The 42,067-nt window shown below is 36.7% G+C and carries 50 protein-coding genes and 1 pseudogene; 22 read left to right on the top strand and 29 right to left on the bottom strand.

Translation table 11 applies throughout. The features are described 5' to 3' along the window. The first annotated feature begins 534 nt into the window (after positions 1 to 534). The 3 genes from thiT (at position 535) to ACK3CR_RS10625 (ending at position 2,188) form a co-directional block, all read left to right on the top strand. A complete protein-coding gene (thiT, locus tag ACK3CR_RS10635; protein ID WP_243516839.1) occupies positions 535 to 1,095 on the top strand; it encodes an energy-coupled thiamine transporter ThiT in 561 nt (186 codons plus the stop codon). Between the two features lie 65 nt (positions 1,096 to 1,160). Further along, positions 1,161 to 1,346: a hypothetical protein gene (locus ACK3CR_RS10630; RefSeq protein WP_111924150.1), complete on the top strand. Its 186-nt coding sequence runs from the start codon at positions 1,161 to 1,163 to the stop codon at positions 1,344 to 1,346. A gap of 164 nt (positions 1,347 to 1,510) precedes the next feature. After that, a complete protein-coding gene (locus ACK3CR_RS10625; protein ID WP_243516836.1) occupies positions 1,511 to 2,188 on the top strand; it encodes an MgtC/SapB family protein in 678 nt (225 codons plus the stop codon). A gap of 48 nt (positions 2,189 to 2,236) precedes the next feature. Here ACK3CR_RS10625 and ACK3CR_RS10620 read toward each other — a convergent pair whose 3' ends face one another. The 8 genes from ACK3CR_RS10620 to ACK3CR_RS10585 form a co-directional block, all read right to left on the bottom strand. Next, entirely contained in the window at positions 2,237 to 2,851 is a 615-nt protein-coding gene (locus ACK3CR_RS10620) for a precorrin-2 dehydrogenase/sirohydrochlorin ferrochelatase family protein (RefSeq protein ID WP_328122172.1), read from the bottom strand. Continuing rightward, positions 2,833 to 3,609, bottom strand: a complete 777-nt coding sequence (locus tag ACK3CR_RS10615; protein ID WP_243516831.1) for a sirohydrochlorin chelatase — start codon at positions 3,607 to 3,609, stop codon at positions 2,833 to 2,835. The genes ACK3CR_RS10620 and ACK3CR_RS10615 overlap by 19 nt, the downstream gene beginning before the upstream one ends. 14 nt (positions 3,610 to 3,623) lie before the next feature. Then, positions 3,624 to 4,391 carry a uroporphyrinogen-III C-methyltransferase gene (cobA, locus tag ACK3CR_RS10610; protein ID WP_026009760.1) on the bottom strand — a complete coding sequence of 256 codons (768 nt, stop codon included), beginning with the start codon at positions 4,389 to 4,391 and terminating at the stop codon, positions 3,624 to 3,626. 202 nt (positions 4,392 to 4,593) lie between these two features. Then, positions 4,594 to 5,193 carry an adenylyl-sulfate kinase gene (cysC, locus tag ACK3CR_RS10605; RefSeq protein WP_019395085.1) on the bottom strand — a complete coding sequence of 200 codons (600 nt, stop codon included), beginning with the start codon at positions 5,191 to 5,193 and terminating at the stop codon, positions 4,594 to 4,596. A 12-nt stretch (positions 5,194 to 5,205) separates the two neighbouring features. Further along, the gene (sat, locus tag ACK3CR_RS10600) at positions 5,206 to 6,351 is read right to left on the bottom strand and encodes a sulfate adenylyltransferase (protein ID WP_243516829.1); all 1,146 of its coding nucleotides are present in this window, start codon (positions 6,349 to 6,351) and stop codon (positions 5,206 to 5,208) included. A gap of 43 nt (positions 6,352 to 6,394) precedes the next feature. After that, a complete protein-coding gene (gene cysP, locus ACK3CR_RS10595) occupies positions 6,395 to 7,471 on the bottom strand; it encodes a sulfate permease (protein ID WP_243516826.1) in 1,077 nt (358 codons plus the stop codon). A gap of 20 nt (positions 7,472 to 7,491) precedes the next feature. Further along, positions 7,492 to 8,202 (bottom strand): phosphoadenylyl-sulfate reductase, encoded by a 711-nt coding sequence (locus ACK3CR_RS10590; protein ID WP_243516825.1) that lies wholly within the window; start codon positions 8,200 to 8,202, stop codon positions 7,492 to 7,494. Between the two features lie 85 nt (positions 8,203 to 8,287). Next, the gene (locus tag ACK3CR_RS10585) at positions 8,288 to 8,431 is read right to left on the bottom strand and encodes a YezD family protein (RefSeq protein ID WP_243516824.1); all 144 of its coding nucleotides are present in this window, start codon (positions 8,429 to 8,431) and stop codon (positions 8,288 to 8,290) included. 670 nt (positions 8,432 to 9,101) lie between these two features. On the opposite strand from ACK3CR_RS10585, the gene ACK3CR_RS10580 reads away from it, so the two are divergent. After that, entirely contained in the window at positions 9,102 to 10,526 is a 1,425-nt protein-coding gene (locus ACK3CR_RS10580; RefSeq protein ID WP_243516822.1) for an alanine/glycine:cation symporter family protein, read from the top strand. A gap of 90 nt (positions 10,527 to 10,616) precedes the next feature. Further along, positions 10,617 to 11,399 carry a potassium channel family protein gene (locus ACK3CR_RS10575; RefSeq protein ID WP_243516820.1) on the top strand — a complete coding sequence of 261 codons (783 nt, stop codon included), beginning with the start codon at positions 10,617 to 10,619 and terminating at the stop codon, positions 11,397 to 11,399. Between the two features lie 21 nt (positions 11,400 to 11,420). Here the strand turns inward: ACK3CR_RS10575 and ACK3CR_RS10570 are convergent, their stop codons facing one another. From ACK3CR_RS10570 to ACK3CR_RS10560, 3 genes are all read right to left on the bottom strand, one after another. Beyond that, entirely contained in the window at positions 11,421 to 11,825 is a 405-nt protein-coding gene (locus ACK3CR_RS10570; RefSeq protein ID WP_488975334.1) for a YugN-like family protein, read from the bottom strand. 106 nt (positions 11,826 to 11,931) lie between these two features. Then, on the bottom strand, positions 11,932 to 13,284 hold the full coding sequence (locus tag ACK3CR_RS10565; RefSeq protein WP_243516816.1) for a glucose-6-phosphate isomerase: 1,353 nt from the start codon (positions 13,282 to 13,284) through the stop codon (positions 11,932 to 11,934). Between the two features lie 172 nt (positions 13,285 to 13,456). After that, a complete protein-coding gene (locus ACK3CR_RS10560; RefSeq protein WP_243516814.1) occupies positions 13,457 to 13,687 on the bottom strand; it encodes a hypothetical protein in 231 nt (76 codons plus the stop codon). A gap of 304 nt (positions 13,688 to 13,991) precedes the next feature. Here ACK3CR_RS10560 and ACK3CR_RS10555 point away from each other — a divergent pair, with 304 nt between their 5' ends. Genes ACK3CR_RS10555 through mnhG form a run of 7 tightly spaced genes read left to right on the top strand, consistent with a single transcriptional unit; the run spans position 13,992 to position 19,750 of the window. After that, on the top strand, positions 13,992 to 16,412 hold the full coding sequence (locus ACK3CR_RS10555) for a Na+/H+ antiporter subunit A (RefSeq protein ID WP_488975333.1): 2,421 nt from the start codon (positions 13,992 to 13,994) through the stop codon (positions 16,410 to 16,412). Then, positions 16,399 to 16,824: a Na(+)/H(+) antiporter subunit B gene (locus ACK3CR_RS10550; RefSeq protein WP_019395074.1), complete on the top strand. Its 426-nt coding sequence runs from the start codon at positions 16,399 to 16,401 to the stop codon at positions 16,822 to 16,824. The genes ACK3CR_RS10555 and ACK3CR_RS10550 overlap by 14 nt, the downstream gene beginning before the upstream one ends. Further along, a complete protein-coding gene (locus ACK3CR_RS10545; protein ID WP_019395073.1) occupies positions 16,824 to 17,165 on the top strand; it encodes a Na(+)/H(+) antiporter subunit C in 342 nt (113 codons plus the stop codon). Before ACK3CR_RS10550 ends, ACK3CR_RS10545 begins: the two co-directional genes overlap by 1 nt. Beyond that, on the top strand, positions 17,158 to 18,639 hold the full coding sequence (locus ACK3CR_RS10540; protein ID WP_488975332.1) for a Na+/H+ antiporter subunit D: 1,482 nt from the start codon (positions 17,158 to 17,160) through the stop codon (positions 18,637 to 18,639). The genes ACK3CR_RS10545 and ACK3CR_RS10540 overlap by 8 nt, the downstream gene beginning before the upstream one ends. Before the next feature lie 7 nt (positions 18,640 to 18,646). Beyond that, positions 18,647 to 19,123, top strand: coding sequence for a Na+/H+ antiporter subunit E (locus ACK3CR_RS10535; protein WP_124051156.1), 477 nt, complete (start codon positions 18,647 to 18,649; stop codon positions 19,121 to 19,123). Further along, on the top strand, positions 19,120 to 19,407 hold the full coding sequence (locus ACK3CR_RS10530; protein WP_111924135.1) for a Na(+)/H(+) antiporter subunit F1: 288 nt from the start codon (positions 19,120 to 19,122) through the stop codon (positions 19,405 to 19,407). The genes ACK3CR_RS10535 and ACK3CR_RS10530 overlap by 4 nt, the downstream gene beginning before the upstream one ends. Beyond that, positions 19,391 to 19,750 (top strand): monovalent cation/H(+) antiporter subunit G, encoded by a 360-nt coding sequence (gene mnhG, locus ACK3CR_RS10525; RefSeq protein WP_268583307.1) that lies wholly within the window; start codon positions 19,391 to 19,393, stop codon positions 19,748 to 19,750. The genes ACK3CR_RS10530 and mnhG overlap by 17 nt, the downstream gene beginning before the upstream one ends. Before the next feature lie 35 nt (positions 19,751 to 19,785). On the opposite strand, the gene ACK3CR_RS10520 is transcribed toward mnhG, so the two are convergent. Next, positions 19,786 to 20,949: an iron-containing alcohol dehydrogenase gene (locus ACK3CR_RS10520; protein ID WP_328122168.1), complete on the bottom strand. Its 1,164-nt coding sequence runs from the start codon at positions 20,947 to 20,949 to the stop codon at positions 19,786 to 19,788. Between the two features lie 211 nt (positions 20,950 to 21,160). Between ACK3CR_RS10520 and ACK3CR_RS10515 the strand changes: the two genes are divergently transcribed. Beyond that, on the top strand, positions 21,161 to 21,394 hold the full coding sequence (locus tag ACK3CR_RS10515; RefSeq protein WP_061804578.1) for a DUF378 domain-containing protein: 234 nt from the start codon (positions 21,161 to 21,163) through the stop codon (positions 21,392 to 21,394). Positions 21,395 to 21,431: 37 nt separating this feature from the next. Here ACK3CR_RS10515 and ACK3CR_RS10510 read toward each other — a convergent pair whose 3' ends face one another. Next, a complete protein-coding gene (locus ACK3CR_RS10510) occupies positions 21,432 to 22,625 on the bottom strand; it encodes an ornithine--oxo-acid transaminase (protein WP_488975331.1) in 1,194 nt (397 codons plus the stop codon). A gap of 196 nt (positions 22,626 to 22,821) precedes the next feature. Next, positions 22,822 to 23,220, bottom strand: a complete 399-nt coding sequence (gene yugI / locus ACK3CR_RS10505) for a S1 domain-containing post-transcriptional regulator GSP13 (protein WP_243516794.1) — start codon at positions 23,218 to 23,220, stop codon at positions 22,822 to 22,824. Between the two features lie 398 nt (positions 23,221 to 23,618). Here yugI and ACK3CR_RS10500 point away from each other — a divergent pair, with 398 nt between their 5' ends. After that, on the top strand, positions 23,619 to 23,990 hold the full coding sequence (locus tag ACK3CR_RS10500) for a helix-turn-helix domain-containing protein (RefSeq protein WP_019395064.1): 372 nt from the start codon (positions 23,619 to 23,621) through the stop codon (positions 23,988 to 23,990). Between the two features lie 34 nt (positions 23,991 to 24,024). Here the strand turns inward: ACK3CR_RS10500 and ACK3CR_RS10495 are convergent, their stop codons facing one another. Continuing rightward, positions 24,025 to 25,209, bottom strand: a complete 1,185-nt coding sequence (locus ACK3CR_RS10495) for an aminotransferase (protein WP_488975330.1) — start codon at positions 25,207 to 25,209, stop codon at positions 24,025 to 24,027. Then, positions 25,209 to 25,709 carry an Lrp/AsnC family transcriptional regulator gene (locus tag ACK3CR_RS10490; RefSeq protein WP_019395062.1) on the bottom strand — a complete coding sequence of 167 codons (501 nt, stop codon included), beginning with the start codon at positions 25,707 to 25,709 and terminating at the stop codon, positions 25,209 to 25,211. Before ACK3CR_RS10490 ends, ACK3CR_RS10495 begins: the two co-directional genes overlap by 1 nt. A 258-nt stretch (positions 25,710 to 25,967) precedes the next feature. Here ACK3CR_RS10490 and ACK3CR_RS10485 point away from each other — a divergent pair, with 258 nt between their 5' ends. Then, positions 25,968 to 26,798 carry an alpha/beta fold hydrolase gene (locus ACK3CR_RS10485; protein ID WP_243516788.1) on the top strand — a complete coding sequence of 277 codons (831 nt, stop codon included), beginning with the start codon at positions 25,968 to 25,970 and terminating at the stop codon, positions 26,796 to 26,798. 34 nt (positions 26,799 to 26,832) lie between these two features. Here ACK3CR_RS10485 and ACK3CR_RS10480 read toward each other — a convergent pair whose 3' ends face one another. Then, positions 26,833 to 27,099, bottom strand: coding sequence for a DUF1871 family protein (locus ACK3CR_RS10480; protein ID WP_243516786.1), 267 nt, complete (start codon positions 27,097 to 27,099; stop codon positions 26,833 to 26,835). A gap of 49 nt (positions 27,100 to 27,148) precedes the next feature. On the opposite strand from ACK3CR_RS10480, the gene ACK3CR_RS10475 reads away from it, so the two are divergent. Next, complete coding sequence (locus ACK3CR_RS10475) at positions 27,149 to 28,318, top strand: MalY/PatB family protein (protein WP_243516785.1); 1,170 nt, start codon at positions 27,149 to 27,151, stop codon at positions 28,316 to 28,318. A gap of 24 nt (positions 28,319 to 28,342) precedes the next feature. On the opposite strand, the gene ACK3CR_RS10470 is transcribed toward ACK3CR_RS10475, so the two are convergent. Next, positions 28,343 to 28,531, bottom strand: a complete 189-nt coding sequence (locus ACK3CR_RS10470) for a hypothetical protein (protein WP_019395058.1) — start codon at positions 28,529 to 28,531, stop codon at positions 28,343 to 28,345. 96 nt (positions 28,532 to 28,627) lie between these two features. On the opposite strand from ACK3CR_RS10470, the gene kapB reads away from it, so the two are divergent. After that, the gene (gene kapB, locus ACK3CR_RS10465; protein WP_410914611.1) at positions 28,628 to 29,017 is read left to right on the top strand and encodes a kinase-associated lipoprotein KapB; all 390 of its coding nucleotides are present in this window, start codon (positions 28,628 to 28,630) and stop codon (positions 29,015 to 29,017) included. Positions 29,018 to 29,047: 30 nt separating this feature from the next. Here the strand turns inward: kapB and kapD are convergent, their stop codons facing one another. Next, on the bottom strand, positions 29,048 to 29,668 hold the full coding sequence (kapD, locus tag ACK3CR_RS10460) for a 3'-5' exonuclease KapD (protein ID WP_019395056.1): 621 nt from the start codon (positions 29,666 to 29,668) through the stop codon (positions 29,048 to 29,050). 646 nt (positions 29,669 to 30,314) lie between these two features. On the opposite strand from kapD, the gene ACK3CR_RS10455 reads away from it, so the two are divergent. The 3 genes from ACK3CR_RS10455 to ACK3CR_RS10445 all read left to right on the top strand — a co-directional run bounded on the left by ACK3CR_RS10455 (position 30,315) and on the right by ACK3CR_RS10445 (position 32,518). Continuing rightward, the gene (locus ACK3CR_RS10455; RefSeq protein WP_019395055.1) at positions 30,315 to 30,755 is read left to right on the top strand and encodes a helical membrane plugin domain-containing protein; all 441 of its coding nucleotides are present in this window, start codon (positions 30,315 to 30,317) and stop codon (positions 30,753 to 30,755) included. Between the two features lie 39 nt (positions 30,756 to 30,794). Continuing rightward, the gene (locus ACK3CR_RS10450) at positions 30,795 to 31,973 is read left to right on the top strand and encodes an NAD(P)/FAD-dependent oxidoreductase (RefSeq protein WP_019395054.1); all 1,179 of its coding nucleotides are present in this window, start codon (positions 30,795 to 30,797) and stop codon (positions 31,971 to 31,973) included. 188 nt (positions 31,974 to 32,161) lie between these two features. After that, a complete protein-coding gene (locus tag ACK3CR_RS10445; protein WP_243516781.1) occupies positions 32,162 to 32,518 on the top strand; it encodes a YuzC family spore coat inner layer protein in 357 nt (118 codons plus the stop codon). Here ACK3CR_RS10445 and ACK3CR_RS10440 read toward each other — a convergent pair. From ACK3CR_RS10440 to ACK3CR_RS10430, 3 genes are all read right to left on the bottom strand, one after another. Further along, on the bottom strand, positions 32,513 to 33,106 hold the full coding sequence (locus ACK3CR_RS10440) for a sulfite oxidase-like oxidoreductase (protein WP_488975329.1): 594 nt from the start codon (positions 33,104 to 33,106) through the stop codon (positions 32,513 to 32,515). The two genes, ACK3CR_RS10445 and ACK3CR_RS10440, sit on opposite strands and share 6 nt — an antisense overlap. A gap of 93 nt (positions 33,107 to 33,199) precedes the next feature. Then, entirely contained in the window at positions 33,200 to 34,528 is a 1,329-nt protein-coding gene (locus ACK3CR_RS10435) for a Na+/H+ antiporter family protein (RefSeq protein WP_243516777.1), read from the bottom strand. A 179-nt stretch (positions 34,529 to 34,707) separates the two neighbouring features. Beyond that, positions 34,708 to 36,207 carry a leucyl aminopeptidase gene (locus ACK3CR_RS10430; RefSeq protein ID WP_243516775.1) on the bottom strand — a complete coding sequence of 500 codons (1,500 nt, stop codon included), beginning with the start codon at positions 36,205 to 36,207 and terminating at the stop codon, positions 34,708 to 34,710. 219 nt (positions 36,208 to 36,426) lie between these two features. On the opposite strand from ACK3CR_RS10430, the gene ACK3CR_RS10425 reads away from it, so the two are divergent. Beyond that, complete coding sequence (locus tag ACK3CR_RS10425; protein WP_046218069.1) at positions 36,427 to 36,906, top strand: divergent PAP2 family protein; 480 nt, start codon at positions 36,427 to 36,429, stop codon at positions 36,904 to 36,906. A gap of 33 nt (positions 36,907 to 36,939) precedes the next feature. On the opposite strand, the gene ACK3CR_RS10420 is transcribed toward ACK3CR_RS10425, so the two are convergent. From ACK3CR_RS10420 to ACK3CR_RS10405, 4 genes are all read right to left on the bottom strand, one after another. Further along, positions 36,940 to 37,599: a 3D domain-containing protein gene (locus ACK3CR_RS10420; RefSeq protein WP_328122163.1), complete on the bottom strand. Its 660-nt coding sequence runs from the start codon at positions 37,597 to 37,599 to the stop codon at positions 36,940 to 36,942. A 108-nt stretch (positions 37,600 to 37,707) separates the two neighbouring features. After that, positions 37,708 to 38,031 carry a YuiB family protein gene (locus ACK3CR_RS10415; RefSeq protein WP_243516772.1) on the bottom strand — a complete coding sequence of 108 codons (324 nt, stop codon included), beginning with the start codon at positions 38,029 to 38,031 and terminating at the stop codon, positions 37,708 to 37,710. Between the two features lie 35 nt (positions 38,032 to 38,066). Further along, a complete protein-coding gene (locus ACK3CR_RS10410; protein ID WP_019395046.1) occupies positions 38,067 to 38,195 on the bottom strand; it encodes a YuiA family protein in 129 nt (42 codons plus the stop codon). Positions 38,196 to 38,279: 84 nt separating this feature from the next. Further along, on the bottom strand, positions 38,280 to 39,497 hold the full coding sequence (locus tag ACK3CR_RS10405) for an NAD(P)/FAD-dependent oxidoreductase (protein ID WP_243516770.1): 1,218 nt from the start codon (positions 39,495 to 39,497) through the stop codon (positions 38,280 to 38,282). Between the two features lie 578 nt (positions 39,498 to 40,075). Here ACK3CR_RS10405 and ACK3CR_RS10400 point away from each other — a divergent pair. Then, positions 40,076 to 40,327 (top strand): annotated as a pseudogene (locus ACK3CR_RS10400) (FAD-dependent oxidoreductase); the annotation flags it as partial. A gap of 26 nt (positions 40,328 to 40,353) precedes the next feature. On the opposite strand, the gene ACK3CR_RS10395 reads toward ACK3CR_RS10400, so the two are convergent. The 3 genes from ACK3CR_RS10395 to ACK3CR_RS10385 all read right to left on the bottom strand — a co-directional run bounded on the left by ACK3CR_RS10395 (position 40,354) and on the right by ACK3CR_RS10385 (position 42,036). After that, positions 40,354 to 40,716 carry a HesB/IscA family protein gene (locus ACK3CR_RS10395; protein WP_124051172.1) on the bottom strand — a complete coding sequence of 121 codons (363 nt, stop codon included), beginning with the start codon at positions 40,714 to 40,716 and terminating at the stop codon, positions 40,354 to 40,356. 80 nt (positions 40,717 to 40,796) lie between these two features. Beyond that, the gene (dapF, locus tag ACK3CR_RS10390) at positions 40,797 to 41,651 is read right to left on the bottom strand and encodes a diaminopimelate epimerase (protein WP_488975340.1); all 855 of its coding nucleotides are present in this window, start codon (positions 41,649 to 41,651) and stop codon (positions 40,797 to 40,799) included. A 145-nt stretch (positions 41,652 to 41,796) separates the two neighbouring features. Then, positions 41,797 to 42,036 carry a YuzB family protein gene (locus ACK3CR_RS10385; RefSeq protein ID WP_243516768.1) on the bottom strand — a complete coding sequence of 80 codons (240 nt, stop codon included), beginning with the start codon at positions 42,034 to 42,036 and terminating at the stop codon, positions 41,797 to 41,799. Positions 42,037 to 42,067 lie beyond the last annotated feature (31 nt).

The following is a 42,067-nucleotide window of genomic DNA, read 5'->3' as shown; positions in this document are numbered from 1 at the left end:
GGATCAAACTCTCCATAGAAAGTTTGGTTTCATCTTTCGATGTCCATAGCTTTTTGTTTCTTATAAGAAACGTTGTTTTAAAAATAAAATAGAATTAACGTTGACGTATTTTGTTCAGTTTTCAAAGGTCAATCATTTCGTTTGTCGTTAACAGCGACTTTTATATCTTATCACTTCTACCGAAGTGTGTCAACAACTTTTTTTAAAATGTTTTTTTAACTTTTTTCTGTTTTGTGCTACCGTAGCAGCGACAAGTAATAATTTATCACGTATTAAATTGTTTTGCAATAGGTTTTTTAATTTTTTTTCAAAAAACTTAAGAACCTTAGTACATATGGAGTTTTAACTTTTTTCTGCTTAACATATCCTATCATTATTTAGAAGAAATGAAAATGTTTATTAATAGTTTTTATTTCAATTATAAAAAGGTGCTATAATCTACAACGTACCTATTCACTACTTCACATACTTTCCTCTCTATAGAAGAAAAGTACATTGTAGCCAAGAAAATTATTGAATGAAAGAGGTGTTTACATGCAGCGTGGCCGCACTTTAGTTTTAGCAGAAATAAGTATCATGACTGCCCTTGCCTTCCTATTAGACCTTGTTGCTCAATTTTTCTCTCTTCCTCAGGGGGGTGCAATTTCCATTTCAATGGTCCCTGTTCTTATCGTTGCTTTTCGTCATGGTATAAAGGGAGGCCTTGCTTCTGGGTTTTTATTAGGTCTTCTACAAGTTATAGTAGGACCAAGTCAAATTTACACACCTGTACAAGGTCTTATTGATTATCTCATTGCCTTTACAGTTATCGGATTTGCAGGATTAACTCGAAAAGGAATTATTTCTTCTCTAACAAACAATCATGCGGGAAAAGTAATTTTGTACGTTGTTTTAGGATCTTTTGTGGGCAGTTTTTTACGTTATCTTGCGCACTGCGTATCAGGTTATTTCTTTTTTGCTGCTTATGCTCCAAAAGATGTTCCGCTTTTATGGTATACGATCGTTTATAACAGCACATATATGATACCAGCTTTTGTGTTAAGCACGATTGTAACATGCCTGATTTTAATTTCTTCTAAAAGACTGTTTATCTAATGAGCATAAACTAGTAAATCTCTACATACTTTCATAGTAAAGATGCTAGAGAGGAGTTTACGCTCATGTTAATTCAGTTAGGAATGTGGCTATCTTTCCTAATGGCCATCTCCCTTATTTGTTTTGCTTACTTTGAAGGAATCAAAATAGGAGATAGGACAGAAAAAGTAGAAGGCAGCCACTTTATATTAAGTTCTGTATTTGGCCTCATTTTTTGCTTATTTTTCTTTCATTTTCAGGACATGCTTTAAAGCCTCTCGCCAAGCGGAAGGCTTTTTTGTCTTTCTTTTCTTCTTGTCCTCTTTGTACTACCTCCCTCTTACAGTGCATATATCTTATAGACATAAAGTATTGAGTTCTAGCCAGTGATCTTCCTTCTTTTAACCTTATAACATAACGAAAGCGAGGTAAGAACATGTATTACGAAACGATATTAAAGCTTGGAATATCGGCTGTGCTAGGGTTGATTATTGGTCTTGAAAGAGAACTAAAGCGAAAACCTGTTGGATTAAAGACTTCACTTGTAATGTCCATTGTAAGCTGTATTTTAACTATCGTTTCTATCGAATCTGCCTATTTATTTGAGAAAGCAAGCAACATTACAATGGATCCTTTGCGACTTGCTGCTCAAATTGTATCTGGTATAGGATTCCTTGGAGCAGGGGTGATTCTGAGAAGAGAAAATGATAGTATTTCAGGCTTAACGACGGCCGCACTTATATGGGGGGCTGCTGGAATTGGCATTACGGTTGGAGCTGGCTTTTATACAGAAGCTGTGATTGCCGTTATTCTTCTTATGATCAGCGTTGAATTTATCCCTTTTCTTACTAAATTGATTGGCCCTAAGCAGTTTAAAGAGAAAGAGATTCGACTGGAGCTAACCGTCTCTAGAGATGTTCATTTAACAACTCTTATCTCTGAAATCAAAAATCTAAATTTAAGGGTAAAACACGTTCGGGTAAAAGACCTGGATGATTTTGTCGTTATTCAGCTAAAAATCTTGGCCTATGAAAAACGGTTCACAACAGATGTTTATTATGATATTCAAAAAGTTGCCGGGATTAAGCAAATCGATATTCAAAGCCTTTCTTAAATAAAAAGTACGAGTTGAGGTTACTATAGCAATCTCTACTCGCACTTTTTAATCTTTTTTATATTTATCATATAACGCTTGCCAAAAAAGTTGTTGATGATGAGCATCTTTCATTTCTTCTTGCAAAGAACGATGAAGAAGCTTCTTTTTTTCTTCAGCCTGTTTTTCATGTTCATGTATAAAAGAACGTATCTCATTTAAGAAGTCCACATACTGTTCATAGCTTTCACCATAACGTGCTGAAAGTTCATCACGTATCTTTTTAGCTAACAGCGGACTTCCTCCCCCTGTTGAGACCGAAATGGTTAAATCGCCGCGTGTGAACTGAGCTGGCACAGTATAACTCCCCTTATCCCCCTTGTGCGCTACGTTAACAAGCTGATTTGGTAAAGCAGCTTTTAATAGTTTTTCATTATCCTCTGTGTTGTTTGTTGCTAATATAACAAGAAATGCCGAGGGAACGTCAAGCTCATTTGCTTCTCGCTTTTCCCAATGCACTTCGCCTTTTTCCTCCCACTTCTTGATTTCATCCGTAGCTTCAGGAGAAATAACTGTAACATTTGCTCCTTCTTTTAAAAGATGTCTAATTTTCCTTGTCGCAACATTACCTCCACCAACAACGAGAGCTTTTTTATTTCTTACATTCAATGTGACAGTGTACATAATCCTTCTCCATTAAACATTAAGTTTCCCTTTTGAGTTTTCCACTTTTCAATTCTCTCAGCAAGAATGTCTTCTAAAATAGTATGATAGCCTAAAAATGAACACAGAAAAATGTTCGAAGAGTCAACAAGTAGCTGACTTACATCTGCTGCAATTTGTCTCATGAGTAACCCAGTGAAAAGAATATACGGAACAATATAAACTTGCTTATTTCCTGTAAGCCCACGAAGCCCCTGTTCAAAAGTAGGTTCTGCTGCAGCAAGAAAGCATGTATCCACTTTTAAGAACCCGCCTCGTCGTTCTAACATAAGGGCAATTTCATTTAAATCACGTTTCACATCTGGATCACTGCTTCCTCTACCAACGAGTAAAACTGTTGCATCTTTATCAATCATACTGTTGGCTTCACGTATACGGTCCATTAATACATCAACAAGTTTGTCATGAACCCCAAAAGGAGTTCCATAAACAACTTCAATTTCTGGATGTGCTTCAGCTAAGGAAAGCAATATTTCTGGTATATCTTTTTTTGCATGCCCTGCTGTTAAAAGAAGAATTGGGACAGCTACAATTTTTGTTGCCCCCTGCTTTATACATCGAGCGAAAGCTTCTTCAATAGTTGGTTCAGCAAGTTCTAAAAAACACGCTTCTTGAATAGGAACGTTTACTTTCTCTTTACAACGTTCAATAAATTGCAAGGCTCCGATCTGTCCATCTCTAATCCGCGTCCCGTGACAAATATACAATACAGCTTCCACTTTGATCCCTCACTTTAGAAAACTTGTTCAACATATTGCTGCGTATTTTCCTCAAACCAACTTAATTTGTCTTTTAGCACAACAACCTCTCCAACAATGACCATACTTGGATTCTTCACTTTTTCTCTATGAGCTATATCAATAATCGTATCAAGTGTACCTACTACAGTTTTTTGCTCAGTATACGTTCCCCAGTGAATCAATGCAACGGGTGTGTCAGGACTCTTGCCGTGTTGAATAAGCTGTTCGCAAATATATGATAGATTCTTAATGCCCATATAAATGGCTAATGTGTCAATTCCTTTAGCTAGAGCTTCCCATTTCACATGTTCATCTTCCTGTTTGCGATGACCTGTCACAAAAGCAAAGCTTCCACTGTATTCACGATGCGTAACAGGGATACCCGCATAAGCAGCTGCTGCAATACCTGAGGTGATGCCTGGAACAATTTCAAAAGAGATACCGTTTTGAACAAGAATTTCAGCTTCCTCACCACCACGCCCGAACACAAATGGATCTCCACCTTTTAAACGAACAACCGTTTTTCCTTCTTTAGCATGTTTTACAAGAGCATTATTGATTGCTTCTTGTTGAAGGATATGAGCATTTGGAGATTTGCCACAGTAGATAAGATCAGCACCTTTTTTGGCATATGTTAATAGATGTTTATTAACAAGACGATCATATAAAATGACGTCAGCCCCTCCAATACAGCGGATTCCTTTTAAAGTTATAAGCTCCGGATCTCCTGGTCCTGCTCCAACTAAATAAACCTTTCCAATGTTCACGTACATCTTCCTCTCCAAGTTGTCAGTTTATACACTCTATTCTTAACTTTATATTATTAATGTACCAACATATCTCTAAAATTTGAACCGTCATTTGGAGATGCTTTGGATAAGCTATCTTTAAGAATAAGGCTCATAGCATTCACTATGAGCCTCAAACTAAGAGCCTTACATGACTCTCTTTTATAGAAAACTCCTAGATGAAGTTTTCATTTTTTAAATATGCGACAATTTGATCTACACATTCTTCTACACTATACTGATCAGAATGAACTGTGATCTCAGGGTTCTCTGGAGCCTCATATGGAGAACTAATTCCTGTAAAATCTTTAATTTCCCCAGCACGAGCTTTTTGATAAAGTCCTTTTGGATCACGACGCTCACATTCTTCTAGATTACAGTCAATATAAACCTCAACAAATTCATTTTCTTCTACAATTTCTCTTACTTGTTTTCGATCCTCAATAAAAGGAGAAATAAAAGCTGTTAGCACAACTTGACCACTATCTACAAAAAGCTTTGAAACTTCTCCAATACGACGGATATTTTCCGTACGATCTTCTGCAGAGAAACCGAGGTTTTTATTTAACCCAAAACGAATATTATCTCCGTCTAGCACATACTCATTGATGCCCTCTTGAAACAGGCGATGCGCAACGGCATTTGCAATTGTTGATTTTCCAGAACCCGACAGCCCAGTGAACCATAGAATAAAGCTATGATGTCCGCTTTTTTTACGGCGATCTTGTTTCGTTACGCCACTTTCATGCCATGTAATATTTGTTGACTCACCCATTGCTTTTCCCCCTTATGATTGAACAGTCTGCTGTTTCATTCCTTTAATAAGTACTTCAACGACTTCGCGACGGCTAAATGTGCTTGGTGGTACTTCTCCATTACGAAGCATTTCACGCACTTTTGTACCTGATAAAATCATACGATCTTCTTTACCATGTGGACACGTTTTTGTCGAAGCCATTCCTTCACACTTTTTGCAATAGAAGCTATGTTCAAAGAATAGAGGGGTAATGCCTAACTCTTCACTTGTGAAATTACGGAAAATTAATTGTGCATCATATGTTCCATAATAATCACCGACTCCCGCATGGTCACGTCCAACAATAAAATGCGTGCAGCCATAGTTTTTACGAACCATCGCATGGAAAATTGCTTCACGAGGACCAGCATAACGCATTGCCGCTGGGAACACAGCTAAGAATACGCGATCTTTTGGATAATAGTTTTTCAGCAGAACTTCATAGCTTTCCATACGGATGTCTGCTGGAATATCGTCCGATTTCGTCTCTCCAACTAACGGATTTAAAAAGAGACCATCAACAATTTCTAGAGCTGTTTTTTGAATATATTCATGAGCACGGTGCACAGGGTTACGCGTTTGGAACCCAACTACCTTTTCCCATCCAAGCTCTTCAAACTTAGCGCGCGTATCTTTTGGATCTAAATGATAGCCAGCGAATTTTTTCTCTTCACGACGTACAAGGGTAATTTTCCCTGCTATATACACATCCGGACGTTCTAGCATTTTTTTCACACCTGGGTGAGCTGCTTCAGTCGTACGATAAACTTTTTCAGCTTCAACTTCTTTATTTGGCTTATAAGCTTCTTCAAAATGAAGCACTCCATAGACAACACCATTTTTAGTCAACTTAACATCTTCACCAGCTTGAAGCGTTTCAGCTACCTTTTCTTCAACAGGTAATGTAACTGGAATACTCCATACTGTGCCATCAGCTAATTTCATATTGTGGACAACATTCTCATAATCTTCTTTTCCTAAGAAGCCTTGTAAAGGGCTGTATCCTCCGATTGCAATTAACTCTAAATCACTTAGAGCCATCGGATCTAGCTCAATGCTTTTAGAAATCCCATCATATTTATAGTCTGGATTAAAACGATTAATTAGTGTACCTCCATGTGGCTGACTTGCTGTCATCACAAAAACCTCCCAAGTATTATTGTATATTCAATCTCTTAATTTAAAGAGTTGTTCGTTCCGCTGACGTTACTTTTAGTTTTTTTTTGCTTGAATTTTGCGCAAGACTTACAGTGCCAAGCGTAGCTAAGCAGCAGATGATGATAACAAAAAATGAGTACCAATCATCTTGAATTGTTAGCTTAACTAGGCCGTAGGAAATCATTAAGGAAAAGATAGGTGACACAACCCAAACTTTAACCATTTGAAACACGATACTTTTCTGCCAGATTCCAGCTCCTTGTTTTGCAGTTCCTACCCCTATGATAGAAGAGGTCGTCACTTGCGTGAGAGGGATAGGCAATCCAAATAGAGAGGCTATAAAAACAAGACCTCCTCCTGTTAGAGAAATCATAATTCCTTCTCCTTTAGAAAGAGCCGTTATTTTCTTACCGTTTGTTTCAAGCACTCTTCCACCTAACAAAAGAGCTCCAAGAGCAATAAAAACTCCCCCGACAATTACACCGAAAGAAGGGCTGATAACACCGGCACCAACAAGGGGCCCAACGGCATTTGCAACATTGTTCATTCCCGCTGAAAAAGCTTCAAAGCATCCTGCAACAAGAAGAAAGGCAACTAAATATTTTTCTCTCCCTTTCTTTTCTCCAAACCTTTCTCTTCTTTTTCGAGTCATAATCCACTTGCGAATAATGTACGTAATAAAGAAAGAGAATACTGGAACAATAACCCAAAAGAAAACAATTTTTAAAATAGAGTTCATATACAAAGCTTGATAAGCAACCCCAACCCCTATTACTGCTCCAACTGTCACTTCGCTTGTTGAAAGTGGGATACCCATTAAGTTTGCAAAAAACAGAGTACTTGTTGCTGCTAATAAAATAATGACTGCGATTTTAACACTCGCAATATCCTCTGGAATAATGCCACTACCTATTGTTTTCACAACTTCTGTTCCAAAATATGAACCAAGTAAAATAAAGAGGCTACATATAAGAAGAGCTTTTCTTTTCGTTTTTATAGCTCCAGAACCATATGCAACCCCCATTGTTGCAGCAGCACCACTTGCCCCAATATTCATGGCAAAAAAGAGTGCGATAATAATGGCTATCGTTGTAAACATGGTCAATCAACTACCTTTTATTAAGACTCGTGCAGCCCACATTCTACTTTTTGATTTCCTGACCAGCGACCAGATCGTAAATCATCCATGTTATATGCTGGAGCTGTACATGGTGCACATCCAATACTTGGATATCCTTTATCATGAAGCTCGTTGTATGGAAGATCATGTTTGTATACATAGCGCCAAATCTCTTTCCAAGTCCAGTGAATAAGCGGGCATACTTTAATTTTGTTAAAACGGTTATCTTTATTAATGAAATTTGTATTTTTTCTTGTTTCAGATTGATCTCTTCTTAATCCTGAAATCCAAGCATCTACTTCACTTAATGTTTGTTCAAGCGGTAAAATTTTTCGAATATAGCAACATTGATTTGGCTCACGTTCCCAAAGTTTGTCTCCATACTGTTCTGCTTGTTGTTCAAGATTAAGAGATGGTTTTTTCATCTCAATATTAAGATCTGGGAAACGTTCTTGGATTTTATCAATCACATCGTAAGTCTCTTGAAAATGTACGCCTGTATCTAAAAATACAATGCGTGCTTTTGGATTTACCTTTGCGATGAGATCGATGAGCACTATCCCTTCGATCCCGAAACTACAGGCATACACAATTGAATCTCCGTAATAATCATAAGCCCATTTTAGAGTCGCAAGAGCTCCTTTTGTTTCATCATCATGTGCAAATGTAGGAACCTCATCTGTCCACGTTTCGTATGTTAGCTTTGCCATATTCTCACCTTCCATATAAACATTTAATCCGATAGATAAACACGGTTTTAAACTTAAAAGAAGATAGAACGTTCTAAACGTTCTATTATTTCAAACGAATTTTTTCGACTTTATCAATACCAACAACTTTTCCATCTTGGATAACAAGAGTAACAGAGCCATATTGTATTGATTGAAGAAGTTCTTCTGTTTTTCGCAAAGCTTCTTTATGATTAGAACTATCCCCCATATTGACTCCTCCTCTTTTCTTCCCAATAATTAAAAACTATATTTCCGATGGTTTAAGTCAGATTAATTTCAATAAAAATTCTACTCTCTTTACAAAAAAGAAGAGCATATCTTAATAAATACACCTTTATATTATGCTGAAAAATGAGGATGTTGAAGAAATTTTAGCACAATTAACTAGTTTGTCAACCTTCAATTCCGACTATTTTTATCGACTAAGTCATTTATCTGAAATTATAACACATTCCCTTTTAAATTGTTATAATTTTTTCATTATTTATTATATTTTTTTGTATCATCTCTTTCTTTCATTAAAAAATATTATATACTTCATGTTTAATGGGTCAATTTTGTCATATCTTCTAACATTTTTTCTGATTTTGTTATCTTCACTAACAACTTTTCCGAATAATAGATTGATGATGTGTTAACATCTACAAGAATAATTTATCTCTTTTTTCTTCATTTAAAGAAGAAACAGATTTACTATAAATTTAAAAGAAGTAAGACGTAATAAGATTTTAAATCTTTGAAATTTTACTATTATTCAATACAGTAAAGAATAGTATTGCTTTCTGTTTCCCTTCCCCTATATAATATTATTTATGTTAGAAAAGTTCACATACATCTAAAGTTGTAAATCATTTTTGTTTCATAAGGGGGAATTATTAATGGATTTATTGAATGATGTAGTTCTTAAGATAAATGATGTGTTTTGGACCTATATTCTTATTGCTTTACTACTTGTATTAGGACTATATTTTACGCTTCGTTCAAGATTTCTGCAGTTTCGTTTATTAAAAGAAATGTTTAGATTGCTGACAGAAAAGCCTGCTTCAAAAGAAAAAGGCAGCATTTCAGCATTCCAAGCTTTTTGTATTAGTATGGCTGCTCGTGTTGGAACAGGAAACATTGCCGGAATTGCTCTTGCTATTTCAATTGGAGGACCTGGTGCAATCTTTTGGATGTGGATTGTAGCGCTTGTTGGTTCTGCCTCAGGTTTTGTTGAAAGCACATTAGCTCAAATTTACAAAGTTCCGGATAAAGGGACGTTCCGCGGCGGACCTGCTTACTATATGGAAAAAGGGTTAAAACAACGCTGGCTTGGTGTTTTATTCGCTGTTCTGATTACTATTTCATTTGCTTTCGTGTTCGTTGCTGTACAAGCAAATACAATTACACTTGCATTTGAACAGTCTTTTAATACGAATCGACTTGTAGTCGGAATTATCGTTTTGGTTGCTTTTGCTATTATTATCTTTGGTGGTATTCAACGTATCGCAAAAATGTCAGAATACATTGTAGTTGTTATGGCAGGCCTCTATATCCTCATCGCATTTGGGATTGTTTTAGTGAACATTAACGAAATGCCATCTCTTATTGCTTCAATTGTGAAGCATGCTTTTGGATTTGAACAATTTGCAGGTGGAACGCTTGGAGCCGTTTTACTTCAAGGTGTTAAACGTGGTTTATTCTCCAATGAAGCTGGTATGGGTAGTGCGCCGAACGCAGCGGCTACAGCGGATGTTACCCACCCTGCTAAACAAGGTCTTATTCAAGCTTTAGCTGTTCTTATTGACACATTAATTATTTGTTCAAGTACAGCGTTCATCGTACTTTTGACAGATGCATATAAAACACCTGGACTAGATGGTGTTCAAATTACACAAGTAGCATTAGGAGAACATATCGGTGGATGGGCTTCATCTGTTCTAGCTATTATGATTTTCCTTTTTGCATTTAGTACGCTAATCGGTAACTATTATTATGGTGAAACAAACGTTGAATTCATTAAAACAAATAAAACCATCATTTTCGTTTACCGTATACTTGTTCTTGCAATGATCCTATTTGGAGCTGTTGCAAAAGTAGACTTAGTTTGGAATTTAGCTGATTTGTTCATGGGTCTTATGGCTTTCACAAACTTAATTGCGATTGCGTTCCTAGCAAAAACAGCATTTAGAGCTCTTAAAGATTATACAGATCAACGTAAACAAGGAAAAGATCCCGTCTTTTACAAAGACTCTCTTCACAATATTGGAGAGCTTGATGGATGGGAAGAAAGACCAAAAGAAGCAAAAAAACAAACAGTATAAGTTAGAAAAGCGCACCTATAATGATAGGCGCGCTTTTTTCATACCTTCTTTAGAAATGGGAACACTATGTTCTAAAGGAGGAAATTGCACATGTTTGATAGCTTTCTATTCCGCTTCTTCCGTCGCTCTGTTTTATATCGACTTATTGTTATCATTCTACTGCTTTGCGTTATTTTTGGCGGAGTTATTCATTTTCTTGAAGAAGAAACCTTTCCAACCGTTTTTGACGGAATATGGTGGTCAATTGTCACGATATCTACCATTGGGTTCGGAGACTATGTTCCTCATACAGTAATGGGACGTATTTTAGCTATGTTACTTATTTTAATTGGCACAGGGTTTATAACGAATTATTTTGTAACGATTGCTAGAATGGCAGTTTCTAGAGAGAATGCTTATGTTGATGGAAGTCTCCCTTATAGAGGTAGTGATCATATTGTTGTTGTTGGATGGAATGAGCGTACAAAACAGCTTCTAGAGCTTTTTGCCCAATCTCATCTTGCTAAACATATTGTATTAATTGACGAAACACTAGAAGAACGTCCTATGCTTTCTGCATACGTTCATTTTGTAAAAGGAAATCCGACACATGAGAATACACTTATAAAAGCAAATATTGCTGAAGCTCGGGAAGTGATGATTACAGCTAATCAACACAAAGCTGAAAACGAGGCAGATATGCAGGCTATTTTGACTATCTTAGCTGTTAAGGGACAAGATCGTCATATTCCTATCACAGCAGAAATTCTTTCTTCTCTACACGTCAAAAGTGCTGAACATGCTGGAGCAGGTAAAATAGTCGAAACAAATAAAATGATTAGTCAGCATATGTACGAGCAGCTATTTTTAAAAGAAGGCTTTGTTAGAAAGTAAGCTAACAAAGCCTCTTCAAATTCAATATAAAAGGCGCTGCTCTGCTTCTTTTAGGAGTTCCTGACCTAGCGGGATATATTCTTTTGGAAAAGAAGCATCAGGATCTTGCGGCTCTTGAAATTGATCAAATGAGCTCTTCACATTGCCAACATGAACTTGATCATCTAAACCAATTTGATATTTATGAGAAAGCAAAAAAGGTGTCCTGAAACGCACTGTTGCTCCAGGGGCATCAAGCTGACCATCCACAGCTTGAAATGGGAGACGAAGAAACTGATACCCTACTTTATCATCTATCTTATAGTCAAATGACCCTTGATTATACTCCCATCCTCCCCCAATTGTATATCCTAAAGAACCTAAAGTTTCTTCTAAATCATGTAACTTAAACACTCTTCCCTCAAGGTTTGACTGTAATTCAATCATAGTAAGCACCCCTTTTCTATGTTAACGTCTCCAATACTATGCTTTTTATCCTTTTGTATCGTTACAAAAAAACAGTCATAGCCTAAGGCTATGACTGTTTTTCCATTTATGATTTTAAACGTTTTTCAAGCTCTGCTTTCTTTTCTTCAAATCCTGGTTTTCCAAGAAGTGCAAACATATTTACTTTGTATGCTTCTACACCTGGTTGATCAAATGGGTTAACACCTAAAAGGTAGCCACTTACTGCGCAAGCTTTTTCAAAGAAGTAAGCAATATAACCGAATGTATAAGCATCAAGAGCTGGTGCTGTTACAAGTAAGTTCGGAACTCCTCCGTCTGTATGAGCAAGCATTGTTCCTTCAAGTGCTTTGTTATTAACAAAATCAACTGTTTCACCAGCCAGATAGTTTAAGCCATCTAAATCAGCCGCATCTTCTTCAATTGTTAACTCGTGACGAGGATTCTCAACACGAATTACGGTTTCAAAAATATCACGACGACCTTCTTGAACATATTGTCCTAAAGAATGTAGGTCTGTTGAGAAGTTTGCTGAAGATGGATAAATTCCTTTTTGGTCTTTTCCTTCACTTTCTCCAAACAGTTGTTTCCACCACTCGGCAAAGTATTGAAGAGCTGGCTCATAGTTAATTAACATTTCAATTGTCTTACCTTTGTTATAAAGAAGGTTACGAACTGCTGCATATTGGTATGCTGCATTTTCTTCTAGGTTAGGCTTTGCAAAGTCTTCACTTGCAGCCTCTGCACCTTTCATCATGTCAGAAATGTTCGCCCCACTCACAGCAATTGGAAGAAGTCCAACTGCAGTTAAAACAGAATAACGACCACCAACATCATCCGGAATTACGAATGTTTCGTATTTCTCTTCATCAGCAAGCGTTTTTAAAGCTCCACGCGCTTTATCTGTTGTAGCATAAATACGACCACGTGCTTCTTCTTTTCCATATTTCTCTTCAAGAAGCTTACGGAAAATACGGAACGCAATCGCAGGTTCTGTTGTTGTTCCAGACTTAGAAATAACATTGATTGAGAAGTCTTTTCCATCAAGAAGATCCATTAAGTCTTTCATATATGTAGAGCTAATGTTATTTCCAACGAAAATCACTTGTGGCGTTTGACGTTTCTCTTTCGGTAATACGTTATAGAAAGAGTGTTGAAGCATTTCAATCGCTGCTCTTGCACCTAAATATGAACCACCAATTCCAATTACTAATAAAACGTCTGAATCACTTTTAATTTTTTCAGCACTTTTCTCAATGCGAGCAAACTCTTCCTTATCATATTCTTTCGGAAGATTTACCCATCCTAAGAAATCGCTTCCTGCTCCTGTTTTATCATGGATAGCATGATGTGCTGCTTTTACAGCATCACTTAAGTATGTAATTTCATGCTCTTTGAAAAAAGTAAGTGCATTTGAGTAATCAAAACGAACATGTGTCATAGATATGTTCCTCCATAAATTTTATTCTCTTTCTCTCACTTTATCGAAACCGCTCATGGAATTCAAGCAATGTTTCTCCATATTAGTACTTTCTTTTCAAAAATATTGCATAAATCCTGCATAGAAAGGTTTGAGCAGGACTAAAGAAGGAAAATCACTTAATAGAAGTGACTCACTCTATACTTAACTCAAACTCTTCCATTGCTTTATTCAACCGCACGTATTCCCTTGAATCGAAAGGGCGTAACGGGTGCTTATTCATTGTCTCTCCATACTGCTCCACTAATTTTTCTACTGTTTCCTGATCTAAGTATTCTTTCTTTGTAGCGGCATTGAACAAAAAAGCACTTGTAAACATCATGATAAAAATAGTGGAACTTACAATGATTTGTTTCTTATACATACTAAACATCACCTCATAGTTAGGATGAGATGATTTTTTTATTTCTATTCAATGTAATGGAATTCTTTAAGAAAAAAAGTGAAGACTAAAAAAGCATTCTATACCCCAAAAAAGACCTTAAAAATAAAAAAAAATATAATTTTTTTTACTGTAATTTTTCCGACTTTCTATTTATTTAATAGCACAGAAATAGTTGAGCAACAGAGAAGAGTCGTTGGGATGCAAGGCATCTCGAATTATTATATAATCGGTTCTAGAATAAAGTATCCGTCTAAAATTAGTATATTTGAAGGAGGTTTATCATTTGTCATTGCTACACTTACTCGTACTATCGCCTTTCTTATTTGCGATACTTGTACCCTTTCTATATAGATATGTGCGAAAGGTTCATACAGGATGGTTTGTCCTTATTTTACCTCTTGCCTTATTTATATACTTTCTCCAGTTCATTAAACTTACGAGCAGTGGCGAAGAAGTTGTTCGTACATTTAAATGGATTCCAAGCTTAGATATCAACTTCACTCTACATGTTGATGGGCTTGGTCTTTTATTTGCTTTGCTTATTACAGGAATCGGGTCTTTAGTTACTCTTTACTCTATTTATTATCTATCAAAAGATAAAGAGGCATTACATAATTTCTATGTATATCTTCTTCTCTTTATGGGAGCCATGCTTGGAGTCGTGCTTTCTGATAATTTAATTGTTCTTTATACATTCTGGGAGATCACAAGTCTTTCCTCTTTTTTACTTATTGGATATTGGTATAAAAGAGAGAAGTCCCAGTATGGAGCACAAAAATCAATGCTTATTACTGTTTTTGGAGGATTAGCTCTTTTAGGCGGAATTATTCTCTTGTACATGATGACGGGCACATTTAGTATCCGTGAAATTATAGCTAACCTTGATCTCCTAAAAGGAGAAGCTTTGCTTTTACCTGCTCTTATCCTTGTTCTCTTAGGGGCATTCACAAAATCAGCTCAGTTTCCGTTCCATATTTGGTTACCAGATGCGATGGAAGCTCCCACTCCTGTTAGTGCTTACTTGCACTCAGCTACAATGGTGAAAGCAGGAATCTATCTTGTCGCTCGTTTAAGCCCTGTCTTCAGTGACCATGCTGCATGGTTTATTTTGATTTCAACATTTGGAATCTTCACCTTGTTTTGGGGATCCTTTTCTGCTGTAAAACAAACGGACTTAAAAGGAATTTTAGCTTTTTCAACGGTTAGTCAGCTTGGAATGATTATGTCATTACTTGGAGTTGGAAGTGCGTCTTTACATTACGACTACTTAGAAAACAATATTTTTATCGTCGCTGTTACTGCTGCTATTTTCCATCTCATTAACCATGCTACTTTCAAAGGAAGCTTGTTTATGGTTGCAGGAATTGTGGACCATGAGACCGGAACACGCGATATTCGAAAACTTGGTGGTTTAATGGGGATTATGCCTGTTACTTTTACAATTGCTTTAATTGGGTCGTTCTCAATGGCTGGCATTCCTCCGTTTAACGGGTTTTTGAGTAAAGAAATGTTTTTAACTGGGATGGTTAATGTTCTAAAGATGGATATTTACCATATCGAAACATGGGGAATTCTTCTTCCAGTTATTGCATGGATAGCTAGTGTGTTCACCTTTGTATACAGTATGATTTTATTCTTTAGAACGTTTACAGGAAAACTTCAACTTGAGAAGCTAGAGAAAAAACCGCATGAAGCCCCAGTTGGAATGCTTATATCACCAGTTATCTTAGCTTCCTTAGCTGTTATATTTGGTTTTTTCCCAAACATTTTATCTTCTACGCTTATTATACCGGCTATGAAATCGATACTTCCAACGATTGCTCAAAGTGGCCGAGAATTTGATGTAGAAATCAAACATTGGCATGGATTTACACCTGAATTGTTTATGACGATTGGAATCATTGCAATAGGAACAATTCTTTTCCTTACTGTTCGAAAATGGTCCTTTATTTATGAACGTTTTCCTCAAAAACTCGCCCTTAACCATTTTTATGATCAAGGGTTGGTTGGAACAGAACGTGGTTCAGCATGGATTATGAAATCCTTTATGTCTGGCCATATTCGAGATTATCTTGTTTACATTTTTGTATTTCTATCTATTATTTCATTAAGCTCTCTCTTTGTGACAAATGCATTTCATCTTGATGTAACAAATGTTGCCCCAATTGGAGTTTATGAAATAATCCTAAGTCTTCTAGCTGTTGGAGGTGCTGTCGTCACCGTTCTTGCTAGAACACGTATGGTTGCCATCATTGCAGCTGGTGTCGTGGGATATACGATTTCACTATTCTTCGTTATCTTCAGGGCACCTGATTTAGCGCTTACACAGCTTGTTGTAGAAACAATCTCTGTTGCTTTATTTTTACTTTGTTTTTTCCATTTACCAGAAATCACAAAGAAACAAAAGCGGCTCAGATTTCGATTATTAAATTTACTTGTTTCAATCGGAGTAGGATTTGTTGTCACAATGTTTGGTATTGCCTCTCATAGCGAGAAACTATTCCCTTCTATTTCTAAGTATTTTGTGGAGGAAAGCTATAAAGAAGCAGGTGGGAAGAATATTGTGAATGTTATCCTTGTAGACTTCCGTGGATTTGATACATTGTTTGAAATTACAGTACTTGGTATCGCTGCCTTTGGAATCTTTGCGATTGTTAAATTACGTCTAACCAAAAGGAGTGAACGTGAACATGAAGGTAAATGATTTAATTTTAAAAACGGCTACGAACGTTGTGTCGTTCATTATCATCACTTTCTCCATTTATCTGTTTTTCACTGGTCACTACACTCCTGGTGGAGGTTTTATCGGTGGATTAATGGCAAGTGGTGGTTTGTTATTGTTATTACTTGCTTATGATTTAAAAACGATTCAGTCAATTATCCCTTTTGATTTCAAAAAGGTGATTGCTACAGGGCTTTTAATAGCCGTTGCTACTGGAGTCGGTGGATTCTTCTTTGATGTACCTTTTCTTACTCATACATATGGGTATTTTGACCTTCCATTCTTTGGAGAACATACGGCTTTAGCAACAGCAACTCTGTTTGACTTGGGGGTTTATCTTGTTGTTGTGGGAATTACCATGACCATTATTCAAACGATTGGAGAGAGCGAATAATGGAAATATTAATGTCAATTGTATCAGGCATACTCTTCATGTGTGCAACGTATTTAATTTTATCTCGTAGCTTACTACGGGTTATTATTGGAACTGTCCTTTTGAGTCACGGAGCTCATTTAATGATTCTTACAATGGGCGGACTAAAAAAAGGAACAGTTCCCCTGTTAGGTGAAAATGCTTCTTCTTACACAGATCCATTGCCGCAAGCTTTGATTTTAACCGCTATTGTTATTTCTTTTGGAGTTACTGCTCTTTTCTTAGTTCTTGCATACCGCTCATATCAGGAATTAAAGACAGACGATATGAATGATTTAAAGGGGTGTGAGGACGATGAGTAATTATGTAATTTGGCCACTGCTAATTCCTTTGATAACAGGGATTATTCTTATGTTTTTTAGCCAAAATGTTACTGTTGCTCGTACAATTAGCATAGTTTCTTCTCTTGTGTCTACTGGTTTCTCTGTACTTCTTGTACACTTCGTTAAAACACATGGAATTTTAACTCATGAGCTTGGAGGATGGAAACCTCCTTTTGGAATTGTACTTGTAGCTGATATGTTTTCAGCACTACTTGTCCTTACAACAAGTATTGTCAGCTTGTGCTGTATTTTATTTGCTTTTCGTTCTATTGGAATTGAACGAGAAAGATTCTATTTTTACTCTTTTGTTCAATTTATGATTGTAGGTGTCACAGGAGCATTTTTAACTGGAGATATCTTTAACTTATTTGTATTCTTCGAAGTTATGTTAATGTCTTCCTATGTCTTGATCTCATTAGGAGGCACAAAACTCCAACTTCGAGAGTCTCTTAAATATATTCTTGTAAATATTGTTTCTTCAGCCCTTTTTGTTATCGCTGTTGGGTTCCTATACTCTGTAACAGGAACATTAAATATGGCTGATTTATCAGTAAAAGTTGCTGAAGTAGGACAGCCTGGTATCATTACAGCTATTGCTCTTCTCTTATTTGTGGTATTTGCCATAAAAGGAGCACTATTCCCCCTATATTTTTGGCTTCCTGGTTCATACAAAGCACCTCCACCTGTTGTAACAGCTTTATTTGGTGCACTGTTAACTAAAGTTGGTGTTTATGCTATATTCCGAGTGTTTACACTTATTTTCTATCATGATCAAGCATTTACACATACTATTATTGGTTATGTGTCGCTTCTAACGATTGTAGCAGGATGTATTGGGGCTATTGCCTATTGGGATATTGAAAAAATTATTATTTATAACATTATCATTGCAGTCGGTGTTATTGTATATGGAGTTACCTTAACAACAGAAACTGGAATTGCAGGAGCGCTTTACTATTTAATTCATGACATGATCATTAAAGCAGCGCTATTTCTATTAGCAGGAGCAATGATTACTATTACAGGAACAGCTTCAGCCAAAAAAATGGGTGGTCTAATTAAACGTCACCCTTTCCTCGGATGGATGTTCTTTGTAGCTGTAATTTCTCTTGCCGGAATCCCTCCTTTGAGTGGCTTCATTGGAAAGTTCTTATTAGTAGAAGGTGCTGCACAGTCACATAGCTATCTGTTTATGGGTATCCTTTTAATCTCAAGTTTAGTTGTTCTATATTCTGTCATCAAAATCTTCATTCATGCTTTCTGGCGTGAGCCAAAGTTAACAGAGAAAGAAGAGAAAGGAACAACAAAAGGAATGTTACTACCTATTGTCATTCTACTAGCTCTTTCTGTTGGGTTAGGTGTAGGAGCTGAATTTGTTTCTCCTTACATTTTTGAGGCTGCAAAAACGCTAATGGACCCGTCTATTTATATTGACGCGGTTTTAAAGGAGTAGGTGAAATATGTCATTTCAAATCCTTTTAAACGTAATAATTGCTTTATTATGGATGTTCTTTCAAAATGCTTGGAACGGTCTCGCATTTTCTAAAGGCTATCTCGTTGGGATCATTATCTTATTCTGTTTAAGACGTTTTTTCCCTACCCGTTTTTATATTCAAAAACTTGTTGCTATCGTTTATTTGCTTTTATTATTCTTAGTTGAATTACTCAAAGCAAACTATAGTGTGTTAAAAGAAGTCATTCGCCCAACCTTAAAGATTCAACCAGGAATCTTTGCTCTTCCACTTGAAGTAGAAAAAGATTGGGAAATTATGCTCCTTGCTAATATGATTACACTTACCCCTGGAACACTTGTTGTTGATATTTCAGATGATAATTCAGTTTTATACATTCATGCAATGCATATCGATGATGTGCACGAAGCAATCGATGATATAAAGAATTCATTTGAAAAAGCGATTATGGAGGTGAGTCGATGACCCTTGATATTCTCACTACAATAGCTTTAATCATTTTATCACTAGCAACGATAGGACTTCTGTATAGGGTTGTGAAAGGACCCGGTATCTCAGACCGAGTTATGGCTCTTGATGCAATTGGTATTAACCTTATGGCTATTACGGGAATCACATGTATTATAGTTGATACAGATGCATTTTTAGATATTATTCTCCTGATAGGGATACTAGCCTTTATTGGAACAGTTGCTTTTGCTAAGTTTCTTGAGAGAGGAGCCATTATTGATCATGACCGAGACAGCTAAACTTATAGTAGGCATTTTAGTATTATTAGGAAGCCTTCTCTCCCTTATTACAACAATTGGAATGCTGCGCTTTCCTGATACTTATACAAGAGCTCACGCAGCTTCTAAGAGTGCTACACTTGGTATTATGCTCACACTCATTGGAACTGCAGCATACTTCTGGTTTACAAAAGGCTATATAAGCGCAAAAGTAATCCTTGGTATTGTCTTTGTCCTAATGACAACTCCTGTCGCTTCCCATTTGATTACGAGAGCCTCTTACAATAAAGGTGTTGCTCTTTGGAAAGGGAGCGTTAGGGATGACCTTAAAGAAAAATATAAAAAACAGAAGCAAGAACAATAAAAAAACGATCCACACACGTGTGGATCGTTTTTTTATTATAAAGAAGCACGTAAAATAGCTAATACATCTTCTTTGTTTAGTACTTTAAATTTACCAAATTCTCCGTTCGCCATCGCTCTATCTGCCATGAGCTCTAGTTTAGAATCATCAATATCATAATCAGCTAAACGAGTTGGTGCCCCAAGGCTTGTCCAGAATTCACGTAGCTTCTCGATTCCTTCAAGAGCCACTTCTCGATCAGATTTACCCTCTTCTTCAACTTGGAATACGCGAGTTGCAATCTGTTTGAAGCGATCCACATTTTGATCAAGCGTATGCTTCATCCAGTTCGGGAACAGAATGGCAAGACCTCCTGCATGAGGAATATCATATACAGCTGAAACAGCATGTTCGATATTATGTGTTGCCCAATCGCCACTGTACCCCATTTGCAGCATGCCATTTAAAGCGATTGTCCCTGAATATAAGATAGTTTCGCGGTGCTCATAGCTTTCTAAGTTTTCAAGAAGTTTTGGTGCTGTATCAATAACTGTTCTTAACGTTGCTTCACACATACCGTCTTGAAGCTTTGTATTTGAAACATGATGAAAATATTGTTCAAATACATGACTCATCATATCAATCATGCCATATACGGTTTGATCTTTTGGAACTGTAAATGTATTAACAGGATCTAGAATTGAGAATTGCGGGAATGTTGCTGGGCTACCCCAACCATATTTCTCATTTGTTTCCCAATTCGTAATAACAGATCCAGCGTTCATTTCAGAACCTGTTGCAGCTAACGTCAGGACTGTACCAAATGGAAGAGCTTCTGTTGCAAATGCTTTTTTCGTTACTAAATCCCAAGCATCACCATCGTACTTAGCACCTGCCACAACAGCTTTTGTGCAATCAATAACGCTTCCACCACCAACTGCTAGTGCAAACTCAATACCTTCTTGTTTACAAATTTCTACACCTTTTCTTACCGTTGTCAAACGAGGGTTTGGCTCAACGCCCGCTAGCTCATGAACTGTTGCTCCAACTTCGTTCAAAATGTTCATTACTTCATCATATAGCCCGTTACGCTTAATGCTTCCGCCACCATAGACTAAAAGAACTTTCTTTCCATACTGTGGAACGAGTTCACGCAATTGCTCAACTTGCCCTTTACCAAAAATTAATTTAGTTGGGTTATAAAATGTAAAATTATCCAAAATAAATTCCCTCCTCGATTTCTTCCTTATTATGCAGAAATCCATTTTACTTTGTAAAGAAATGTGCTCCTTCTTTAAAGTGTCACAAACCTTAAAAAACATGTTCTATAAAATAGGCATTACCCACAAACATTACCACAGAAACCGTAGAATATTTTCGTTCTAAAACACCAAGCTAATAAGGAAAGATTACAAAAGGAGGTTGTCAACTATGAGTGGTATTCAACGAACTGCACTTGTTCTTACTATTATCGGAGCAATCAACTGGGGACTTATCGGGTTCTTTCAGTTTGATCTAGTAGCGGCTATTTTTGGAGGTCAAACTTCTGCTCTTTCTCGTATTATCTATGGATTGGTCGGCATTGCTGGCTTAATTAACTTGGGACTTCTGTTTAAGCCTTCTGCAGAAGTAGAGCGTACAGAGCCAAAAATGAATGAACAATAAAAAAACAGGGGCCTATTATAGCCCCTGCTTTTTCTTATCATTGAAGAATCTTTTTGATTTTGTCGATGGCCCAATCTAAGTCTTCTTGTACGATGATAAGCGGTGGAGCAAAACGAATTACAGTATCATGTGTTTCCTTGCATAGCAATCCTTCTGCTTTTAGTTTTTCACAGTATGGACGCGCTTTTTCATGAAGTTCTACTCCAATAAATAGGCCCTTTCCCCGCACTTCTTTAACAATTGATGACTGAATTTTTTCTAACTGTTCTTTGAAATAATTCCCTAAGTTCAATGACCTTTCCACAAGGTTTTCATCTTGAATCACGTCAAGAGAAGCTAGGGAAACAGCGCATGCTAAAGGATTCCCCCCAAACGTTGATCCATGTGAACCTGGGTTAAATACACCTAGAATTTCCTTATTTGCTGCAACGCATGAAATAGGAAAAACACCCCCTCCTAGGGCTTTCCCTAAGATTAGTACGTCTGGCTCTATGTCTTCCCAATCACAAGCAAACATCTTTCCTGTTCTTCCAAGCCCTACTTGAATCTCATCTGCCACAAATAGAACATTTTGTTCCTTACAAAGAGCAGCGGCTTCTTTCAAGAAGCCTTGTGGAGGAACATTAATTCCTGCTTCACCTTGAATAGGCTCCATTAGGAAAGCAACCGTATTTGGTGTAATTGCTTCTTTCAGCGCTTTTAAGTCTCCGTATGGAACAAGTTTTATGCCAGGAAGCATTGGACCAAAGCCACGCTTATATTCTTCTTCTGAAGAAAGCGAAACTGCTGTCATTGTACGTCCATGAAAGTTATCGTAGCATGCAATAATTTCAGCTTTATTTTCCTCAATTCCTTTTTTCTCGTAACCCCAGCGTCTTACAGCTTTCACCGCTGTTTCCACTGCCTCTGCTCCTGTGTTCATAGGTAAAATCATATCTTTATTTGTAACCGCACACATTCTCTCATACCATGGACCAAGCTGGTCATTGTGAAAAGCTCTTGATGTAAGGGTTACACGGTCTGCCTGTTTTTTTAATGCTTCAATAATTGTAGGATGTCGATGCCCCTGGTTAACGGCTGAGTATGCACTAAGCATATCCATATATCGATTTCCCTCTGGATCTTCTACCCATACCCCTTCTGCCTTTGAAATAACAATCGGTAATGGATGATAATTGTTGGCACCAAATTTTTCGGTTTGGTTAATCACCTTTTCACTTGTTGTCTTCATTTTTCATCCCCCTTAAAATTTCTAAACATTCTTACTATTAATTATACTGAAGCAACCGTATCTAAAAGTAAATAAAAGAAACTCAATTTTCGTTAGTTCCTCTTCTAAGAGGAACATTACCCTTTCTTTTCTTCCTTCTAACGTATAAAAAGCAATAAAAAAAAGCAGCTGACTTATCAGCTGCTTTTCACCGTCTTTACTTCTTAATTAGATCTTGACGGTTAGATTGCTCAACCCACTCTTCAAGCTTTTCGCGTAGTGTGTTGAAACCTTGTGGTGCTGCGTTCTCTACAGGTTGCGCTGGTGTTGCTTGAGGACGCTTTTTCTTTGGTTCTTCTTTTACTTCTGGTTCTGGTTGAGTAGCACGAATAGAAAGACCAAGCTTTCCAGACTTTTCGTCAACAGAAATAACTTTTACAGGTACTTCTTGCCCTACTTTAAGATGCTCATTAATATCTTTAACGAAACCGTGAGTAACTTCTGAAATATGAACTAAACCTTGAGTTTCTTCGTCTAGTGCAACGAAAGCTCCGTATGGTTGAATTCCTGTAACTTTTCCATCAATAACGCTACCTACTGTAAACTTTTCAGCCATGTAAACACTCCTAAGTTTTTGTTAGTTTTTTCTCGATTATACGCAATTTTAAATTATAGCATACTTATCTGTCATAATCAAAACAATCCTGACTTATACTTAGTTTAGACTGTTGCTTCTTTTTTGTATCCTTTAAGTTAAATAAAATAATGCGTAATTATTACCATTTCCTTTTTTCCTCTGTCTTCCTTAGACGGTCTATTGGAATGTGTTTCTTCGCTATATATCCCTCTAAAAATAAAGAATTATATAAAATCGACACATAGTTTTCAGAATATTATCATCAAAATTACTTGAACTGTGTTAAAATATAAGAAAAGATAAAAAACTTCTGTTGGGGGAAGAGTGAAGGTCAAAAGAGGTGGTTGTGTAAAAACTTTAAACAGGGAGGCTAAAAAATGAATACAATTGGACAAAATATTCGTTTTCAGCGTGAGCAAAAAGGAATGTCACAGGAAGAGCTAGCATTGAAAATCCGTGTAGGAACTTCAACAATTCAAAAATATGAATCAGGCCAAAGTTTACCTGATACTCAAACTATTTTAAAGATCTCTACTGCTCTCGATATTCCCGCAGCAGAGCTCACAAGCAGACCTACCGTGCGCCAGCTTGTTTTTCCAGATGCTGAGCTAACACAGCTTGTTAATGAGATTGGGGTCGAAAGAACAAAGCGCCTGTTACAAAAGATAAAAGGATATAGCGATGATCAATTTTTAACAATTATGAACACGTTATTTTATGAAAAAGATCTTCTTATTGAAGAAGGATAATAAAAAAGGAACGTACTTCTGTACGTTCCTTTTGTTATACCTGTTGTTTTTCTTTTACTTTTGTAAACTGACTCATAAATCGTTCCATTCTTCTTAGAGCTTCCTGTAAGGAATCCAGAGAAGCCGCATAAGAACAACGCACATATCCTTCTCCACTTTCTCCAAACACATGCCCAGGTACAACCGCTACTTTTTGTTCTAACAACAGCCTTTCTGCGAATTCATTCGATGTTAAACCCGTTGCTTTCACAGAAGGAAATGCATAAAAAGCTCCACCTGGCTTATGACAGGATAATCCAATTTCATTTAACGATTTGACGAAGAAGTTACGGCGACGACGATAGCTTTTTTTCATTGTCTGCACATCTTCTTCACCTGTTTTCAAAGCTTCTAATGCTCCATATTGAGCCATTGTTGGCGCACACATCATCGCATATTGATGAACTTTAAGCATTGCCCCTGCCAAATCTTCGTGCGCGCATAAAAAGCCAAGGCGCCATCCTGTCATCGCAAATCCTTTTGAAAAACCTGAGATAATGATTGTACGGTCTTTCATCCCTTCTAATGAAGCGATTGAACAATACTCTTCATCATATGTTAACTCAGCATAAATTTCGTCTGCTAACACAATAAGATCGTGTTCTTTTGCAATAGCAGCAATTTCTTCAAGCTCTCCTTTTGAAAGAACGCTTCCTGTTGGGTTGTTTGGCGAACAGATTAAGATAGCTTTTGTTTTATCTGTAAGCTGTTCTTTTATTTTAGAAGCATGAAGTTTAAAGTCTCCTTCTCCGTTTGTTTGAACAAACTTAGGAATGCCTCCAACAAGCTCAACTAACGGTCCATAAGCAACAAAGCTCGGTTCGATAATGAGAACTTCTTCACCAGGATTTACAATGGATCTCATAGCAATATCAAGCGCTTGACTCGCTCCTACTGTTACAATAATGTTAGAGTTTGCTTCATATTGAAGATCAAATTTACGATCCATATAGTTTGCAATTTCTTCTCTTAGTTCCAATAACCCTGCATTTGCCGTATATGACGTGTACCCTTTCTCTAGAGATAAGATAGATGCCTCACGTACAGACCATGAAGTAACAAAATCCGGTTCTCCAACCCCAAGTGAAATCACGTCTTCCATCCCATTCGCAAGATCAAAAAAACGGCGAATGCCTGATGGCTGAAGTTCATCTACGGTTTTTGATAAATGTCGTTTCATTATGGTGACACCACAATTCTTTTGTCGTCGTCATCATATTCATAAATTGTGCCATCATGTTTATATTTCTTCATAATAAAATGGGTTGTTGTGGAAACTACTGAATCAAGTGTTGATAACTTCTCAGACACGAAATTTGCAATTTGAGACATTGACTTTCCTTCGATTGTAACAGATAAGTCATACGTACCTGACATCAAGTAAACCGCTTTAACTTCCTCGAAGCGATAAATTCGCTCTGCAATTTCATCAAATCCAACACCACGCTTTGGCGTCACTTTCACATCAATCATAGCTGTTACACCTTCATGACCGTCTACACGACGCCAGTTAATATCTGTTGAATATTGAACAATTACTTTTTTGCCTTCAAGCTTTTCTACAACTTCTTTTGTTTCTTTCTCTGATAAGTCCACCATTTTAGCGATACTATCAAGAGGTAATCGGCTATCATGTTCTAATATTTCTAAAATTTCCAATTCTTTTTCAGATAATTGCACGGAAAATCCTCCTCATGTCCCTTTACTGATACTCTTACTTATACTTACATTAAGTCGTATACCATTATACACTTTTGTTCTAGCAAAGATTATAACAAATCCGCTCTTGTTCTCCTACCTCTTTTTCAACTTCTTTTTTCACACATATTCCCAACCCTTTAAAGAGAAGGGGATACCCACTCTCTTTCCAGTTAAAAACTTTGCTTAAGAACAAAGAAAACGGGAAAACTATGAAAAAAATTGTTGGAGTTGAACTAAATGCATAACGTTGCCTTTTCGTCTGGACATTATATTGATTTTATAAATGGGGTAAAAGTTTTTTACGAAGTACATGGTTATCGTAAAAACAAACCGACAGTCTTATTAATTCATGGTTTTTTGTCTTCTACGTTCAGCTTCAGACGTTTAATTCCTATTTTAAAAGAAGACTTCACAGTTATCGCAGTTGACCTCCCTCCTTTTGGTCAAAGCGAGAAATCCCTCTCTTTTAAATATTCATATCAAAACCTTGCAAATCTTGTGACAGGACTTTTAGATTTATGGGGTATTAGTAAAGCAATTGTGATGGGACATTCAATGGGAGGACAAATTGCATTAAATATCGCAAAAGAAAAGCCAAACTATGTTTCGAGACTTGTGCTTTTATGCAGCTCAGGTTATCTAAGCAGAGCTCATTATGGACTTGTTGCTTCTTCTTACTTGCCTTATTTTCATCTCTGGATTAAACGTTGGCTAGGGAGAAAAGGAATTCAAGGAAATTTAGAAAATGTTGTGTACAACTTAGATCTTGTGAATCAAGAAATGGTTGATGGATATATGAAACCATTTCGAACCGATCACATCTTTATGGCTTTAGCTAAGATGATTAGAGATCGTGAAGGGGATTTATCGTCTGAAGCCTTAAAAAAAATCGATGTTCCAACGCTTTTAATTTGGGGAGAAGAAGATAAAGTAGTACCGATTAGCGTTGGCAAAAGACTTCATGGAGACATTTTAAATTCCACATTTATTTCCCTTAATAAGACAGGACACTTAGTTCCCGAAGAAAATCCTAAAGCAATTTGGAGACATATGCTACAATTTATTTAAAAAGAGAGACTCCATCTACCAGAGTCTCTCCTTCTTAATTAATGGAGCAACTGCTTTGATCTTTAACAAGAAGAAGCTCGCTTGCTTTTTGTTTACATTGTGGAAGTGGAATCACTTCTTCAGATGAGAATTCATAGATACTTTGGATTTTACGAGCAAGTTCTTCAGCATTATCGTGTACATGTAATGCTTGTAAAACATCGCTAATTTCTGTTTCATAAAATCCTTCACCGTATCCGAGCGGATCCCAGTAATATAAGAGTTCATACAACTTTATATTTGTTTGCTGTGTTTCGTTCACACTTTTTCACCTCTTTTTTTACTTTATCATGTTCAAGGAGTGATGTTAAATGACAAATTCTTTTGATCAAGTTTTAAATCGCAAAAATACTCAATCTGTAAAATGGGATTTTAATAAAGCCGTATATGGAACAGATGATGTCTTGCCAATGTGGGTAGCGGATATGGATTTTAAACCGCCCCAAAAAGTTCTTGATGTCTTATCAGAACGAATTCAGCACGGTATCTTTGGATATACATCTCCAACAACTGATACATATAAATCTGTGTGCAGATGGTTACATAAACGACATGGTTTTAGTGTTGATGCATCTTCTATTATTTATAGTCCTGGCATTGTTTTTGCAATCAGCATGGCAGTACAAGCCTTTACAAATGAAGGAGAGCAAATTGTCATCCAACCTCCTGTTTATACTCCGTTCTTTAATATGATTCAACAAAATAATCGTAAACTTGTTGAAAACCCGCTTATTTTAGAGAACGGTCAATATAAAATGGACTTTGCGGATTTAGAAGAAAAGTTTGCACAAGGTGCTAAAATGATGATTCTTTGCAGTCCTCATAACCCAGCTGGCCGTGTGTGGACAAAACAAGAGCTCCAAAAAATTGCAGACCTTTGTGTGCAATATAATGTGATTTTGCTTTCTGATGAGATTCATTCAGATCTTGTATATAAACCAAACAAGCATATTCCTATTGCAAGTTTGTCAGAAGAAATAGCAAACCTCACTATCACTTGTGTAGCTCCTAGTAAAACATTCAATCTAGCTGGACTACAAGCTTCAGTAGTTGTTATTCCAAACAAAAGTCTTCGCTTGAAATATCAAGAAACACAGCGTAGGCAAGGAGCAGGTGGCCTTAATACATTTGGAATCATTGCGTTACAAGCAGCCTATAATTATGGAGAGGAATGGCTTGAAGAACTTCTTCCATATTTGAAAGAAAACATTAATACAGTACATGAATTCATTCAAAAAGAACTTCCAGATATTGAGCTAATTTACCCTGAAGGTACATATCTTGCTTGGATTGACTGCCGTGGAATAGGTTTTTCAGATGAAGAATTAAAAGAAAGGCTTCTTCATAAAGGCCATTTAGCACTTGAGCCTGGACCTAAATATGGTACGCAAGGTGAAGGGTTTGTTCGTATGAATCTTGGTTGTTCTAAAGAAACTGTACTTGAAGGTCTGAAACGTTTGAAAATAGCACTAAGCAAATAGAAAAGCAGGCTAATGCCTGCTTTTCTACATTTTCGTTGTATTTTTAATTTTTTCCTCAAGCTCTTTTGCTTGTCTTTCTTGCTTTTTAGAAATTTTCTTTATAAAGCTCATTGTCCAAATAGCAGCTAAAAAAAATAAGATAAGCGTAATGAATGCAGGAATATACTCTGTCTTATCTTCAGGAAAATATAAAAAGAAACCAAAGCCAAACATCATTTTCACACTCCTCAGTTTTTCTACTTCTAACCTGAAATTTGTGAGCCTTTCCTTTATACTAAAAATAAAGAAGATCTAAGAGGAGGAAATAGCATGGAAGAGAAGATTAAAGTAGGTTCTATTGTGACGGGCCTATATAAAACAGGAAAGTATGTAGGAGAAGTGACTGAAATCCGTCCTTCTCATTATCTTGTAAGAGTTTTAGCTGTTTTAAAGCACCCTACTCAAGGGGACCTTCATAATCCAAATCAAACGGATGTTGCGCTCTTTCATGAACGCAGAGCTCTTGCTTACCGTGAACAAACGAATGTACCCCAAAAAATGGTTCATATCTTTGATGAAGCTATACCTGATTATAAAGAGTCACTTAGAAAAGCGCTCTCTGTTCAAATTGAGAAATACGAAGGTAATGAGAGTTCATTTGCTCAGCAATGCCTTGTTCATCTCAAAAACTTAGAAAAGGACTACTTTCCTCAAACGTAAAGCCAAATCACTTTTTGAATGACTTGGCCTCTATGCAAACTTATTTAATACTTTGGAAAGGTCAATTCGATCTCCAATGGTTGTTTTAGCAGGGCTTGATAAATAACTTTTATCCTTTTCAACAAGCTTGAAAATGTTATAGGTTGTCATCGCATCATCCAACGCACGATGATGCGTCCCTGTTCCTTTTTTTCCATATGCTTCAACGGCTTTCCAAAGACCTGTTTGATTACGATCTCCAAAAAATTTCTTGTATTCCATCGATAAATCAACTTGTTCACCTTTGAATGTGAAAGGAATGCGGGCTTTCTGACAATTTTGTCGCAACACTTTCATATCCATATTTCCCCATGTGACAACAGTAGTCTCATAGTTTTTACAATAATTTTTGAATAGGTCTGCAAGCTCTTGAAGTGTTATACCACTATCAACGCTTTGCTGTTCGATGCTTAAAAATGTTTTACAACGGTTAGTTAATGTGGGGAAATGCTGAGGGCGAACATAAGAGGAAAATGTGTCAATAACTTTGTAATTTCTCGCTACTACAATGCCAACTTCAATAATCTCAGGAAAAAAACCTTTTGGGCGCCCTTTTTGTTCAGGCATTGTGAACTCAAAATCAATAAAAAGATGCTGACTTTCTTTTCCCATAACTCCTCCCACCCTTCAATATATTTCTTCTTTAGACAATATATTTTTATTATACCATCTCAACTGCTTTTATATGTCAGTTTTTTGACACGAAACTAAATATTCAGAATTTAATTTTTGGTCTTTTCTAGCTTTCTTACTAGTTAATCTATTCATTCTTTTGTAAAATGATAATAGTTAAACGCCCTTAATTCTATCTTTACGAGAAAAGCGGCTTGTTTGTTTAAGAATTCTAGAATATGAGGAAGAAGAGCTAACTAAATTTTAAAGATTGTTCTATCCTCTTACAAAGGGATTCCCACCTTTGGTAAAAGTTTATTCCATAATATACTTTATAATATATAAGTTATACTATATAATATATAGTATACGTATTAGACCTTCTCAGGAATGTGAAGGTCTGTATTTCTTGCATGAATTTCTTGGCTAGTTTATTTAAAAAGTTTAGAAGCACTATTAATTGTTTTATTTTTGTTTTAAGTTCATTATTATATGTATCTCAAAATTTTTGATAGGTTTGAATCTGTATTTTTTTTACACTTTCTACCTCTAGATGCTTGTGAAAAAGTTTGTGCACTATTTTACAAACTTTTTTGTAGGTGTCTAAAAATCAAGCATAATGCTTAAAAGTAAAGGAGAATTGGATATGTCAGAAACAATCACTCAAGCAAAAACTGATCAAGAACGATCAAAATTTTCTGCTAGCCAAGAACAACTTGATGTACTCGATCAGCTATTAAAACCTGAGGTTCAAGAATCTCTAACAACACTAGTTGAGGAGCTTCCAAAGTTAACTGAGCTTGTTAGCATCTTATCTAAGTCTTACGACTTTGCACAATCAGTTGCAACTGATGATGTTCTAAAAAGTGACACAGTTGGAGCAATCCAAGAGCTTGCTGAGCCTGTAGTTCACACAGCTAAAAACCTTGCAGCAACTGCTATTGAGGCAAAAGATCGTGCAGACGAAAGCAAAGAAGTAATTGGTATCTTTGGCTTAATGAAAATGCTGAAAGACCCTCAAGCACAAAAACTATTCCGTTTTGTAAATGCTTATCTACAAGTTTCAGCTGAACGCGAAAACAAATAGTATTTTTCATACTCAATTAGTAAAAACGGAGGAACTAACATGTCAAAAAAAATTGTCATTCTAGGCGCTGGTTATGGCGGAGTTTTAGCAGCTTTAAATGTTCGCAAACACTTTAGTAAATCAGAAGCAGAAGTAACAGTTATTAACAAATATCCTACACACCAAATTATTACAGAGCTACACAGACTAGCAGCAGGTAACGTATCTGAGCAAGCTGTGGCTATGCCTCTAACAAAGCTTTTTAAAGGTCTTGATATCGATCTTAAAATCGCTGAAGTTGAGTCTTTCTCTGTAGACAATAAAGAAATCAAACTAGGCGACGGTTCTACCCTAACTTACGATGCTCTTGTTGTTGGTTTAGGAAGTGTTACAGCATACTTTGGTATCCCTGGCCTTGAAGAAAACAGCATGGTACTAAAATCTGCTGCAGATGCTAATAAAATCTACAAGCATGTTGAAGAGCGTATTGCAGAATATGCAAAAACTAAAAATGAAGCTGACGCAACAATCCTTATCGGCGGTGGCGGTCTAACAGGTGTTGAACTTGTTGGTGAATTAGCTGACATCATGCCTAAACTTACTCGCAAATACGGTGTTGACCCTAAAGCAGTAAAACTTAAACTTGTTGAAGCAGGTCCAAAAATCCTTCCTGTTTTACCAGACCACTTAATCGAACGCGCAACTTCTAGCTTAGAAGCTCGCGGCGTTGAGTTCTTAACAGGTCTTCCTGTAACAAACGTTGAAGGTAACACTATTGACCTTAAAGACGGTCAAAAAGTTGTTGCTAACACTTTTGTTTGGACAGGCGGAGTTCAAGGTAACCCACTTGTTGGCGAAAGCGGTCTTGAAGTAAACCGTGGTCGCGCAACAGTGAACGACTTCCTTCAATCAACATCACACAAAGATGTATTTGTTGCTGGAGACAGCGCGGTTGTATTTGGCCCAGAAGGTCGTCCATACCCACCAACAGCTCAAATTGCTTGGCAAATGGGAGAGCTTATCGGTTATAACCTTTATGCTTTCTTAGAAAACAAAGATCTTGAAACATTCTCTCCAGTTAACTCTGGTACACTTGCAAGCTTAGGCCGCAAAGATGCAGTAGCAACTATTGGAGCAAACTCAACTCCACTTAAAGGGCTTCCTGCTTCTCTAATGAAAGAAGCAAGTAACGTTCGTTACTTAACTCACATTAAAGGTCTTTTCAGCTTAGCTTACTAAGTTAGACAAGCTCTCTATCTATACGATAGGGAGCTTTTTTATTATTTGTAGACTCTCCTCTTTTTATGATGTTCTTGCCTAAATTACTTTTTTCCTTCATACACTAACAAGAGTTCATTTTTTTGTGACAATTTCTGCTTAGAACATTGTAGTTTGCAGAACAGTTTTATTTAAAAGGAGGAATTTTAGTGTACTATTATCCTTACACATATCAGCCTGACCCATATGCCCCCCTTTATCGATTTCAGAGCTTGCCTACCGTACGTCCTAATCAATTTAAAAATTCTGCTCAAACAATGAAAGGATTACTAAAAGATGCTGAGAGGATGACAGAAGCTATCCACTCTTCAAATGAGTTAGCTTCCTCTATCATGCAGGCTGCTCAAAAGTCAGACAAAGTGCGAGTTAGAAGACTGTTACAAGCGTATATTAGAAATTCTAATTTCGACCTTCATTTTACTCCTGATGGACTGATTGTCCTGCTAGTAGACTTATCTAGAAAATGCTGTCAGCTTCAACTTTCTTTTTTATGGGCAGAACTATGACCAGCTATATCGCTCTTCTTTCCATGGATCTCCATAGTGATGATAGCCATTTTTCTCCCAAAAACCTAGTTGCTCTTCTGCTACAAATTCGATTCTCCGCAGCCATTTTGCGCTCTTCCAGAAATAAAGATGTGAAACAACCGCTCGGAGTGGAAAACCATGTTCAGGTGTAAGAGGTTTTCCTTCATAAGAATGAGCTAGAAGAGTTTTCTCATGCAGAAAGTCTTGAATTGGTAAATTTGTTGAAAACTCTTCCTCAGCATGTAAAATTACAAATTTTGCAGAAGCATTGACTTTAACAGAAGACAACAAGTCCTTTGGTGTAACACCTTCCCACATATTGTTCAACTTAGACCAGCCAGTCACACAGTGTATATCGTTTTGCAAGCGCGTTTGAGGCATATCAAGAAGCTGTTGATATGTATACATCATCTTTTCATCAACAAGTCCGTCAATCGTTAAAGTCCACTCTGCTAAATCGCGATAGTAGGGCACATTGCCATGATGAAGAACAGGAAAGCGGGTTGTTTTATGCTGCCCTGGAGGGATGTTTGCATTGTGCATTTTTTTAGGCTTACCAAAATACATGTATCTTCTCTCCTTCTATAGTTAATTCCATAATAAAAAGCGACATCGAGATGTCGCTTTTTATTATATACTTATTCTAACCGTAGTTTTCATTTATAAAACCATTGCGGCAATCCAACCAAAGATGATTAGAGGAATATTATAATGAATAAATGTTGGAATAACAGTTTCCCAAATGTGATTATGCTGTCCATCAACGTTCAGACCTGATGTTGGTCCGAGTGTACTATCTGAAGCTGGAGAACCAGCATCACCAAGAGCACCAGCTGTGCCAATAATAGCAAGAGTGGCAAGCGGACTAAAACCAAGCTGAACACAGAGAGGAACAAAAATAGCTGCAATAATTGGAAGGGTTGAAAAGGAAGAACCAATTCCCATTGTAACCAACAAACCAACAATTAGCATCAGGAGTGCACCAAGAGATTGGTTATTACCAATCCAATCTGCTGCATATGCAACTAAAGATTCAACATCTCCTGTTTTTGTCATTACAGCAGCAAAACCTGCTGCTGAAATGATAACAAATCCAATAAAAGCCATCATGCGCATTCCATTTGTAAGAAGCTCATCTGCTTCTTTAAAATTCATTGCCCCACTTATAAGTAAAATAATGATTCCCGTAATAGCTCCAAAAATCATGGCACCTTCTGTATCTAGTGTTAAAAGCTGAACAGTAAGTGCTGCTAACACAGCTACAACAGCCGTAATTAAACTACGTTTTGAATATTGAGCCTTTTCATTTGTTTCCACATATTCAATAGTGTCATATTCTCTTGGTTTTCGATAGCTAACGAAGATAGCAATCAGCAAACCAACAACCATACCAAGAGCCGGAATCGCCATTGCAGCTGGAATGTCTTCTACGTTTACCTTTAGTCCGCCAGCTGTAACTGTTTTGGCAAGAATATCGTGGTAAATCTTACCAAATCCTGCTGGTATAAACATATAAGGGGTGATTAATCCAAAAGTCATAACACAAGCAATAAGACGACGATCAAGATGAAGCTCATTGAAAACTTTCAAAAGAGCTGGAATTAAAATTGGAATAAAAGCAATATGAACAGGAATAACATTTTGAGAAAAACAAGAAATAACTAGAATTAATAAGACAACTAGCACTTTAGAGAATGCTTTTTTCTTAGTATCATTCGAGTTACCGATAATTCTCAATGTTCCATCTACAACTGCATCAGGTAAACCTGTTTTTGTTAAAGCAAGAGCAAATCCTCCAAGTGTTGCATAACTCAACGCAACTGTTGCGTTGTCACCTAATCCTGATGAAAATACATTTATCGTTTCTTCTACACCCAATCCACCAATGATGCCTCCTGCAAATGCACCAACAATAAGAGCAATTGTTACATTAACTCGTAATGCACTTAAAATAAGCATAATGAGGACTGCAGCAACAACTGCATTCATAGTTAAACCCTCCAAAAAATCCTTTATCGTGATAAATTACTAAAACACTAAAGACATCCTTAATTATAATACGAAAGATAAAGTTGTCAATGGGATGCTACAAATTTAATATATTCCATTATTCTACAGTGCTTACTTTTAAAAAAAGAGCCTTAAGTAAAAAGGCTCTTCAAATCTCTTTATTTTGTTTCAATATCAAACCGTTCTACAGCAGCAGCAAGCGTGCGCACCATAACTCCTGTTGCACCACTCGGACCAAGTGACCCAGATTTCTTCGTAACAGAAGTACCTGCTATATCTAAATGAACCCAAGGTGTTTCTTCAGCAAATTCTCCAATGAAGGCGCCTGCCATAATAGCATGACCTTCACGGCCAGGGGAGTTATTCAAGTCTGCTATCGAGCTATTTCTTACTCTTTTCTTGTCACGTTCAAAAATAGGTAGCTGCCACATATCTTCCTGTGCTTCTACACTTGCTTCAGCTACTTTTTCATACCATCTTTGATTGTTTGTCATTGCTCCTGTTGTTTCCTCTCCAAGTGCAACAATGACTCCCCCAGTAAGGGTAGCAACATCAATTAAATATTCTGCTCCATGATGCTTAGCATACGTAATACCGTCTGCTAAAGCAAGGCGCCCTTCTGCATCTGTATTCAATACTTCAATTGTTTTACCACTCATCGCTGTAATTACATCATCCGGCTTAAACGCACTCGCACTTACCATGTTATCAGTGGAAGGAATAACAGCAACTACGTTTTGATTTGGACGGATCTCACCGATAATTTCCATTGCTCCAAGTACAGACGCTGCCCCCCCCATATCTGTCTTCATGCCAACCATGCTTTGGCGAGGTTTGAGAGAATAGCCTCCTGTATCATAAGTAATTCCTTTTCCTACAAGGCCAATAACGTCTTTCCACTCTTTTTTTCCTTGGTATTTTAAAACAATCATTTTTGGTGGCTCAACAGATCCTTTGTTAACAGCAAGAAGCGCTCCCATACCGAGCTTTTCCATATCCTCTTTTTCAAGAATCTCCACTTCAAATTCATACTTTTCGCCAAGTTCTCTTGCATATTGGGCAAGATCTGTAGCAGTAAGCATATTTCCAGGCAGATTCACAAGCGTGCGCGCTGAGTTTGTAGCCTTACCATATATGTATCCTGTACGAACCATATTCTCTATCTCTTGGTTATCTTCATCTGTCAAAAGAGTCACTTTTTCAATACGTTTGGCAGGCTCATTCGACCGACGTTTATAATCATTAAATTTATACGTTGAAAGCGGGAGTGCTTCGCTCAATGCATAAGCACACATATATTCATTTACTGCATCAGTTTCAAAAGAAGACAAGGCAATTGATACTTCTGCTATGCCACTTTTTTGAATGAGTTGAAAAAGTTCACCAAATCCTTCTTTTAGAGAAGAAGCCGTCATCTCTTTCGGTCTTCCTAATCCAACGAAGAAAATTCTTTTTGGATTTACTTTCCCTAACGTTGGAATTTTTGTAATAGCCTTATTTCTCACTTCAATATCTCCGCTTTTAATAAGAGTACGAATATCCAACTGTTCATCAAGGTCCGCCAGAATGCCATCGAATGGTTTTGTTTGTTTAAAGACGCCAACAACAAGGGCTTCTGTTGCTTTTGTTAGATCTGAGCTCTTTTGAATGTGAAACATATCTTACCATCTCCTTTTTTACTTTATTTTTATCATAGCACTATTGCAATCATGACGAAAAATAAGAACTTCTTTAAACAAACGTATGTTTAAAAATAAAAAGGGACGGATATATAAGGAAGTGAACGAAATCTCTACATTTTATAACTAAGATACGAGTAAATATCATAAAATAAGACGACATACACACACCTTCTTAATAAAGGAGCAATGCCTCTTATGGATTTATTATTGAATTATCCGCTCATTAGTGCCCTTATTGCCATCTTCTTCGCTCAAGCCGTTAAAGTTCCATTAGAGTTTCTTGCAACAAGGAAATTTGATGTACGCCTTGCTTTTAGTACGGGTGGCATGCCTAGTTCACATTCAGCAGCTGTTACATCCCTCGCAACAGCTGTCGGCATTAGCGAAGGATTTTCTTCTCCCTTTTTTGCTATCTCTTTTGTACTTGCTGTAATCGTTATGTTTGATGCAACAGGAGTTCGCAGACATGCAGGAGAGCAAGCTATTGCTATTAATCGACTTGTGGAAGATTGGAACACATTTATGTCTGAAGCTAAGAAATGGCCTAAAAAAGAACAGCAAGAAAAACAACAAAAGCTAAAAGAATTATTAGGTCATCAGCCAATTGAAGTTTTCTTTGGAGCTTTAACAGGAATTATTATCGCTATCATTATGTACGGTATTTATAATTTATAAAGATATTAAAAAGCGTGAAGAACTTTCTTCACGCTACGACTTTTCATCAATATATTGCTGCCTGAATACTTTCATTGTTTGATCTTCATTCCATACTTTCATCTGTCTTTCTGTTAATGTTCCCTTGCCTTCCTTTACAACATAAACATCAAGTAATTTCTTTCCCCATGAAGCATATACGTCTTCGACTGTTTCATAATATAAATCAAGTTTTTTTCCTTTTATAGCTCCGCCCTTGTCTGCCACAACCCCATAACCATATCCTGGGATAAACAAAATAGTACCAATTGGAAAGACAGTCAAATCTGCTGCAATTGTAGAAAACATATCTCTTTGTACTTTAACACCTGAATATGTAATTCCATATGACGGATGTGTTGGCCCTTTTCCTGTTGATTCATAGCCTGCTGTGTATCCTGTTGCTGTAACCTTGACTTTTCTATATTTAGACCAATCAAAGCTTCCTTCAAGTGTTTGTTCATCAACGTCAGTTGGAATTTGTTGATTAAGTTGATTGACAACCCTGCTTTCTCTTACATGCTTCTTTTTCTCTTCTTTAAAATTAGCACTTACTTGTTCACTTGAAAATAAAGAGGAGACCTGCCTTCCTGTTATACTTTCAAACGTTGTTAAGAGAGCTCCACATAGAAGTAGCCCCATGATGAATCGTTTAATATATATTTTTTTTACCATCTTTTTCATCATTCCTCCCACCAACATAGTTTTTACCATGTTGTAGGAGAATTATTCGCAGCAATCAAGATAAAAAACGTCAAAAACCGAGAGAGGTTTTTGACGTTTTTAAAACATTCGATATCCTTTTGATCGAAGTGTTCGAATAGCAATTCCTGAACAAAGGGCTCCTATAAAACCAGAAGATAAGATAACGATATCTGCTAGCTTAAGTGCAAGCACTTGATTTCCTACATGTGTTAACGAATGAAGTGGCTGAAAGATATATTGAGTCATTTCAAGGTTATCAACAATAAGTAGAAAAACAATGGGATAGATGAAAGCCATAACCCATGACATTCTTAAAATCATATTAAGCAAGAAGCCAATTCCAAAAAAAAGTACAAAAAATAAAAGTATGGAAATTATTAAAATTGGAACACTCATTTCCATTTCCATATTCCCCCTTGCCATTTATTGCAAGCTCTTTATTCTTCTTCACTTTTCTTTTTCTCTATTAATTCTACAATTCCTTCTCCTTCACAAAACAAACATTGTTCTGTTCCGCCCACAAGGAGAGTTAAGAAACCATGGCCTTTACAATGATCACAAATCATCTACAAACCACCTTTCCGAAAATTCAGATTAATTATTGTATTAGAGAAAAGCAAAGGGATTTTCCTCTGCCTTTCTCATGACTCTTAAAAGAAGTTAAATTTTCCTTTTTTAAGCAAGAGCCCTGGCCCTCCCTCAAGGAATAGCGCTCTATTATCAACGACTTTTTTCATTGCTGAAGCACTTGTTCCAAATAACTTACGCCCAAACACAACTCCAATAGCATCATCGTGACCTAAAGAGCATACTGTACCTTTTAAGTCAGGCTTAAAACTTTGAAGGTCTGTACCGCCTTTGATAAGAGTCGTAATATTTTTCGCAGCAACAGGTCCTTGCTGCATAGCAACTTGAGCTGTTGGTGGATAAGGTTTGTCTGTTTCATCATTAATAACAAGTGAGCAATCTCCAACAATAAATACACCCTCAGCTCCTGGAGCACGTAAATCTGGACCAACTTTCACACGACATCGATTATTTTCAATGCCTGTTTTTTCAATAATATGGCTGCCACGTACCCCAGCTGCCCATACAACTGTTTGCGATTTGATTTCTTCTGTTTGATCATCTTTAGAAACAATGATTCCCTCTGGTGTACATTCTTTAATCATCGTTCCAATCTTAAACTCAACACCTTTACGCTCTAGCTGTGTTACAGCATATTCGATAAGCTGTGGATCAAAACCTGGAAGAGCAGTTGGAGCTGCTTCTACGCAGATAATGCGAACAGTATCACGAGGAATGTCAAACTCTTTACAGAGCTTTGGTACCCTATTTGCTATCTCTGCTACAAACTCAATGCCTGTGAACCCTGCTCCTCCTACAATGATAGTCATCATACCTTCTGGTCTTTCTTCCAAATTATTGTAGGTTGCAAAAGTATAGTCAAGATGCTCACGGATTTGACGAGCAGTATTAATATTAGAAATAGAAAAGGCATGTTCTTTTAGCCCTTTAATACCAAATGTTTCAGACTCATATCCAAGCGCAATTACAAGATAGTCATATTCTATTTCTTGGTTATTTTTGAGTATAACCTTCTTTTGTTCGATATTAATATCTGTAACCGTATTTTTCATAAATGTTACTTTGTTTTTATTAATTAAGTCTGTCACGCTAACACGAGCACGATCGTGATGAAGCGTCCCAGCTGAAACTTCGTGTAGCCATGTTGTTTCATAATGATAGTCATTTTTATTAATTAAAGTGATTTCAGCTTCATTGACGCCTAGCTGTTTTTGTAAGTGAATCGTCGTCATAATGCCGCCATATCCAGCACCTAGAACAACAACTTTAGGCTTCTTCATTTTAATCACATCCACCTTTTTGTTAGAATTTTATTCATGTATTTATGCTTCACACATGTATTTTCCCTTATTGTAAGCATTTGAATATATTCCTATCCCTGTCAAAACGTTAAGGTAAATAATTGTTGTGAATTTATTCACGAACCTAACTATAAAAGAATGAGCTACCATTAAATATTTTCAAAAATTAGATAATAATGTTTGTAAAACATGATATGATGTTTCTTAAACTTTTTCAAGGACATTTTAGTATGGACAGAGCATTTCAGACTACTCTATGCTTGCTCTCTTGCTATCCACATTAGGATAGAACTACCGTTGCATAAGGCTTTCATTCTGTAAGCATTTTCAATTTACCTAGCTTTAAAAAATTTATGTTTTTTTTAAATCCTCGCATAGTATGATAATTATTATCATTTCTATTATGATTGCTAAACTTCTTTCTAACCTATGCTACGGTAAGGAAAGGTTTAACTAATTTTATAAATTTAATACATGTTTTTTCACATGTGTATCTACATATTTTCATTTTTAGTAAAGGAGAACTCATCTTGAAAGAAGATCAACAAGTCTTTGATATTACGGTTATTGGCCCAATTAAAGAATGGGGATTAGAAATTGAAAAGAACTCTATTGTTGTAAATACAAAACAAGAAACAAATATTGAAGGCATCTACGCAGCAGGAGATGTTTGTACATATGAAGGAAAAGTTAAGCTTATTGCTTCAGGTTTTGGTGAAGCTCCAACAGCTGTAAGCAATGCTAAAGCTTACATGGATCCAAAAGCGTGCGTACAACCTGCACATAGTACATCTCTTTTCGCTCAATAAAAAAGACGCTCAGATGAGCGTCTTTTTTAGCATTCTTCAGGCGTTCCCGTATTTGTTGCCGTACGGAATGAAGAACCACAGCCACATGAAGCAATAGCATTTGGATTTTCAATCGTAAATCCTCCGCCAAGCATGGACTCTTTAAAATCTATTGTTGTGCCGTTTAAGATAGCTGCATCTTCTTTTGCGACAATCACTTTAATTCCATGTTGCTCTAGCTGTTCATCTGCTTCTGTTGGAGCTTCTTCAAACCCCATTCCATAAGACAAACCGCTACAGCCTCCGCCTTTTACACCAACGCGCAAGTAAGAGCCTTCTTCACCATGCTCTTTCATCATATCTTTAATTTGATGACTTGCTGCTTCGGTAATGATTACAACGTCTTTCATTTCTAGCCCTCCTTTTTACACATAAAAGGTGTTCTCTTTATAGTATACTATTCCTTCGATAGTGGAACAAACGATACCTCTTAATAATAGTACTCACCTTTGCAAACGGTTTTCGCTTCACCTTTCATGAAAACGTCTCCATCACTTTTCCACTCAATTGTTAAATCGCCCCCAGCTAGATGAACAACAACAGGAACATCCCGCTCTACTTTATCATTTAAAACAGATGACACAACAGCGGCACATGCTCCAGTACCACACGCTTGCGTAATACCTGATCCTCTTTCCCATACGCGGAAATGAACTTCCTTCTCATTTACAACTTCTACAAATTCTACATTTACTCCCTCTGGAAAGCGTTCATCTTTTTCAACGATAGGACCAAGTGTTGTAAGGGGTGCTTCTTCAATATGATCCACATAGAAAATAACATGAGGGTTGCCCATTGAAACAGCCGTAATATTGTACTCTTGCCCGGCAAAGGTAGCCTTTTCATTCACAATGCTTTCTGCGCTTTCACCTTTCATCGGGATTTGTTCTCTTGATAAACGTGGTTGCCCCATATTTATCGTTACTTCTTCAACTATCCCTCTATCAATGTGAACATACGCTTGAACAATTCCTGACAACGTCTCTATTGCAAATTGTTCAGCCTCTACAATTCCATTTTCATAGGCATATTTAGCAACACAGCGCAGACCATTCCCACAGTTTCTTCCTTCTGAACCATCGTTATTAAAAATACGCATTTTTACAGGAGCTACCTCTGAAGGACAAATTAAAATCATTCCATCAGATCCAATGCCTTTATAAATATCAGATACGCTTACTGCAAGTGATGCTAATCTTTCTTCTTCAATTTGTTCTTTGAATATATCAACATAAATATAGTTATTTCCTAGTGCATGCATTTTTGTGAAGTTAAACTTTTTCATCATTTCCTCCAAGTTTTCCGTTTTTTCTAGTATAAAAAAAACCACTTCGGAGCACAATAAGGATATCCCCCGTTTTTAGCTCCTTGGATTTGATCAGGGAGTTTTTTTTATGAAAAAAAGCAAAAGACCTAAAAAGCCTTTTGCCTTAAAACATTGGGTTTTCTTCTATAAACGTATACACATTTTTCACAAGTTCCTCTGGAGATTCAGCTTCAACTATTTCTCCATTCACCATCGCATATAAAGAATGTGCACATTGTCCACAGTACCCTAAACATCCATATTCAATAACATCGAAGTCTGGATCTTTTTCAAGTTCCTCTAATGCCTTTTGAGAACCGTTTGCTAAATTACTAATGCAAAATTCTACAATTGGTTTGATCATTTTTTCACCTCTTCTCATTATACCCGCTTCT

Source organism: Priestia sp. TRM10 (genome assembly GCF_057808375.1).
This window is presented reverse-complemented; position numbering and strand designations above follow the sequence as displayed.

Coding starts and splice junctions, on each gene's coding strand:
- thiT (WP_243516839.1), top strand. CDS start 535: ATGCAGCGTGGCCGCACTTTAGTTTTAGCAGAAATAAGTATCATGACT.
- ACK3CR_RS10630 (WP_111924150.1), top strand. CDS start 1,161: ATGTTAATTCAGTTAGGAATGTGGCTATCTTTCCTAATGGCCATCTCC.
- ACK3CR_RS10625 (WP_243516836.1), top strand. CDS start 1,511: ATGTATTACGAAACGATATTAAAGCTTGGAATATCGGCTGTGCTAGGG.
- ACK3CR_RS10620 (WP_328122172.1), bottom strand. CDS start 2,851: ATGTACACTGTCACATTGAATGTAAGAAATAAAAAAGCTCTCGTTGTT.
- cysC (WP_019395085.1), bottom strand. CDS start 5,193: ATGGGTGAGTCAACAAATATTACATGGCATGAAAGTGGCGTAACGAAA.
- sat (WP_243516829.1), bottom strand. CDS start 6,351: ATGACAGCAAGTCAGCCACATGGAGGTACACTAATTAATCGTTTTAAT.
- cysP (WP_243516826.1), bottom strand. CDS start 7,471: ATGTTTACAACGATAGCCATTATTATCGCACTCTTTTTTGCCATGAAT.
- ACK3CR_RS10590 (WP_243516825.1), bottom strand. CDS start 8,202: ATGGCAAAGCTAACATACGAAACGTGGACAGATGAGGTTCCTACATTT.
- ACK3CR_RS10585 (WP_243516824.1), bottom strand. CDS start 8,431: ATGGGGGATAGTTCTAATCATAAAGAAGCTTTGCGAAAAACAGAAGAA.
- ACK3CR_RS10580 (WP_243516822.1), top strand. CDS start 9,102: ATGGATTTATTGAATGATGTAGTTCTTAAGATAAATGATGTGTTTTGG.
- ACK3CR_RS10575 (WP_243516820.1), top strand. CDS start 10,617: ATGTTTGATAGCTTTCTATTCCGCTTCTTCCGTCGCTCTGTTTTATAT.
- ACK3CR_RS10570 (WP_488975334.1), bottom strand. CDS start 11,825: ATGATTGAATTACAGTCAAACCTTGAGGGAAGAGTGTTTAAGTTACAT.
- ACK3CR_RS10565 (WP_243516816.1), bottom strand. CDS start 13,284: ATGACACATGTTCGTTTTGATTACTCAAATGCACTTACTTTTTTCAAA.
- ACK3CR_RS10560 (WP_243516814.1), bottom strand. CDS start 13,687: ATGTATAAGAAACAAATCATTGTAAGTTCCACTATTTTTATCATGATG.
- ACK3CR_RS10550 (WP_019395074.1), top strand. CDS start 16,399: ATGAAGGTAAATGATTTAATTTTAAAAACGGCTACGAACGTTGTGTCG.
- ACK3CR_RS10545 (WP_019395073.1), top strand. CDS start 16,824: ATGGAAATATTAATGTCAATTGTATCAGGCATACTCTTCATGTGTGCA.
- ACK3CR_RS10540 (WP_488975332.1), top strand. CDS start 17,158: ATGAGTAATTATGTAATTTGGCCACTGCTAATTCCTTTGATAACAGGG.
- ACK3CR_RS10535 (WP_124051156.1), top strand. CDS start 18,647: ATGTCATTTCAAATCCTTTTAAACGTAATAATTGCTTTATTATGGATG.
- ACK3CR_RS10530 (WP_111924135.1), top strand. CDS start 19,120: ATGACCCTTGATATTCTCACTACAATAGCTTTAATCATTTTATCACTA.
- mnhG (WP_268583307.1), top strand. CDS start 19,391: ATGACCGAGACAGCTAAACTTATAGTAGGCATTTTAGTATTATTAGGA.
- ACK3CR_RS10515 (WP_061804578.1), top strand. CDS start 21,161: ATGAGTGGTATTCAACGAACTGCACTTGTTCTTACTATTATCGGAGCA.
- ACK3CR_RS10510 (WP_488975331.1), bottom strand. CDS start 22,625: ATGAAGACAACAAGTGAAAAGGTGATTAACCAAACCGAAAAATTTGGT.
- yugI (WP_243516794.1), bottom strand. CDS start 23,220: ATGGCTGAAAAGTTTACAGTAGGTAGCGTTATTGATGGAAAAGTTACA.
- ACK3CR_RS10500 (WP_019395064.1), top strand. CDS start 23,619: ATGAATACAATTGGACAAAATATTCGTTTTCAGCGTGAGCAAAAAGGA.
- ACK3CR_RS10495 (WP_488975330.1), bottom strand. CDS start 25,209: ATGAAACGACATTTATCAAAAACCGTAGATGAACTTCAGCCATCAGGC.
- ACK3CR_RS10485 (WP_243516788.1), top strand. CDS start 25,968: ATGCATAACGTTGCCTTTTCGTCTGGACATTATATTGATTTTATAAAT.
- ACK3CR_RS10475 (WP_243516785.1), top strand. CDS start 27,149: ATGACAAATTCTTTTGATCAAGTTTTAAATCGCAAAAATACTCAATCT.
- ACK3CR_RS10470 (WP_019395058.1), bottom strand. CDS start 28,531: ATGTTTGGCTTTGGTTTCTTTTTATATTTTCCTGAAGATAAGACAGAG.
- kapB (WP_410914611.1), top strand. CDS start 28,628: ATGGAAGAGAAGATTAAAGTAGGTTCTATTGTGACGGGCCTATATAAA.
- kapD (WP_019395056.1), bottom strand. CDS start 29,668: ATGGGAAAAGAAAGTCAGCATCTTTTTATTGATTTTGAGTTCACAATG.
- ACK3CR_RS10455 (WP_019395055.1), top strand. CDS start 30,315: ATGTCAGAAACAATCACTCAAGCAAAAACTGATCAAGAACGATCAAAA.
- ACK3CR_RS10450 (WP_019395054.1), top strand. CDS start 30,795: ATGTCAAAAAAAATTGTCATTCTAGGCGCTGGTTATGGCGGAGTTTTA.
- ACK3CR_RS10440 (WP_488975329.1), bottom strand. CDS start 33,106: ATGTATTTTGGTAAGCCTAAAAAAATGCACAATGCAAACATCCCTCCA.
- ACK3CR_RS10435 (WP_243516777.1), bottom strand. CDS start 34,528: ATGAATGCAGTTGTTGCTGCAGTCCTCATTATGCTTATTTTAAGTGCA.
- ACK3CR_RS10430 (WP_243516775.1), bottom strand. CDS start 36,207: ATGTTTCACATTCAAAAGAGCTCAGATCTAACAAAAGCAACAGAAGCC.
- ACK3CR_RS10425 (WP_046218069.1), top strand. CDS start 36,427: ATGGATTTATTATTGAATTATCCGCTCATTAGTGCCCTTATTGCCATC.
- ACK3CR_RS10420 (WP_328122163.1), bottom strand. CDS start 37,599: ATGGTAAAAAAAATATATATTAAACGATTCATCATGGGGCTACTTCTA.
- ACK3CR_RS10415 (WP_243516772.1), bottom strand. CDS start 38,031: ATGGAAATGAGTGTTCCAATTTTAATAATTTCCATACTTTTATTTTTT.
- ACK3CR_RS10410 (WP_019395046.1), bottom strand. CDS start 38,195: ATGATTTGTGATCATTGTAAAGGCCATGGTTTCTTAACTCTCCTTGTG.
- ACK3CR_RS10405 (WP_243516770.1), bottom strand. CDS start 39,497: ATGAAGAAGCCTAAAGTTGTTGTTCTAGGTGCTGGATATGGCGGCATT.
- ACK3CR_RS10395 (WP_124051172.1), bottom strand. CDS start 40,716: ATGAAAGACGTTGTAATCATTACCGAAGCAGCAAGTCATCAAATTAAA.
- dapF (WP_488975340.1), bottom strand. CDS start 41,651: ATGAAAAAGTTTAACTTCACAAAAATGCATGCACTAGGAAATAACTAT.
- ACK3CR_RS10385 (WP_243516768.1), bottom strand. CDS start 42,036: ATGATCAAACCAATTGTAGAATTTTGCATTAGTAATTTAGCAAACGGT.